This window comes from Pedobacter ginsengisoli, from assembly GCF_030244015.1.
Lineage (GTDB): Bacteria > Bacteroidota > Bacteroidia > Sphingobacteriales > Sphingobacteriaceae > Pedobacter > Pedobacter ginsengisoli.
In genome coordinates, this window is sequence record NZ_JASSYX010000003.1 from 115,344 (window position 1) to 173,014 (window position 57,671).

A 57,671-nucleotide genomic window follows, 5' to 3' on the forward strand; every position below is an offset into this window, starting at 1 on the left:
TCAAGCGATCTCATTATGGACGGATCTATCAGGTCATCATCTGCATTGAATTTACCTTTTATGCCTGGGATCAGGAGCGATGCCTCCTCACTGAGCTTTGCGCCAAGCGTACTCATGATCAGTTTCAATTCGGTATGTCCATGACGGCCATCCGCAGAGGCTGTAATTAATCCAACGGGTTTGTCATTGAAAATGGTCGTGGCTACGCACCATTCCATCAAATTCTTTAGCCTGGAGGGGATGCTAAAAATATATTCTGGGGTACAGATAACTATCGCGTCCGCCGATTCGATCAGGTGATGATAATCAGAGACTGTTTCAGGCAAGTTTTCAGTAAGACTGGCATCAAAGTGCGGCAGTGTTTCCAGGTTGTCCAGTATGGTTATGCTAAAATAAGGAAGGGCTAATTTTTGGAATAACTCCATAAGCTTCCTGTTAGAGGAATGCTTGCTGGCACTTGCGAGGATCACGAGCACATTTTTTTCATAGAGCTTTTGCTCTTTGTCTAAAGATTCCATGGTTTTCAAACCTACAAAAAGGAGCTGATTTTAAAAAGATGCCTAACCAAATGTTTCCCTTGCTTCAGCGATAGCAGCCATCATATCTATTCCTTCAGAACGAATGCTAATATTCTAAAAATCTCATACTCATTCCTCCTTAGGGCAATACTGTTTTCCATACTTCATGTAAGAACCTGGAGCTCACCTTCCCGTCATTGCGAGAGCCTGTCCCGAATTCATTTCGGGAACGAATGACGAAGCAATCTCGGCCCGGCTTTGAAATCATTTGAGTTGATCCACAATATAATAAGCAAAAGGCCCAAGATTATTTATCCGGTCTGTATTGCCAAGTATGATTATGGTCAAATCAGAATCCAAACTGCGCAGGATTATCGTGTTGGTGCCCCTGATGTGTCCGTAACGTTCCAAAAACCGCTGGTTCTTACCCCTGATCCATGCACCATACCCATAATCGTCAAGGCCAGGTGTGGTCAGCATCATCAAACTGGAGCGACTGATAAGCCTATTGCTGAACAGTTGGTTTATGAAAATCAAAAGATCTGAAGTTGTTGAATACATAGCTCCGGCAGCATACCAATTCTGTATGTAAGCGGGTTCATCCTTTTCAAGTTCATTTGTGACGGCATTGACCGAGTAGGTGTCAGCAATCACCGGAGCCAGTTTCGCCTGAATACACATACCGGACTTCTGCATTCTCAGTGGCCTCAAAATGTTGTCATTGAGTACTGATTCATAAGGCTTTCCCCAGATTCTTTCTATTATTTTCCCCAGAATGATATAATCTCCATTATTATAATCAAAGAAGCTTCCAGGCTCATGCAGCATTTTCCCGGTACAGAATTTCTCCAAGAGCTGATTGCTGGTATAAGGCTTCCCGTAAGCTCCCAGCCAGTCGAATTTAAATTCAGGATCAGGAATACTTTCCATATTCGCCATTCCGGAGGTATGGTTCAACAACTGACGGATACTGACTTTCTCGCCAGCCTCTCCCGAATAATCTGGCAAATAGTCCCTGATTTTACCCGCCAAACTGAGCTTACCCTGCTCTTGCAGCTGAAGAACTAATACGGTAGTAAAGAGCTTGGTAATTGACGCAATCTGGTATTTAGTTTCCGGACGGTTGGGAATCCCGTAAGGAATATTGGCCATCCCATAAGCGGAGAAATTCAGGATCCTGCCTTTTTTTTGAACGATTACCGACCCGCTGAACTTGTGTTCTTTAGCATACCTGGTGATGACTTGACCAAGCTCCTGTCCCTGAGCATAAACCACCTGGGTATAAATTATACAGAGAGTAATAAAAAATAGACGCTTCATTGATGACATTTCAAAAAGGACACAGTCAATTGCATAATGTTGCAAAATGTCGAGTTTTTTTGAAAAGGAATCAGTTTGGAACATTTACTTCCAGCGGTTGTTAATGTGAAAAAAGAATTATGGAGCCGATCAGCGTAAAATAGAACAAACACTTCAAAACCATCGCAAAATTCCGAACAATTTATCAATATATTTCATTGATATTCAAACAATTGTATCTAATAAATTTGTTTTGGAAACGTGTTTTTATTGACCAAATCTGTATATGTTTGCCGCAACTTATTATTTATATAAAACAGGCAAATCATATAAACAGACAAATCATAAACCAGCAAATTATATAAACAGATATAAAACCGGCAAATTATATAAATTTTAGCAAATCATATAAAAACAAGCAAATGCCCAATAGAATTAGAGATTCATTTCAGGTCAATCAATACGACAAAATAATACGTGAAAACCTGGAAGTCACCCTGCAACCGCAACTTAGGGTCCCGGCGTCATCTCGACCTAAGGAGAGATCTCTTGAACTATACCACATACAAAATGGATAGAGGAGGCTGCATTTACATGATGACCAATTTATCCAGGACAGTATTGTACGTCGGAGTTACTGCCGATCTTCAGGCGAGGATTGCAGAACATAGTTCAGCCTCAAACCCAAAATCTTTTACAGCAAAGTATAGGCTGTTTTACTGTATCTACTATGAAATGCAACCGTCAATACTTGAGGCTATATCTCGCGAAAAGGAAGTCAAGAAATGGGGCAGAGCGAAGAAAACAGCCTTAATAAACGCAATAAATCCCACATGGAAAGACTTATCCAATGAGATAAATTTATGGTAGTTTGTCCACTCAGACAAGAGATCTCTCCTTAGGTCGAGATGACGAGCGAACTAATATTTACCAATTAATTATTAAAAATTATGCAATCTGTCAGTACATTTTTTAAAGTAGAAAAAGACATGTTTTATAAACTCGGCGAAAGAAAAGGCGTTGAGAAAGGTATTGAAAAGGGTATCGAAAAGGGCGCTGAAAAAGCCCGTCATTCTATAGTTGAAAACCTGCTCACCAAACTCGGTTTCTCCGACCAGGAAGCCGCCGAAATCGCCTAGGTATCAGTTGACTATGTAAAAGAAGTCCGTGCCAGCCTGGGCGCCAAGAAATAGTTGAGTAAAAGGATGAATACTTGTATAGTATACTTTTTAAACAGTGACATGCCAGCCATCAAAAGGCTTAACTGTGGCGCAGTTGGGTCCTCCATCTTTACCCTTGCCCGGCACTTGGGTGTTTAACAAGAGTTTTGGGTCAGATCCCAGCTGATCTAACATTTTCCAGGTGATTCCGGAAAGCGGGATTTTTAAGCGCCGGCTCCATATGGTATTGGTTTGTCCTGCATATGTGCCGATATCTATATAGATAAACTTTCCGTCTGCAGGTCCCTGCACGAATGGCCCGGATAGCTTGGGTGATGCATCATTTTCCCGGTCTCCTTTAATGGTTACGGGACAAAGGAAGGAAATATCACCAGAGGATACATTTTGTTTTTGGATCATCTGGTAAGTATTACCTGAGCCTTTTTGCAGGGCGAAATCTACGCCTGGCGTCGGGCTGAGTAATGTGATTTTAAATTGTAATTCAGTATTCATTAAGTACATGATAATTTGCAACACTAAAATAGTGAATTTGAAATGGCAAACGATATAATGTACTTCATGCCCGGTCAAACAGTTCAGGCCTGGAATGGTTTAAATTGTATACTTTTCTAAATAGATATCCCGCGAAAGATCAATATGAAGCGTATATATTTGTAACAATGGAAATTATCTGTCATAAACTAGGCGCCACCGAGAGCGCCGCACTAAAACAGCTTGTCCAGCTTTATGCAAGCGTTTTTGAAATGGAAGATTTTAAAATTCCTGACAATGACTACCTGCAATCATTGCTGGAGAAAGAATCCATCAGCTTTTTCGTGGCAACCGATGCCAGCGGTCAGGTATTGGGCGGCCTTACCGCCTATATGCTGCCTTCAGTGTATTATACCGCCTGTGAGGTATACATTTATGATCTCGCAGTTGATCAGCAATGGCAGCGTAAGGGCATCGGCAGGAAACTTATAGACTCACTTAAACAGTTTTGCAAAGGGCTGGGATGCCGCTACATTTTCGTGCAGGCAGACCTGGAAGACCAGCATGCCATTGATTTTTACCACGCCACCGGTGGTCTGCGTGAAGAAGTGGTCCATTTCGATTACAGGCTTTAGGGATTTTGACGGCCTATATGGCCGGTTACCCTGATTTTCAGGAACCTAGGCATTTGATAGCTGCAAACCTTTTTTTATTTTTAAGTATGAACAATTTCATCCCCTTATTCAAAGTCCGTGATATGCGCGCAGCAATCAAATTTTACACCGAAGTGTTGGATTTCCGGATGACCTGGCCGGATGATACGGCAGATTCACCTGTGGTCGATCTCGGCCACGAAAACATGGAATTTCAGATCACCACCCATGAAAGCGAGCGCCTGTTCGGCTCCGTTGTTTATGTCTACGTATCGGACGTAGATTTTTTATTCGCCAAATTTGTGAACCGTGGTTTAAAGGGAAAAGCCGGGTCACCTGTACACCAGGGACCGGTTGACCAAACCTGGGGCCGGCGGGAATTCTATGTAACCGACGCCGATGGCAATACTTTACGTTATTGTCAGCATCTGGCTTAATTGCAAACTTGCAGCCCGGCTATGGACTTAAGGGCAACCTACTATTTGCACCTTTATCATCTCGACACAGGTAAAAGGCCGCTATTGATATGCTCATGACGACCAGGTAACAAATCATAATTATCTGTTCGTTCTTTTCTTCGAATCCCTCACCGGCCGAAACCTGCCAGATCCCGGGCATGTTCTTAAAGCCAAAACACCATTGTCCGAAATTCCAGGCGGCATGAAGTCCAATGGGCAACGCTATGCCCTTGGTGCGCAATGCTGCCATCCCAAACAGTATGGCGCCAACACTGGAACCAAAAAAGGCCTGCCGCCAGGTGAAACCTCCGGCCATGTGTTCCAGCGCGAAAATGATGGCAATGATGAGCTGCGCTTTCCAGGGGCCGATCTTATAGGACAGGCTGCGAAGGGCATATCCGCGAAATGCAATTTCTTCTCTTGTTGCCAAAATCAAATAGAGGAGTAAAGACAAAGCGACCGAATGAAATGAAGGGCTTGCACTTATCAAATTGATATGACCAAAAATCAGCACTAAAGATAGATGGAGACCTGCGATAAGCAGCCCGATCAAAAAACCGATACCCACCTTGCTTAAGGTCGCTTTACCGGGAACGACGCCAAGTTGTCCGAGTGATAACTTCTCCCATTTCGCGAACGGAATGGAAAGAAGAAATGATGCGGCAGCGGCAAAGGCGCCGAGTGAAAGGTCCGCCAGGGGATTTTGCCAGTTTTTCAGTACGGCAGAACCCACAACCAACAGGAGTGCACACAACATACAAAAAAGCAGAACCCGCAATAAAGCATTTATTTTACCGGCGGTTATCCTGTTATGGCTTATTTGTTTCATGAAGTGTATTCGACCGCCAGATAAAGAACATCATAATAGCAGTAACCGCTATGTAGGGCAGCAGTACATGTAAAGGGTGATAATGCCGGCCATCCTGCACAAGGGTAAAAAGCATGGTCTTGCTTTCTTCAGGTGAGCGTGGAACAAGTGCCTGGGCCAGGTTCCAGCCCATATGCAGGCCGACGGACAACATCAGTTTCCCGGTTTTCAGATAGCAAAGCCCATAAAGCAAAGAACCCAGTCCCGTGGTGAGCCAGGTCATGAAGAATTGTTGCCAGGTTATGCTGGCGTTCAGTTTCAGATGCATGACGGCAAATGGCAGGGTGATTGTCAGTTGAGCAACCCAGGGCCCGTATGATTTCAGGAGACGTTGAAATGGATATCCCCTGTAGGTAAATTCCTGAACAAAGGACGACCAGAGATGTATAAAAACGAGGATCAGCAAAAATACAGGATCAGCATGACCGGTAAATACCAGCCGGCCGCCGTTCAGCCAGATCGTAAGCCCTGCGCTCATTAATAATGCTGACACGCCAATAAGGAGTCCGAGGAAGAATTTTTTCCGATCGGTTGCGCCAGCAGGTATAAATCCAAGGCTGGTTAGTGATTTACCTTCTGCTTTTAGGAATAAAAAGCTCAATAGCAGCGCAATCCCGAAATAAAAGAAGATACTGTCAAGCATGAGGATCAATCCGGCTATATAAGCGGCTGCGATAATAACTATAAAATAAATGCTTACCCTTAGCCAAACGGGTAGCATGCCGATCATTTTTTTCTTTTCCATTTTTTATCCAGTTGCTCACAAAAGGACAATATTCAGTTGAAGCTGGAAAATAAAATCGACGAATCCATTAAAATCGGCAACCAAATTACCCGGACCAACGATGGCCTTGCTGCCTGCACCACCGGACTAGAGCTGCAATCTTTGAAACAGCTCCTCCCGGCTGCTTGCGCCGATGGGGACCTCGGCATTTTCCAGTTCGATAACATTGCCTTTGATCGCGCGAATTGCTTTAAGATTGACGATATATGACCGGTGCACCCGGAGAAACTGGCTGGGCGGCAAAATATCTTCAAACAGCTTCAGGTGCATGCCAGCCAGAATTCTTGTCTCCTTTAAATAAACCGAACTGAAATCCCTTTCCGCCTGTATATAAAAAATTTGGTCATGCTCCACACGCACCAACCTGTTGTCCTGGCGGATGAACAGGTAATCCGGATGATTTTTTGTTTCTGGTACCCGGACCTGATTCATAGCCATTCTTTCAGTTACTTTTTGTACGGCCTGGTAAAAGCGTTCAAAAGTGATCGGCTTTAAGAGGTAATCAACAGAATTGAGCTCAAATCCTTCTACGGCGTAGCTGGAATAAGCGGTAGTAAAAACGACCAGCGGCGGCTTGCGCAGCGAGCGCATGAATTCTGTACCGGTGATGACCGGCATCTGGATGTCCAGGAAAATAAGGTCCACCTGCTGGCTGTAAAGTCCCTCGTAAGCTTCTGTGGCGTTGCGACAACTTTTAACAAGTTCCAGTTCGGGAACACGCTGAATATAAGTTTGCAGGATATCCCGCGCGATGGGCTCATCATCAACGACCATGCAATTGATCTTTTTCATAGGTTCAGGGATAAATTCACCAAATATTTATTTCCATTGTTGCCGATCTCATAACGATAGCGGCCGGGATAATATAATTCGAGCCGCTTCTGCATATTGCCCAGGCCGATGCCACCGGACAGGCCATCCTGCCTGGTGAGGCCAACGCTATTTTCTATTTTAAAGTTGATGGTATCTGCCATGACGCTTAATGAGATATCGATAAAAGCACCCGGTTCGTCGGCTGTGAATTTAAACGCATTTTCGATTAGCGGAATGAGCAATAAAGGGGCGATTCCGACATCAGCTAAAATTGTTGGCGGGTTAAACGTCACCTTCGTGAAATTCAGCCTCACTTTTTCCAGTTCTATATAATCGGTCATTAGCTTTACTTCTTTGCTAAGCGGCATAGTATCCGCTTCGGATTCATAAAGCATATAGCGCAATAATTCAGACAGGCGGGATACCAGGGCGGCTGAACGGTCCGTATCCCCGCTGATGATCAACCCATAAATATTATTCATAGAATTAAATAAGAAATGCGGGTTTAGCTGCGCCCGCAAAAAATTAAGCTCCAGCTCCAGCTTTTCTTTCGCCAGAGTCACACTCCTCATATTGCTGCGGTAAGCGTTCAAAGCGGTCTTGATGCTGATTGGAACAGTTAAGGTAAGGAGCAGAAAAAATGGGGCACCAAAAGTGACCAGGCGAACCAGAACGATGTTGCTTAAATTCGATTGGATAAGCTGGAAGTAGCCAGGTTGCGTCTGCGCCAACCGGACCATGCAGCGCGCACAACTGCTGATCACTAATTTCTCAGCAATAGCGTCGGAAATTGTGTAAACAACCAAAAGCAGCAAAATCAGTAATGCGCCCTTAACATAACGATGCCTGACCAGGTATTTCGGCCACAGGTAATAAACCACTGTATAATAAAACAGGACAATAATGCCGGTGCTGCAGATATTCAGCAATAGTATGCTGCCTGCCGGAAAACCGCCGTAGACATTAAAGGAAATACTGGTAAGGTAAAAGCGCAATCCGAGTAGCAGCAGCCAGAACAAGCCATGCTGTAACCAGCGCAAACCCCTGCCTGGCTGAAGGAAAAATTGGGATTGTGACAACAACATACCTAAAGTTGCCTTTTTTAAGCCGTCTTCCCAACTTAAAACGACCAACATTAAAAAAACCTTGATCAACAGGGTTCTTTTTCCAACTAGGACAGGTCAACAATTTTCTATCCCCCGCCAATCTCCGCTATTTCTCCGCTAGAACACCGCACCAGCTGTGATAAATGGTACTTTTAGCGCAGAACTGCCGCAGCAGGTACGTAAGAGTTGCACATGAGCCTGCATTAAAAAGCCTATCGTAAACGGCCTACTTTTTATTAAAAAAGTTATTGAAATACATCAGCTGAAAACCGACTGAATTGGTCCAGTACTCCCAATTGTGGGCTCCCGGTCTTATGGTAAAGTCATGGGGGATATTATTGTACAATAACTGCTGGTGCAAATTCAAATTTACTTCATAAAAGAAATCGTCCCTGCCGCAGTCAATATTGATGGCGAGCCTGTTTGGAACCAGGAGATGAACCAGGTTAACGACTGAGTTCTGCGCCCACCTTTCAGGATATTTTTCTTCAGGACCAAGTCTTTTGGCGATATCCCAGTTTAACGGAAAAGGCCTGATGTCCACGCCGCCGCTCATACTTCCGGCAGCTCCAAATACATCCTGATGCTTAAAAGCGAGATACAGTGCACCATGACCGCCCATACTCAGACCGGTGATGGCCCTTCCCTTTCTGTCATTGATGGTCTTATATTTCTGATCGATCCAGCCCACCAGCTCCTTAGACACATAAGTCTCGTATTTCCACGCAGGGTCTTCCGGGCTGTCAAAATACCAGCTGGTCACATTTCCGTCCGGACAAACAATGATCATCTGGAAATCGTCTGCATATTTTTTTATCGAAGGTACTTTGTTCACCCAGCCTGAAAATTTATCGCCGGCTCCGTGCAGCAGATAAACCACAGGGTAATTTTTGCTGTCATTATAACCTTCAGGCAGTACTACAACCGCCTTGATGTCTTTTTTCATTGCTGCGCTGCGCGTAACCACTGTATCAACTTTAGCTGCAAAAACTGTGGCAGCCAAAAAGAAAAGCAAGCTTAAAACAAGGTATTTTTTCATTTTAGAAACTGATTAGATCCAGGTACACGCAGCACCTACCAGGGCGGCATCTTCCCACATTTGGGTTTGTCTGATCACCACGGCTTTATTTGCTATCTTGTCTTGCAGTTTACCTATAAAATGATCCCAGCAACGGGCGATATTCCCGCCAACAACCAATACCTGGGGATCCTCATCTGCAATGAAATCATTTAAAAAGGCCGCCAGATTTGTAGAGAACTCTTCAAAAAGTTCATCTTTTACCGACTGGTCGGCGGTAGCTAAAAGCTCTTCTACATTCTTTACTTCTTTACCCGTCAGTTCTTTATACCTTTTTAAAAACCAGCGTGTAGAAATATACTCTTCTGCTATGCTATCCAGAAAAGGCACAAAGGCCCTGTTCACATCTACAGTTTCACCCTTACAATTGCTTGTAGATCCCAGACCGGTACCCAGGGTCACTCCGATGGCACGTTCAAAATCTGAAGCTGCACCAGAAGCAAGTTCGCCCCGTAAAAAAGCTTCCGCATCGTTGATAAAAGTAATGTGTTCACCCGGAATGCCCAATCTTTCAGCCAGGATTTCACGAATGTTCATCCCATACAAAGAATCATATTTCTGCATTCCTTTCATCAGGGAAATACCATGCTCATAGTCGAATGGTCCCGGCATGGCTATGCCAATGGTGATCGTTTCTTCTGATGATTTAATGATAAGGGTTGACAGGGCTTTTACCCATGATTCAAGGATAACTTCAGCATCATCCATGGAAGCAACACGTTCTCTTTTTAAGGTACTGTCTATCACTCTGTACGTATTACAATCTACATGAGCCGCAGTAATGTGAGAGCCGCCTATGTCTACGCCAATAAAGGGTAGTTCAGATGATTTTGTATTCATTTATTGGTTTAATTTGGTTTGTTGATTGTTGATGATTCAATCTTCCAAATAAAGACATTTAAACCGTTTTAGCAAAATTTTATTTAATTTATTTTAGAGGAAGGCCCTGATGTTTCTCTTTGTCACAAGAAGCGGCCTTTGTTTAAAAATATTTAGGATTCATTAAACTATAGTTTTTCCTGGGAAAGGTCATGCTAAGGGTTATTTCATGAGATCCCTGCTGATAACTGGCCAACGCATTGGTACTGTAATCAAATGAGTAACCCACTCTAAACCTGTCGCTCACTATAACTTCCACTATTGCAGCCAGTGCATTGCTTTTTTCAAGCCCTTTTTGCAGATTATTTTTCTCCCAGAGCGAAACCGCTGTCCGATAAGAACCTCCTATCCACAGCCGCTTGTTAATGAACAGATAAGCATTCAGGTCAAGGTTCGTGGGACCCTTAAAATCCTCTTTGATCATAAAGGTAGGTTTAATATCCAGCGCTTCCGACAATGGAAAAACGGCGCCACCGGAGACATAAAGATGCCGTACCTGTTTCAGGATCTTATAATTATCATCAGTAGTGATCTGATCCCGGTATGCTGAGAACATGTCTAGCACAGAGGCGCCGATGAAATACCTTGGATCAGAATAATATACTCCTATCCTAAAGTCAGGATAGATCTTGCTTTCATTTCCTATTGGTATACTTGTATCATTGGGATCAACTGCGTTAAGCTTATTGCCGTCAATTCCGTATTGGGTAACCCCAAATGCAATTCCAAAGCTCAGTCTTCGCTCCTCGTCGTCGTCAATCTGCAATCTATAGGCATAATTTCCATAGAAAGACGAAGTGCTCTGCGCACCTAACCGGTCATTAATTGCGATTAAACCCAATCCTACCCTTTTCTCATAATCATTGGTAAGGCCATCGAAAGAAGCTACTGCCGTTCTCGGTGCACCGTTTATCCCCGCCCACTGCATGCGGTAACTTAAACTTCCGGTCAGTTCTTCTCTATAACCCGCATAAGCAGGATTGACAGCCAGACCGTTAAATACATATTGACTGAATTGAACTGTTTGCTGTGCACAAACCTTAAAAGCGCTAAAGACCAGCAGCAAAAGAAAACCGGATTTCCTTAAATTCCCCATCAGACATCAACATTTTAACACCTGTTGAAGATAGAGAATAATTCAGGCTCACTAAGCTGTTCAAATTATTCATTTTGCCGGAAATGCGAATAAAAACTCTACTTTTCTGCCGGTTTTGGATCTCTGGGGCCACGCTTATAGATCACCAGGCCATTCAGAAAATTGCGGAGGATCTGATCCCCGCAGGCCTTAAAATTAGGGTGGTCGTTGCTTCTGAACATATCTCCAAGTTCACTTTTTCCGATCTTGAAGTTGACCAGCCCCAGAATCTTAATAATTTCTTCATTATTGAGCTCAAGAGCTACACGCAGTTTTTTAAGAATATCATTATTGCTCATATCACATCGCTATTTCGATTTTTACCTTCTTGTTCTTGATCTTTTCATTGGCCAGGGCAGACAAAATCCTGCCCACCATTTTGCGTTTTACGGCTACATACGAAGCCTGGTCTTTTACTTCTATCAACCCCACGTCTTCTTTCTGCAGCCCGCCTTTTTTCAAAAGCAGTCCAACGATGTCAATTTTATTGACCTTATCCTTTTTACCCGCCGCAATATAAAGCGTTTGCCATTCGCTGTCTTTTGGCAAAGCAAATTTACCTTTTAAATCTTCGGTCTCTATATCTGATTTCAAAAAGGGGTATTTCTCATCGTCGGCTATAACCAGGTATGCGGTACCTTTTGCGTTCATCCGGGCCGTTCTGCCATTGCGGTGCAAAAAGGCCTCTTCGGTATAGGGCAGCTGGTAGTGCACAATGTATTCCACCTCAGGAATATCGAGCCCTCTTGAGGCAAGGTCTGTAGTGATGAGCATCTTAATGCTGCCATTTCTGAACTTCAGAAGGGCACGTTCACGTTCATCCTGTTCCATTCCTCCATGAAAAATATCATGCGCCAGGTCTTTGTCGATCAGCAGGTCGCTGATCCGGTCCACTGTCTCTCTGTGGTTACAAAATATCAGCATGGGTTTATTTCCTATTTTACAGATCAGCTGGAACAGAGTATCAAGTTTATCAGCCGCGGTGGTCAGGACCTTTTTTAATTTCAGGTCAGGCACGACCTTTATATCTTTCAGAAAATTGATCTCAGCAGGATGACTGATCCCGGTAAAAGCCGGAATGTCGTTCATGGCTGTAGCCGAGGTCAGGATCCTTTGCTTCAGCGACAGCAGCTTGCCAATGATATACGACATGTCTTCCTGAAAGCCAAACTCCAGCGCTTTATCAAATTCATCCAGGACCAGGGTGGTGATACCTGATTCATCAAAATTCTCATGCCTCAGGTGATAAGCAATCCTTCCCGGCGTGCCGATCAGCACAGCAGGCGGCTGCTCAAAGTTATTGCGCTCTGTCTTTACCGGGTGACCGCCATAGCAGCAATTGACCTTAAATCCGGTACCCATTTGTTTAAACACCTGCTCTATCTGCAAAGCCAGTTCTCTTGAAGGTACGAGTATCAGTGCCTGCACGCCCCGGAATCCTTCCTTCAGATTGCTCAGTACGGGCAGCAAAAAGGCAAGAGTTTTACCTGATCCCGTAGGTGCCAGCAGCACAATATCTTTCCCTTTTGCGGCAGCATCCACAGCAGCAAGCTGCATATCATTTAAAGATTTGATTTTTAATTTCTCCAGGGCCTTTTCTACCATCATGGCAGCAAAGGTAGGTCTAATCGAAGAATTTAATTCAAAATATTAATTAAGCTGTTGACAATTAGAGGATTGTTAGCAATTAAACAACAAAATATTAACTGGATTTTAATCTTTATCTCTTATTTTTAGTAAACCTGAATGCGGGTTGTTTACCAAACACCATAACGTATGACCTGGAAGAAATTTAGCGGCGAGGTAATTCACTCGTCAATCCTTGAAGAAATTGAGAGTTCAATAGTAAGAGAAACTGAAAAAGGCTACCGCCTTAAAGTCTGTATTGGTACAGATTCACAGGTAAAGGGAGCAGTCACAGATTTTGCGACCGTCATTGTATTACTCAGAGAGCACCATGGCGGATTTATGTACATCAACCAGGATAAAACCACGCAGAAAATGAGCATCAAGGAACGCATGCTGGTTGAGGTACAGAAATCAATTGAGATCGCCTATTCCATTTGTGACCTGCTGGACATCTATGATGTAGACCTTGAAGTACATGCGGACATCAACACCAATCCGATGTTTAAATCAAATAAGGCACTTAATGAAGCGATGGGCTACATTCTGAGCATGGGCTTTATATTCAAAGCCAAGCCTGAGGCATTTGCCAGCTCTACCTGCGCAGACAAAATGGTCCATTGATCACCATTTGGTGGTTGATACGGTTGCTGGTTTTTTCTGCTCAGTTTTAGGCTCGGCCAGGGTATTGCTCATCGTTACTTTGAGCCTGTCGGCAATCTTTCTGGATTCCGTAAAAACAAATGCCATATTGGCTTCCCATTCGGCACGGCCAAGTTTGCCCGGTGACTTTTCAAGTGCAGTACTTACGGTGACAGGTACAAAATTGCCATAGCGGTCGCGCTCGTAGGGGGTAACGATAAAATCAGTCATGATCAGGCGGTATTTTCCTTCACGCAGCGCAACTGAAATGTTGTAATTCACCTCCGCAGAAGGATGGCCTATCCCCCCAAGTCCTTTCTGTACGATCATTTTACCCTTTCCTAAAAAAACAGTGTCTTTTTCCTCAGCGCTCAATTTTAATGATTTGTGGTTGGCCTTGAAGAAACGTCTTACATTGGCTGCCATTATGGTTTTAGTCACTGCTTTGAGTTCTGCAACTTCCAGGAAGGTATATTTTCCCGACTCGTCCATCGGCAATATCTTATCCTGGGCAGAAGAACCAAAACTAAGCATTATTAAAATCAGGATCAGAGATAGTTTCATAGTGGATTTATAAAAAAGGCTGTCAGAAAATATGTCTGACAGCCTCTAAATTTAAAAAATAATTTCAGTTTTCTAGAATGCGTATACAAAAGCCAGCGAGAACTGAGCTGCTTTTTTAGTCATGTCTACACCGTTCTCTTTCCAGAACATTTCTTCTGATGCATTGTCAAACCTAACCTCTGGAATAAAGGTTAGCCCGCCAGCTTTAATATTACCAGATAGAGTTACCGCAGCAACTTTTTCATCATCCGCGCCATCGGCACCTTTCCATTGGAAATACTCGCCTCTTAAACCCAATGCTACAGCAGGGGTGAATGCATATTGTGGGTATAGTGCAGCACCTGTGTAGCCACCACCATCATTGGTGATCGAGTAATCGGCAGCGTTCAGACCTAATTTGAACTTTTCAGTGATCTGATAAGCAGTGGTCAGGTCAAAGATAGTTCCTGTTCCGGCAACGCCAACAGATTTTCCTGTCAGTGCATTCAGATAGGCGGTCCATCCTTCAACCGGAGTTACAGTCAGCTGACCGCCAACGTGCGATACGCCATTGAAGTCAGAATAAACGTTCCAGTCATTAAATAAACCTACCATCAGACTTACTTTGTCAGAAAATTTGTATTGTCCTTTGATACCGGCGTTCTGGAACGGTCCGCTGGTAAACAGATAAGAAGTTGAATAGTTAAAGTTCCCGGTAGGCGCAATTACCTCATACCCTATGAACGTACCCATAAAACCTGCAGTCAGCGTGAATTCATCGGTAAAAGCATAAGAAGCGTATAAGTTCTGAATGTGGAAAGATTCACCGCCTTCAGGCAAAATAGATTGCCCCTGTCCGCGCGGACCAAAAGAGATCTCACCAACAAACGATGCTTTACCAGTAGTTTTCTTCAAAGCAAGATCTATCATTCCCAGTGAAACCGAGTTTTGATCACTTGCAAAACTGGTCGGGATATTGGCATGTTTTGAAAAGTCATATTTGTAATAAGCATCAGCTGATCCAGAAATTTGTAGGGGAGCATCTGCTTCCTGAGCAAATGAAGCTGTAACTGTTGACAAGAACGCAAGGGATAGTATTGCTTTTAATTTCATAATTTTAGGTTTGAGGTTGATAATTTAGTATGTATGGTTAAAATTGGTTTTCTACTTCCTGACCTGCGACGATCAAGGTACCCTGAGAATATTTCTCGTTGTGCTGAGACGCATCCAATCCTTCTTCTTCTTCTTCTTCAGATACACGGATAGGCTGTACCAGGTTGATCAGTTTGAAAATGATGAATGACATCACAAAACTGAATACCACAACAATCACAACACCTTTAAGCTGAGTAATGAAAAATGCAGGATTTCCGTTGAACAAACCATCAACGCCGGCAGCATTTACTGTTTTAGTAGCGAATACACCAGTTAACAGCATACCAACGATACCACCTACACCATGACACGGAAATACGTCCAATGTGTCATCAAGACTTGTTTTTTGTTTCCATGAAACCGCAAGATTAGAAATAACCGCAGCAATAACACCAATGAATATGCTTGAAGGAATGCTAACAAAGCCAGCACCCGGAGTAATGGCAACAAGGCCGACTACAGCGCCGATACAAAAACCTAAAACCGAAGGTTTTTTACCTCTCGCTACATCAAAGAACATCCAGGCCAGTCCCGCAGCACCTGCAGCTGTATTCGTAGTCAGGAAAGCTGAAACCGCTAAACTGCTGGCTCCTAAAGCAGACCCTGCGTTGAAACCAAACCATCCAAACCAAAGTAAACCAGTACCGATCAGTACATAAGGTATATTGGCAGGAGGAACTTCCTTGTGCTCAATATGAGATTTTCTGCGCTTCAATACCATCGCACCGGCTAAAGCAGCCATACCAGCAGAAATGTGTACTACAGTACCACCCGCAAAGTCAAGAACACCCATTTTAAAGAGGATTCCATCTGGATGCCATGACCAGTGTGCAAGCGGTGAATACACCAGCAGCGCAAACAAAACAATAAATAAGATATAAGAGGTAAAGCGTATACGCTCAGCAACAGCACCTACAACCAGACCTGGGGTAATGATCGCAAACATCAATTGGAAAACAGCAAATAACGAAAGCGGGATTGTCGCAGCCAGGCTCCATGAAGGACTGGAATTCACTCCCTGAAAGAAAAGAAAAGTCTTAGGACTTCCGATCAGTCCGCCGATGCTCTCACCAAAAGCTAAGCTAAAACCACAAACGATCCAAAGAACGGTAATAACACCAGCTGCCACCACACTTTTAATCATGGTAGAAAGAATGTTTTTACGGTGAACCATACCACCATAAAAAAACGCCAGCCCTGGAGTCATGATAAATACCAAAGCAGCAGAAATTAATACAAACGCGATATCTGGTCCGCTGTATTTTCCCTCATCAAAATTCGGAAGTAAGGGGATAAAAAGAGCAAGAATTGCAATTATTAATAAAACTGCAAATGGGCCCCACTGTTTAAATAAAACTTTTGCCATAAATGTTAGATTTTACTAGTTTTTAATTATGTGTTATTTGATTTTTTTATAAAATTAGTAATTAATTTCAATTTACATCACTTTTTTACAAACATTTTTCAAAATTATATGTTTTTGCGCCTAATTTTTAAGCAAAAACATGAATTTATAACAAAAAACAGGTTCAATTTTTATTATTTTATAACAAATCACTCAAAATCACCTCATTTTTTTGTTAAAAAAATAAAAATCACAATAAACGGCAAAAAAATGACCTTACCATCATCCCGTAGAATTTTAGGGAAATGGTTTACAGGCCGCCAATAAACTTCAGCAGACGACTGAATTTAAAAAAACAGAAAGTGATTAAATGTTAAGAAGAGGTTACTTTAAGGGTGAAGCCTGGTAGTGAGAACCCTGTACTATACCACTGCGCTCGATCTCCTTATCAATATATGTCTGGATCGCCGATTTGTTCAGCCCCCAGTTCGGTGCGATCAGCAGGTCCCAGTCAGATATACCAAAAAGGCGCTGGATTACAATATCCGGCCTTAGCAGGGGAATCAGCTTACAAAGTAAGTCTGTATATTCTTCAAGCGAAAACAGCTTAAAGGGTTGTTTTTTATATTTCACACCCATAATAGAGCCTTCAACAATATGAAGATGGTGGAATTTCACAAATTTGATCTGCGGAAAACGGTTGATCTCGTGAATATAGCCAAGCATCATTTCTTCAGTTTCCCATGGAAAGCCAAATATCGTATGCACACAGAGGTCAAGTTTAGAATTTTCAAGCAGCTTAACAGCCTCAACAAACTCTCCGTGACTGCAACCCCGGTTGATCTGGTTTAGTGTTTCGTCGTAAATAGATTCCATCCCCATTTCCAGGTCAACGTCAAAACGATCGGTATAGCTCTCCAGCAGCGCCACTTTTTCTGCATCAATACAATCAGGTCTGGTGCCTACAGAAAAGCCCACCACGTCATCTGTATTTATAGACAATGCTTCATCGTACATCATTTTTAAATAATGCACGGGTGCGTAAGTATTGGTATTGGGCTGAAAATAAACAATGAACTTATCCGCTTTGTAAAAACCTTTACCCCGCTCCATCCCTTGTTCCAGCTGTTCACGAATGGTCGGAAGCTTCCTCGAAAGTTCTGGAGTGAAAGAGTCTACATTACAATAAGTACACCCTCCATAGCCTTTGCTGCCATCACGGTTCGGACAAGTGAAGCCACCGTCCACGATTACTTTAAATACGCGCTGCCCATTGTATTTTTCTTTAAGGTGCGTACCGTAATTCTTATATCCCTTAATGCCCAAATCCAGTAGAGTTCCCAATTGCTATTATTTTTCTGCAAAAATACAGCTTTATTTTGGAATACTATACCGTACCGCCCATTAATGGGTCTGTCGTTGAAGCAACACCGGTTTCAACGTGCCCGGCAAAGCTGGCACTAAAATTTTTGTCAGCAGACAACTCCACGTTAAAGTCATACCAGTTGTGGGACTTCGCCAAATTCAAAACAACATTTTCCGTGGTATTTGGTACAACTGTTTTTTTCAGCGTACCAGATTTATAACTATTATCACGGACAATAAACGTATGCGGCTTGCTGTCGTTGTTGACCAGGTTCAGCTTTAAATTCCCGGTAAGTTTCTCCCTGTTCACACCGCTGCTTTCATAGACTGCACTGATTTTTACCTTTGGATCGGTAGCGTTTCCTTTAAATTCCCTGTAGAAACCATTAGGGCCATGCACACACAAATGATATTTCCCATTTTCAAATGATTCCAAAGGCCAGTTATAGTTCAGGCGGTCTCCTGCCTTTACCCCAAACGCCCAGTTCCGGCAAACTTCATCCTTACTGCTTTCATCATTATATTTTACTGGAGCATATACGGTAAACGGAGATCCTGCAGCCTGCTTTCCAAATACAATATCCCTTGCCGCGAAACTGATCTCAAATGATTTTCCATCAGCCGATAAGACGCCGTCACAATACAATTCATAAGTCAAAGCACAAGCTGGTCTTGTGCCTTTTTCCTGGAGGTTCAGCAAAGCAGGTTTTGCGGAGATCCTGGCAATCTCATCAGCAGACAGCTTTTTGAATCCCGCAGGTTCATCTTTAAATTTGGCATTGTAAATGGTCTCCACATTTTTATCTCTGTCCAGAAAGGGAACCTTTTCCGGTTTACTGCCATCATAAGGGCTAAAAGCAGAGGTCAAATCGCCACAGATTGTTCTTCTCCATTCACTGATATTGCTCAAATGCAAATTCTTACCGAATTTCCTATTAACAAAAGTTTCAAGAAACTGCAGGGTTGAGGTATGGTCAAACACTTCCGAGCAAACCCTGCCACCCCTGCTCCACGGCGAGGCGATGATCATCGGGACCCGGAACCCAAGTCCGACAGGAGCTTCGCGTGCCTGATTTTTAGGAATACCCTGCTTGAGTTCATTTTCCAGCCTTACATACTCTATCTCTGTCTCTATCCCTGCTGAAACCTTACCCGTTCCGGGAATTTTGGCGTCAGGAATAGAAAAAGGCGGAACATGGTCGTAATACCCGTCATTTTCATCGTATGTCGAGATGAAGATCGTTTTCTTCCAAACCTCCGGGTTTTTAGTAAGAATACTGAGGATCTCAGATACATGCCATGCGCCATACCATGGTGCACTCGGATGATCAGAAAAGTTCTGTGGTGGTGCAAGCCAGGAAACCGCAGGCAGCTTACCTTCATTTACATCTTTTCTGAACTGATAAAGCACATCGCCTTTGGGCACGGTAACCTTTCGTTCCGTCCCGTTGTCTGAGTAAGTCAGCTCGGTAATGCTCCTGAAACCAGCATCGCCTGAATTGATCACAAAAGCACTTTGATAAAGCTTCTTTTCATGATCACTTAGCTTCTCATAACTTTCTCTGTTCCAGATTGCCAGTTCAGCCCTTGCATTGTCCAGCACCGCCTGTTTTGCCTTAATGCTCGCCTGAGCTTTTTTGGCATCTTCATCGCTCGAAGGCGTTCTTTCCTGAAGTTTATTGATCTCACCCGGCAATGTCTCTGCCTGCTTTTGCAGATTTACCACATAACGCTCAGAAAATTTGACATTATATTTTTTAAAGAATTCCAGCAGGTTACAGCCGAAGTTCGCTAACCAGGCCCTTTCCTGCCCTGCGAAACCGCCACCACAGCTCAGGTCATTCTGATAAAATTTCCAATTGATGCCATTTTGAGTCAGCAGCTCGGGAAAAGTCTCCCAGGGCATTTTACCATATGCAAAATCTGTATTTCTGATGTTGGCTTTAGGCAGTCCGTCTTCTTCATGAGTGATCTTACCCGTCCAGAAGAAAGACCGGTTTGGCGTGGTACTTGTCATTGCTGAACAAAAATTCTGGTCACAAATGGTAAACGCATCCGCCATACCATAGTTAAACGGAAGGTCTTCCCTGACATAATAGCCCAGCGTAAGCGGCATATCTGCATACTTTTTATTCCCCGAACGTTTCGCCGGAAGCCACTGATCATATTTACCGGAGTTATTTGCATCTACCTGGCTTGCCCTGGAATGCGGCAGGTCTCCCATCCAGGTCACTTTGGAATCTTTTATATTTAACCGGAAAGGCGAATAGGTATTTCCGGAGGCATCGGTCTGCAGCCATACAGGTTTCTGGTCCGGCAGGCGAACCGCCCTCGGATCATTGAAGCCCCTTACGCCCTGCAGCGTACCAAAGCAATGGTCAAATGATCTGTTCTCCTGCATCAGGATGACCACGTGTTCTGCATCAAGAAATGTGCTGCCCGGGGCAGGATTTATAGCCAGGGCTTTTTGTATTGCTCCGGGCAGTAAATTCACCATAGCCGCGCTGCCCGATATCAGCGCTGCCTGCTTTAAAAAATCTCTTCTTGAATTCATGGTATCAAATTTCTTTGTGCTGTTTAAAATTAATGTTAGCACAGCATTAATCCGCGAATACAAAAGTATTATGCTTGTTACAGTGAAGAAGGCCGTGGCCGGGACAGTACCGTTTTTAAAGGGATAAATGCAAACACAATCGTCAGCACTCCGGCCAGCAGGCCCATCAAAACAGAAAGAAATGTACCGTTAAATCCGTACTGACCTGGTATACAGAGCTGTACAAATAAGGAAACGAGGAAAGCAAAGGCAAGGCTAATCCCGCCATTGATAAAAGCCTTCTTGAATAAGAACTTATTGGCATTAATTTCAACAGGAAGTACCAGGCTCGTCTTACCCGCACCAGCCAGAACAGCAGTTTTTTTTAAAATATCAAAAGTGATGATAAAAGGCAGAAAGAAAGCCATCGGCAGCAGGAAGCGGGCAAAACAAAGCTCTCCCTGGAACAAATAAACCGATTCCATATTTTTAAAACTAAAATAGGGCACACAGGTATTAAAAAAGACATTTGGCACAATATAAGACAACAGTTTTTTCCGGAAAAACTTCCTGAACACCAAGTCCGCTGTCAGTAGATTTCTAAACATATTCTAATACTGATTCTTTTAATAACAAAGACAATGCACAATCCACAATGGTTGCAGCGGATTCAGATCCGAGGAAGCCATCATTAGATGAGAAGCAAAAATCCATCTCCCCTTTAAATGTACCGGCCACCAGAGTGTTTGGATTTTTCCAGGGAAATGCCACAGTCGGGCTGTATATAGCTTCTACTTCAAACGAACTATAATTCTCAGGAATGCTGAGTTTCCCCATATTGGATAACGTAACGTCATGCGAGCCGGGCGAAGATTTTAAATAACTGATCATTTTAGGTGCCGAAGAATGAAAATACTCACTCATGATCAGCAGGTCATGAACGTCCATAGCAGTAATCTTAGCATTCAGCTCTTCTTTAATTTTTCTGGCAGTATTCCATAACCCTGATCTGGTATCCGCCGACAATTCAGCAATGGGTGCAAATGCAAACATATGATCTGTTTTGATCTCGGGTACAAATCTCCTGATATCTACCGGACAGATCAGTTTGCCGTTTGCGCTGTTTCCTTTGACTTGCTGAAAAGCACTTAAAAATGCTGCACAGAGTGCCGAGTGAACAGTCACCCCTTCAATCTTACATGCAGCCGCAAGCGCAGCTGTTTGCCTCCTGTCCAATCGTCTGTGGACCAGATAACTTTCCCCTGCTACGGGCTTATTCCTTTTCGACTTTATCAAAAAGAATAAACGGGCAAATACAGAAAACACCCTTGCTTTTATCAGTTTTCCGATTTTACCCGAATAGCTCTTTGAAAGCAATGCTTCTATTGACATAAAGGGAAGATAAGAGGCCAGCTTTTCGTCAGGTTTGTCCAGCAGCATCAGTATTTCGGTCATCAGCGTAGTTAAAGTAGTGCCGTCACATATGCAATGCGGACAAACCAGCAGGAGTTCTGACATTTCATTGTCTTTTAGCCAAACGATACGCGCCATCGGACTGCCCTTACCATTAAATAACTTATGCCATTCTTTTTTTGATTCTATTTTCCAGTCATCATCACCCGAACGCTCTGCAATTCTGACCGGGATGGGACTTATTGCATTACTGGAAACAAAATGCGGTACTCCCATAGGATCTTCTTTAATGCCAGCACGCAGCAGAGGGTGTTTTTGCTGCACCTTATATAATGCATTAAGCAAACGTTCCAGCGTAAAACTCCCCCGGATCTTTACTGCAAACACACAGTTTACTGCAGTTTCGGCATCCACATACATAATTCTTTCCCCTATGATGAGCTTTCTTCTCATAACACTGAAATTATATCCATCATTTTATCTTTTATGGACAACGCATCGTCATACGGCAGAAACCCTTCACTGGCAATAAATGTAAAATCCATTTGCCCCCGGTATGTAGAAGTGATCATCGTGGTGGTATTACCCAGCGGGCCGATCACCGAGGGACTGAATATCGTTTCCACCGCAAACCTTTTATACTGATGAGGGATGCCGATCCGGCCCAGGTTAGAAAACATACAGTCGTTCGCAGACTTGCCATACTTCAAAAACTTCGTAAAGTTATTCAGCGTCCCATGCGATTGTTCCATCATCATCAAGGTGCTGTACGGATTGAGCCTGGCCGTCTTCCTGTCTATGTCCGCCTGCATCCTCCCCGCCTCGGCAAAAAAATCCAGGCCTTTGTCCGCAGACACTACAAACATCAGCCCGAACGCAAAGATATTGTCTCTCTTAATCTGAGGCGCAAATCGTCTGATATCCACCGGGCAGGATACTTTATTGTGAAAAGCTTCTTTTCTCACCGCTTGAAATGCATTTAACAGAGCCAGGCAAAACGCTGTATTTACGGTTACCCCTGCCGCTTTGCACTTTTTGACAATACTTTCGCTCAGTCCTGTATCCAGCTTCCAATGGATCATGTAATCTCTTTTGCGATCAACCAGTTTTTTATTCACAGGCACCAGCCAGAGAAAAAGATTAGCTATCCCTCCTATGAGTCTGGACTTGACGAGCTGCTTTCTGCTCTTCAATATTTCTTTCGGTACCACATCTGCTATACCCATGATCGGTTTTTCTTTGCCAATATCCGCATCCGGATCATCAAGACCCAGGAGCAGCTCCTCCAGAATGGCCATTGCCGATCCGCCGTCGCAGAGGCAGTGGTGGATTACCATAATAAATTCAGAAGTGTCCCCGCCCTTTATCCAGACCATTCTGATCAATGGGCCCTTAGCCGTATCAAAAGGTATTGCCCACTCCGCTATAGATTCCTTTTTCCAGTCATCTTCAGATACGCGGTCTGTTATTCGTACAGGGATGTCAATAAACTCGTTCTCACCTGCCCAAAACCAGGGCATCGCAGCCTCATCATAAACCACCGCAGCATTCAGCATCGGGTGCTTGTGCTGAAGCTTTCTCAATGCACGGTGCAGATCGGCCGGCAGAATATTGCCTTTGATCCGCCATGGAATTACCGCGTTAAAAGGCAGTGTACCATCACCATGGAGCATTCTTTCTGCAAACAATAGTTTTCTTTTCATCGCGCGTTCAATCTACAGCAACAAGTATTTCTTCCGAATCCGCAAATTCTTCCAGCAACTGCACCGCCTTATCATTGCCCCCTGCAGCGGTAAAAGTGTCTTTTAACTTCAATGCCGCCGTCCTGTACTGCGGGTTTTCCAGCAATTCAAACACAGCAGTTTTCAGATCCGCTATGCGCAGCCGCTTGTAGCGGATGCTGATCCCGCAGCCAGCATTTACGACCAGTTTCGCCGTGTGAAAATGATCATAGGCGATCGGAGTGATCAGCATCGGCAGACCATTGGTAAACGTATCATTGACCGTATTGAATCCCCCGTGACAGATCACCATATCCATTTTAGGCATCAGCTCTGCCTGCGGCACAAAACCATTTACGATAAAGTTATCCGGCCAGTGCTCAAAAATATCCGGATTAGTAGCCGCTATTATTGTTACAGGTGCATCTGCAAACGCATCGATCAGTTTCTTAAAAAAAGCTGCCCTGATGTCGACCAGCAAAGTACCCAGTGAAACAAATACCTTCGGGGTCGTCACTTTATCCAGTCTATCCCAGTCAAACGCAGCGTTATTCGGCCTGCCTTTTACCGGCCCTACAAATCTCATGTGCGGCATTGGTTCCGTTACCCCGGCAAATTCTTTCGAAGTAAAAACAATATTCATTTTGTGGGAATGGATCACAATATCGTCACCATACACACCAAACTCTCTTTGCAGTCCTTTGATCAGGTTTTCCTGCCATTCAAAGATCTTAGGCGCACTGTTTGCCGCATCACCCATCACGTCCGGCGGCACCGGTGTAGTGGTCACACATGGAATACCTTTAATGTGCGCACACAGCGCACCCGCAAAAGTGATGCAGTCATTGACGATCACATCCGGCCTCCAGGAATCCGCCACTTTACACAATGGTTCCATCATGATCCGTGCTACCGGCACATAGGTCTCTTCCAATGCCAGCTTCATCACTTCCGGGCCCGAACAGGAAGGCCCGTCATCCTGTCTTTTCAGGATTTTCTGCAGATCATCCTGATGCTTTACCAGGTCATCCTGCGGATAAACATATTGACCACCCGCCGGTATATGCGCGTCTGCCAGCGGGGTTATGCCAAACCACCTTACTTCATGTCCTTTCGCGATCAGACTGGCCCCGATGCTCAGTGTCGGACTGATGTGGCCAAAAAAAGGAGGTACTACAAATAGAAACTTAGACATAATTTTTCTTTAATGATTTAATATTCCCACTTCACCAATTGCAGGCGCAGCCTTGCCAGCAGTCAGGCCAGCCAGCAGATCCGCCGCTGTACGTGTACCACCCGCGTCCGCAAACGAATGCCTGATTCGCTCTGATGCATTCCTGAAGCTGATGTTATTTAATATTTCATGTACTGCCTCTTTCAAATGATTTGCTTTGAAGCGGTTAAAGTTCAACCTCAGGCCCGCACCCACCCGCACTACCCGGCCGGCTACGTGCGACTGATCATAGGCTATCGGCACCACTACCATTGGCAGGCCATTGGCGAGTGTTTCGCATACAGTATTGTGTCCGCCATGGCACACTACTGCATCAAGGTGCGGCAGCAGTTCCAGTTGCGGTACACTATGCTGTACCATAAAATTATCAGGCCATTGCTCAAACAGCGAAGGATCAGACACCACGACCACAGTTAAAGGTTGGTTACCAAAAGCTTCAACCACTTTCGTGAAGAAACTCTTCTTATGCTCATGGTCAAAAGTAGTACCGATACTCACCAGCAGCTTAGGCTGCGTTCCAAAACCTTCCAGCCGCGCCCAGTCAAAATCACTGACCACTATCCGTTCACTGATCACCGGTCCGGTAAACTGATACTGTTCCGGCAAGTCCATTTCTCCGAAAAACTCTCTGGAGGTCAGCACCATGGTCAGCAGGTCAGAGCAGGCAATAGAAGTCTCGCCTTCCACTCCAAGTTCTTTTTGCAGCGCAACGATCTGCTTCACTTCCCATTCGTGCACCTTTGGCAGCTCATCCATCACCTTGATCGCGGCAGGCGCGGTTACCGAAGTTACGTAAGGCATGTTTTTATTAACCGCTGCAATAGCCCCGGCAAACATCTGGTGGTCGGTGATCACCAGATCAGGCTGATAAGCATCCAGCAAACCCAAAATACCTTCATAGCTATGCCGGTTCAGCGGAATCAGCACTTCCTCATACAAAAACTTGATGCTGTCTATGCCATAAACGATCTTTTTGGTAATGATGTCCAGGTACTTTTCACTTTCCTGCTTTTGCAGGTCATTCTCTTCATAAGCGATGAGCAACAATTTTCCACCTTCCGGCAGGCGCTGTTCCAGCGAACTGTCCAGACTGATCCAGCCCACCTGATGCCCGCGCTGCAGCAGTACTGCCCCGATGCTTAGCGTCGGATTGATGTGCCCGGTCAGGGGCGGAACGATGAATACAAATTTACCCATGTTTAAAAAAATTATCCAGCAAGTTTCCAATCAGCACAGGCTCCTGTATCGGAATGTTATGGTCTCCCGGAACTTCCAGCAGCTGTGCCCCTTTTATTTTTTGCTTCAGTAACCGGCCCGCGCCCAGGCAATTGGAACCTGCTCCGTAAAGCAGCAAAGTTTCCTGCCCAATGCCGTCAATCTCCTCCGAACCGAAGAATTCCCTTTCCAGCAGCATATCTTTTTTAATACTCGTCTCATAAAACAGATATTCATACATTCGATGGTTTCGCTCCATCTGGCGCTTGCCCATCTTCACTTTTGTGGTATCCGTAAAATTCTCCACATAATGTTCCAGGAACTCCCGGCTGTAATCGTCAATGATATCCCTTGTCTTATCGTCATTAGGATCAGGTGCCTCAATAACAGCCAGTTTCTTTACCCTATCCGGAAAACGTGAAGCCATTTTTAAGGCAATCAGGCCCCCAAAGCTATACCCTGCCAAATGTACCCGGTCAAGACCAAGCTCATCCATCAGTGCCAGCAGATCACCGGTCATACTTTCCAGATCATAACCTTTGACAACCTTTTCACTCATTCCATGACTTTTCAGATCATACATCAGTACATGGAATTCCTTCGCCAACACCGGCGCAATGTTAAAATAATAAACAGACAGGTTGCTGAACATCCCATGAACCAGCAGCACCGTTTCCGCCGACCCTTTATTCAGTTCCTGGATGTGTACACCCCTGTTGTTTACTTTAATTACGGGCATTGTCAATATACTCAACGATCATTCCCAGGTTCAGATTGATCAGCTGATCCAGATCCATATTGGACAACCAGCCTGTAAAATCGATCTGGTCGCCATAATGCGCTTTGATTTTTTCCGAGAACGACACGATCTCGATACTGTCCATTTCCAAATCCCTGGTAAAAGAACTGTTCATGTCAATGTCCATCTCTTCTACAAACTCTTCCCCGATCACTTCCGTTATAAATTGTTTCAATACCACTACTGTGTCCATCCGATTATATAATTTTTATGTTTAATAGTTTTAATGTAAATGTCATTCACTTTCAGTTCTTCCCCCCTGATCTCCGAGATGGTATATACACGCGGATTGCCCTGCAGGCCCTTACCCAGATACTTGCCATAAGCCTCTTTGGCTACCCAGAAACGGGTTACCCATTCCGCATTGTCCCGGCCCTCCAGCAGCGCTTTCTCACTGTCTGAAAACACCAGGTCCTGAAACCCCTGGTTCCGTATCTCAATGCGTTCTATATCTATCCCTACAGATCTATCATACCTCGCTATGCCTACTGCATCAGTACCTTTATGGGCTATTGATACATGGATGCCATCTGTCATTGCCCCCTGCAGATAGGGCTTGCGAACCTCATCGGACCTGATCTCGAACTCGATCGGATAATAAGCCTCCCGCTTTTCCCTGCTTAATAAGTTCCTGACTGCATCCTTTACCGCTACGCGGCTGATGATCCATTCCTTCCGCTTATTAGGCAGCAGCGAATGGTGGTGCTGCTTTTCATCCTTATTGAAATAGCGTTTTAATATAAAATCCCAGGATACCACGCGGCTATAGGCATTGTGGAACATAAATACACCCGGCGCAATCTCTTCAGACAGGCGGTTGTGCAGCGGCGACATCGATACACGCCACAAAGCCTCATCTATTTCCAGTCTCCTGTTCTGCCAGCCGTTGATCATCGCCCAAACCTTACCATCACGCTTCATCACAAAATCCGCAGTGGCAAATTCTTCATTCAGTTCAGTCAGCACACAAGTACATTCAAAACTGCCCTGCTGATCCATCATCTCCCCGAAAAACTCGATCTCCTGTATCTTTACGGGAAAAGCAATCCGGTCTTTGGTCAGTGTCAGCTGCAGCCAGAGGCCAAACAACTGGCCTGCATTGTCCAGCAAAGAACCCTTCCCCGCACCGCCTTCAATAATTCCTGTGATTCCTTTATCGCCGACCACTGTCAGTTTTTTGATGCCCTGGTAACCCGGGCCGTGAAACATGTGCTCCTCATAGATCTGTTCCGGGCTCCGGTCAATGCCCAGGGGCAGACCGGTATCGTAAATTCTTTCAGGCGCAGCGTGCTGTTCCGCAGCCAGCAAGACCTCCGCATTGGCAAAACGCTCCAGGTTCAGGCAGGCCACCTGCTGGCTTTTCCATTCACCCGTCACCGTTTCCCTAAATGGCTTCGCCACATTCATCCACTGAAACACCTTAATGTTCATGATCTTGCGGACTTGTTCACCGGGCGATTGCTCCGCAGCCATCTCCCCAAACATTTCAAAGATCATGGTCATCGGGATTACCGGATCCATATCGTCGACGCAATGCCAGCCCTTAGGCTGTCTCAATAAAGAATGGTCTGTCAGGTAAGGACTGTTTTGCAATGTCACATTCAAAGCCTTCGTAAAAGGGATTCTTTTAGGCCGCGACGCCTGCCTGTTCTTAAATAGCTCCAGCAGTTCCGACTGTATGCCCAGCATCTCTTCCACATTCTCGTTAAACGCACGCATGACCGGATGAGCCACATCCTGCAGCAATATTTTATTTTGCCGCAATCCGTTACTTTGGTACGCCTGCACGCCGTTACCTGCAAGACGGTCAGCCGCAAGGTCTTTAAGTCCTGTTATATTACTGATCAGAGGCAGGCCGAGTTCCAGTTTTATACCTTTCTTCGCAACAGCAGCTTTCGTACCGGGATAACCCATAAAAGCCATCCCTGCAACTTTACCTTCAGCATACAATGCCGCCAGTACCCTTTGCAACTGTGCGACACCCGAACGGATCGCCACATTAGAAGGCACCGCACTATAGTTTTTTCCTTTCAGCGTATCGTCAATAAACCCGGTCAGCCCACCGGAACCCACCTGTATGAACACCCGCGCGCCTTCCTCATAAAGCCTCGCAGTCAGTTCACGGAACCTCACCGGTTTGATCAGGTGCTCCACGCTCAACTGCCTGATCGCTTCAAACCCCTCCGGATAAAGCTCCAGCGTCGTTGCCGACCAAAGCGGGAATTTAGTTTTCCTGAACTGCATGGTACTCATCCCTTCCAGCATGACATCCAGCTTATCCGCCACAAAAGGCGAATGAAAGCCAGACTGAAACGGCAATATCTGGTGAAAGATCTGCTGTGTCCTCAAAATTGGCACCAGCACATCCAGTGCTGCATTGCTTCCGCAAAGGATCACTTGTTGCGGGCAATTGTCGTTTGACAAATACAGATCCGGAATACCGGCCATCACAGGCTCCAGCTTCTCAATACTGCAGCCAACAGCAATAAACTTAGAATCCTTTAACTCAAAAGTCTCCGGATTCAGGAAGTTGAGCAATTGCAGCACCGAAGATTCTTCAGCAAGTTCAGAAGAACGGGCCGCAAGCCACTCGCCCAGGCTATGTCCGGCATTCATATCCGGTAAAATACCCAGTTGTTTCAGCGCAGTGTCCAGTACACGGCTCTTGTTCAATATCTTTAAGGCTTCGTTCAACAGGCCTTCTCCTTTTTCATTGTTGTCCTGCGGTATCCCAAAATGATCAGCCACCGATGCGACCTCACCACCCGCCAGGCCGTCCAGTCCCGGAAATACGAAAGCCACCTTTCCCCCACCTGTCAATAAAGGCGCATTGGTATACCAGATGTCCTGTTTATTTCTCCAGGGAGAATCCTTGGAAGCGATCTTGACTGCTTTCTTCAACCTTTCAGGGCTTGGATCAAAGACCACAATCCGGTATTGTCCCTCACCCGGTTCCATGCTATGTGCTTCCAATGCCTCAAGCAGTTCCTTATGCGTGGAACGGGCCAGCAGCAAAACCTCATCAGTTCCTGCAGCTTTACCAGCAACCTCAGTAACCGGACTTTTTACATGTACATATCCCTCCAGTACCACGTGGGCGTTGATCCCCCCAAAACCGAAAGCGTTTACACCCGCTACGCGGGGTAAACCTGACGCCTCCCAGTCCACCGCATTTTGCAGCACTTCAAAGCGGGTATCTGCAATCTGGGCCAAAGGCTCCCCGCAATGCAATGTGGGCGGGAGGATATTATGGTACAAAGCCAAAGAAGTTTTGATCAGGCCCGCAATACCGGAAGCAGGCATAGCATGGCCTATATTTGATTTTACAGTTCCGATACCCGCCCTGGGTAAAGCCTGGTCATTGCCAAAGAACTGCGCTAAAGTTTCCAGTTCCGTTTTGTCACCCAGCGGGGTGCCTGTGCCGTGTGCTTCAATATAGCCGATGTCACGTGCATGCAGGCCAGCTTTAGCCCAGGCCTGCTCAATGGCCTTGAGCTGCCCCTTTACAGAAGGACTCATGACACTGGCCCCGCTCCCGTCGCTGCTTACACCAACACCTTTCAGCACCGCATAGATCCTGTCACCTGCGGCAACCGCATCTTCCAGTCTTTTCAGCACTACAAAACCGCAGCCCTCCCCGATGATCAAACCATCAGCACCAGCGTCAAAAGGACTGATCTTTCCCTTTCTGGACAACGCACCCAGCTGGGTAAAAATGCTCCAGAAAGCCGCGTTTTGCCCTACATGGACACCACCGGCAATCACCATGTCACACCTTCCATTGTTCAGTTCCTGTATGGCATGGTCTACCGCAATCAAGGAACTTGCGCAGGCAGCATCCAGTGTATAAGCTACACCCCCCAGGTTCAGCCTGTTGGCAACCAGTGAAGCCACCAGATTGGGGATCAGGCCCATTGCCGTGTCCGCACCAAAACGGCCCTTGCGCAACTGGTATTCTTTCTTTACTTTTTCAATTTCCGCATCAGCCAGATCAGGCATCAGGTCCCGCAGCACACTGGCAATCTGCTCGCCCGTTCTGACGATCTCGATCGCCCTGGTCGCACCCGGCCCGGCATAATTCCCCTTACCAATGATTATCCCTGTACGCCCCAGGGAAAGGCCCTTTTCAAACACACCTGCATCTTCCAGTGCCTTATGTACCAGGCTCAGCGTCAGCAAATGATCAGGCTCCATACCTGCAACAGCCACCGGCAAAATGCCGAATTGGGCAGGATCAAATTCAAAATCCGGAATAAAACCACCCCTGTTGCAGTAAAAGCGGTCTACCCCGGCACCTTCCTCAAAATGTACCCCGTCAATCCGGTTTTCCGGAACCAGCTGTGTGGCATCTACTTTATTGATGATATTTTGCCAGAAAGTCTCCACATCCCCCGCACCGGGAAAGCTGCAGGACATTCCAACCACCGCAACATCATCAGGCTTCATTACACGTTCTTTAACGTTTTCCATCAGCCCCTTACCAGTTGTTTCCAGCCATGATGAGCACCTGGCTCTCATTTCCGTATTTCAGTTCATTCACAAAAGTTTCCATACCGTCCTGCAACGGGATCAGGGAAATTCCCCTGCGTTCATACTCCTTTTCCAGTGTAGCCGACACCATCCCGGCACCCTTCCATGGGCCCCAGTTGATGGCCATCACCTTGCCCTTTATCTTTTCCTTCAATGCCCAGGCGTATTTATCCATCACGCTATTGGCCGCAGCATAATCTGTCTGGCCACGGTTGCCATATACAGAAGCGATGCTGCTAAAGAAGATCACAAACTGTGTTTCCGGCCTCATCTGCTCTGCCAGCACCCGCAGCGGGGTCACTTTGGTATCAAATACGCGCTTAAACGAATCCAGCGTTTTGCTGTGAAACAGCTTGTCTTCCAGTAAACCCGCTCCGTGGATCACTCCGTCAATCCGTCCATGTGCAGCATATACATCCCCAATGAACATCGATAACCCTTCCTCATCCCGAAGGTCAAGCGCCGTATAATCCACCACAGAACCACTGTCTTCCAAAGCTTTGATCGTTTGAAGGATCTCGTTGTTCTTATAGATCCTGGCAGCCTCCTGTTCAATCTCAGCAGGTTTTTTAAGCTCACCAGCTTTAATCAAAAAGCTCCTGATCTCCTCCCTGCTCTTCATCCTTGCAAACTCAGCCAGTCCGCTGGTACGCGGGTCAGGCGAACGGCCCACCAGCACATACCTGCACGGATATTCCTGTGCAAGATGGGTGATCAATTTGGAAGTAATGCCCTGCGCACCGCCCAACACCAATACTACAGCGTCTTTTTCCAGTTTGATGTGCGACTCCTGCAGATCAGTAACCAATTGTGAAGGGATCAGTTCCAGCGTTTGCCTTTCCATACCGTCATAAATGATTTCCGATGGCTGATCGGTATTCAGGACCTCGTTTAGTGCAATGCCGGCTACGTCAACAGGCGCAAGCTTGCGCGTCAGGCTGATCATCCTGCACTTAGTCGTGTCATATTCTTTATCCAGACTTTTAAACAGGCCCGAATATCCCTGAAAATGCCTCAGCATGCTCGCATCATCCGCCCCCGTCATGTGACCTTTGGTATCAGAGATAAAGTATACCCATTTCATTTCCTCAAAATCCAGCCTCTTGATCATAGCGATATAATCGATGATATCGACCTTGTTTACAGATGCAAACATGTTGAGAATGATCAGGCCGTCGTATCCTTTCAGCTGATCTTCAACTGCTACAATATCAACGACAGCACCATGACCCTCAAACAGATCCTTAACTGCCGCCGCCTGCGACCCGCCGTCATTGGTTACCGCAAAGCGCTTACCCTCTACAGCCGAAGTCCCCGTATTCGCAATCTGCGAAGCCTTCAGCTCAAAACGCAGTCTTGACAGAGATTCACTGATGATCCCACGACCCTCACTTTCAGCTGCTATGATCTTTTTGGCCTCAGCCACAGGCTCAAAATTATCCTGTTCTATCTCGGAGATCCAGCTGACAAGACCATTCAGGGTCTTGATCCCCGCCAGTTTTTCCATCAGGTCATCACCGTCTTCTGCTCCTCCGTTAAACCCTATTTTCACTTTCAGCTCGCCGATGATCTCCATTCGCTTGATCGAATCAATACTCAGATCAGCTTCCAGATCCAGGTCCATGCCCAGCATGTCCTGCGGATAACCCGTCTTTTCACTTACTACATGGAGAATTGCGGTTTTAACATCAGCCATACTCAATTTAACAATGGCAGGTGCGGCAGGCACCCTGGCAACCGCATGCTCATTAATCCAGTTTACCAGACCATTCAGTGTCTTGATACCTGCCAATTGCTCCATAAAGCTGTCCTCACTGTCTTCCGCGGAAGCGAAACCACCCAGTTCAATACGCAATGCACCAATGATCTCCATACGTTTGATCGAGTCGATGCTCAGATCAGCCTCCAGGTCCATTTCCATGCCCAGCATTTCCTGCGGATAACCCGTCTTGTCGCTCACGATCTTCATCAGCACCGCTTTCACATCCACTGCCACCGGTTTTGAAAATGTTTTCTGCATATCCGCAACAACGGGAGCAACAGGTGTCTGCGGCTGTGCGATTGGCTGCGAAACAACCTGCTGAACAGTCCCTTGTAACGGCTGCTGATGTATATTTTGCTGATGCACCTGCGGCAATGAAGCTGCACCCAGGAACTGCAGCATCACATCGCGCTGCGCCTGGATCATCATTTTCATGCTGTTCATATACTCCTGCATCATCACTTCAGCAGCATTTGAGGGAGCAGCATTTGACGGAACATGCTGCATAATTTCATTGGAGATTCCTTTGTCTTTCATTTTTAGGGGTTCTATGATTGGCAACGCACCATAAGCAGGCATTTTTCCTGTTGATGGTACCGCATGCTGACCGTCGACAATCCATACGGTGGCACTTTTTTTATACTGCCCGGGTTCTTCCAGGTTCAGCAGCTTGCCATTACGGCCTTCAAATAATTTCTCCACTTTTACCTCACGGCCCGTGGCGATATAAGTAGCCAGCGTACACAGCAAATGGGTGATCTTGTTGTGCCCATTGTCTTCAGCATACAACAGCAGTTCATCCTTACCAATGCAGGCCCTGGTCAATGCGGTCAGCACCTTACCCGGTCCAACCTCTATAAAGATCCTTGCACCATCAGCATACATCTGCTGCACCTGTTCCACAAATTTCACAGGTTTCACCAGGTGCTCTGTTAGTCTTTCTTTGACTGCAGCTGCCTTCCCGGGATAAACCGCCGCAGTAGTATTTGACCATACCGGCAATACCAGATCATTAAAATCAACCCTGCCCAGTACCTCCTTAAACAGTCCCTCAGACCTGGCAACCAGCGGACTGTGGAATGCACAGGCCACCTCCAGTTTTTTGAACGAGATCTTTTCTATTTTCAGCGTTTCGCCCAGTTTTTTAATCGCCGGAGTAGTACCCGCCAGCACCAGTTGCGTTGGCGAATTAAAATTGACCGCATAAACATCGTTTAATCCGTCAATGACCTTAAACACATCCTCATCTTTGCAATTCACCGCAATCATGGCACCCTTATCCCCGCCTTCCACCGCATTGAGGATAGACTGTGCCCGCTCCCTGCTCAGAAAGACCAGCTGCTCTTCATCAAAAGCACCCGCAAAACACAGTGCCGGCAACTCACCATAACTATGCCCCGCCACCATATCCGGCACAATACCAAGGTCCCTCAGGAAGCTGGCCAGGGCCAGGTCTACAATCCCCAGCAAGGGCTGCGCCATACGCGTATCCTTAATTCTTTCTTTTTGCGCCTTCAGCGAAGCCTCATCAAATACCGCATCCGGGAACAGTACCTTCTCATATTCCGGCCTGTTCTTCAGCAATTTCCGCATAGCAGGGAACATCACAAAAAGGTCCCTGGCCATATTGATGCGCTGGCTTCCCTGACCGGGAAACATAAAAGCTACTTTACCCTCTTTTCTTTTCGTGATGTAAGTATCCTTACTTTCCACACCGGAAAGGGCCAGATCAATCTTCATGATCAGGTCCTCATCCCTGTCGGCAACGATGCTCAGCTGTATGGGTTTTGTACTGCCCAGCGCAAGGCTATAAGCAATATCTTTCAGTGAAATGTTATCATTATCTTCCAGCAGTGCCTTTACAACACTCAGCTGTTTCTTCGCCTCTTCATAAGTATCCCCCCTGAAAACGAAAAGCTCTGAAGGTAAAGACTGTAAGGCAGAATGCTGATCAGCGGCCGCATGACCACTCTCCAGCACTGCATGGAAATTAGTACCCCCAAAACCAAAGGCACTTACACCCGCATATCTTTTATCCTCCATCCATAAAGCCGCCTCCGTGTGGAAGGCAAACGGACTTTTGGCCGCATTGTAATAACTGTTGGGATTTTTCAGGTTAATGGTCGGCGGTTTCACCCCGTGATAAACCGACAATGCCGCCTTGATCAGCCCTGCAATTCCGGCAGCACACTTGGTATGGCCAATCTGTGTCTTTACCGAACCCAGATGTGTTTGTCCGGCCACTGCACCCGACTGGTTCAGCATATCCGTGAGTGCGCTCAGTTCCGTACGGTCTCCCACCACAGTACCCGTGCCATGCGCCTCAACCAGACCCAATACCGAAGGCGATATTCCCGCCTGGCCGTATGCACGTTCCAGGGCCAGTACCTGTCCCGATTTGCGGGGAGCAGTCAGTCCCAGGCTCTTTCCATCGCTCGATCCGCCGACACCCTGTATCACCGCATAAACCTTATCACCATCTCTCAAAGCATCTTCATGACGCTTCAATACCACCATAGCCACACCCTCACCCAATGCGATGCCATCAGCATCCGAATCAAAAGTGGCGCACCTGCCCTTGCGGGACAAAGCATGCGTACTCGAAAACATCAGGTAATCGTTGATCCCATTGTGCAGATCTGCACCACCGGCCAGCACCATATCAGACTTCTCCAAAAACAACTCCTGGCAGGCCAGATCTACTGCGGCAAGAGACGAAGCACAAGCCGCATCAACCGTATAATTGCGCCCGCCTAAATTTAACCTGTTGGTGATCCTGCCCGAAATCACATTCGCCAGTATCCCAGGGAATGAGTCCTCAGTAGTTTTAGGCAGTGCTGCGTCCAGCTCAGCAGGCATTTCACCAAACACCTGTTTGAAAAAGCCCCTGAAACTGTAACTATTTGCTAAATCGTTTCCGCCCTCCGCACCAATAATAACCGACACATTCTCTGCATTGAAACTGCCGTCCTTATAACCCGCATTTTCCATGGCCTGTCTGGCCACCATCAGGCTCAATAACTGCGTAGGCTCTATTGCTGCCAGTGACTGCGGCGGTATCCCATATTCCAGCGGATCAAAATCGATCTTCGGAATGAAACCGCCCCATTTGGAATGCGACATATCATTGGCCGTCGAAGAGGGATCATAGTATAAATCCTTATTCCAGCGCTCGTCCGGCACTTCGGTCACCGAGTCCTTACCCAGTATGATGTTCCGCCAGTATTCCTCTATATTTTTTGCACCCGGAAAGATACATCCCATGCCCACAATGGCTACATTCAGCGATTTCTGCTGTGCAGACGGCGGCTCCGCCAGTTCCGCCTGCTCAATGAAACGGTAGTTTCCGTCCGCAACCTCCTTGTGCAAATCCAGGACAGAAACGATCCTGTTGCACATCGGAGCCACCTGCCCGATCATGTACATACCCAGTTCCAGCTGTTCTTTCTCTTCAATATTGACCAGTTCATCACCACGGCGCTCAATGCCTTTGGCCGCTATGCGCAGCCTGCCTACATTGAGCGTCTCCAGCTTTGCCCAGATCTCTTTTTTATCTATACCCTGCTTCTGCAGTTTTTCCTTTTCTTCGTTAAAAAACGTCGCAAAGGGAGAATTCAGGCACCTGGTCTCATGTCCCGGTGCTGTTTCCAGCAGTATGGTGTCAGCCGATGACATTGCCTGTTCCTGAAACTGGTCTTTAATTGCTCCGGAACTTACTGCTTCCTTTGTATAGAGGTAAGAAGTACCCATCAGCACCCCAACCTTTATTCCTTTGGCAGCCAGTGGCGCAGCCATTACTGAGATGAATGCAGCTGATAAGGCGTCATGGATTCCACCGGCAAAAAAGACGCTGATTTCTTCGGGCTTATCCTCTTTCAACAAACGTTCTATTTGTTTTTCCCAGAGCACCATGCTCGAAAGCGGTCCAACATGGCCGCCGCATTCCCGGCCTTCAAATACAAAACGCCTTGCACCCTCCTTCAGGAACATATCCAGTAAAGAGGCAGAGGGTACATGAAGAAACGTTTTAATGCCCAGTTTTTCCAGCGGCCTGGCCTGAGAAGGTCGCCCCCCCGCAATCAATACCACCGGCGGCAGCTCTTCAATGATGTACTTCAACTGCTCATCACGCAATTCCTGCGGCGCAAAACCCAGTATCCCGACACCCCAGGTCTTATTGCCTGCCAGCGCCCTGGTATCTTTGATCAGTTGCCTAGCCGTATCCCCCTTCAATAAAGACAGGGCAATGAAAGGCAAAGCCCCGGCCTCAGCAACCGCGTTGGCAAAAGGCGCCACATCGCTCACCCGGGTCATAGGACCCTGTGCGATCGGATAGGTTATGCCCAGCTCTTTTGCCAAATCATTATCAGCACTGATCACATTTAATGATTTTGCCTGTCTGAGGTGACCATAAATCGCCTCCTGAAAACCAAAAACCAGTTTATCTATTTTCTTATACCTCCCAAAAAGATCCTGCCCGATGGCAATGTCCTGTCCCAGCGGGAGGAAATCTTTTTCCAGGTCAAAACCATTATAATAAGCCTCCAGATCCTTCTCTGCGGCATCATCAGCCAGTACCGGTGAATTCGGACGCACCAGTATGCGGGAATTACCAATTAACCTGGTCTCCGTCCCGCTCAGTTTCTCACAGACCCTTTTGACAGACTCAGGCGCACTGCATTCAGGGAAGAGCACCAGCTGACTGTCCAGTACCACCCCCTTTGCGCCAGAAGCCACGGCAGCCGCAGCAGTATGTATGCCCGCACCACCCTGAATATAAACATCAGTATCGTTAAACTCTTTAATGACACGCTGAAACAGGACATACGAAGATTCATACCCAACTTTACCGGCTCCCTCATTGCCTTTTACGATGATCCCGTCAGCACCCGCGGCATAAGCCTGTCGTGCCTCATCAATAGTATGAATCTGGTTAAGAAGTTTAATGTGTTTATTTTCAGGTGGTTTTATACCATAAGGCAAAACCATCAGCGTTACCTGTTCAGGTAAGGGGATATTCAGGAAGTCATCCGAAACCAGGCATACGCCAAATCCGTTCGGGCATTTTGGTACCAGCTGTCTGATTGCGTCGACAGCTTCGGCTCTGTCTCTTCCGAGGTGGAGCACAGGAAAGGCGCCGGCATTTTGCAAAGAGAGCATGAGCTTTACATCGGGCCTTTCAAATGGAGTAATTCCAATAACTACAGGAGTTTTCATGTTTGTTGAGGGTGATTAGGGTTCAACTTTCGTGTTGTTCTAAAATATTGACCAGCAATACTTACAGAAGCAGGGATTTTAACACAGAAAACAAAATGATTTTATTCAATTGGCTCTATATCAGGAAAAAATTATGTGTTTAAGGACAAATATTTCATCAACATTATAAAAACACCATAAAAGCAATAATCCTACGCTTTTGTTAATGTAAAATTACTAACTAAATTTCACGGACTTCACTGAATGAGACAAAATGAACAAAAAGAACAAAACAAAAACACCCTCTACCTGTGCAATTTCGCAGTTATTTAATGAAGTGGTAACACTAAAGTTAAAACGAATAATAAAACCTGAACACCATACGTTTCATTAACCACTAATTTTTATCTTCGCATGATGAACGCAGATGAATACGAAGCCGCTTTTCATGGCATAACCCTGCCGGCGACCGCCGAGCTTTTCCCCGGGACCGTCGTTTCTGATGTACCCGCATTTATTAACAATTCCATATCATTGCTCAGAACTGTCAGCAATCCCAGGCAAACCGACGTAATCCGGTACCGGCTGGACAGGCTGCTGGAACTCACTTCCCAGTCTCCAGGTGAGGCGCATCAACCGGTTTAGATTCAGGCGAACCTTTTTGCCGCAGATAGATAGTCAGAAAGACAATAGAAAAAACAGAAAGGAACTCACTTTGCCAGTTCTGGAAGGTCTCAAACCAAAACCTCGGCTGCATCACAAATTCCATCATACTTTCAGCAGATTGATGTTTCAACGCCTGCTCTACATTATGGTCCTGCCAGCTCCCGTAAAAGTGCATCCACCAGCTGAGAAAGAATAACGTAAAAAAAGCAATGGAGAGCGAATTGCTGTAAAGTTTTAATATCCAGCCACCTTTTTTAACCGGCCACGGCGCATCCTTCCCGGCCACAGGTTCCCGGTCTACCTCCTCTTTTCCTTCAATCGATTTGGATTCAGCCGAACCAATCTGCCTCAGGCCTACCGTAAGCAGGACATACAAAGCCATTTGCAGAAATTCACTTTCAAAATTCTCAAAGGTGGCCGATATAAAATGTCCGCTTTGCAAATAAACAGAAAAACCGATCTCAGGCGCATGCTCATCGGTAAGTTCCTCATTGTGCTCCTTCCAGCCAGCAAATGCCTGGGCCAGCAATGTACCTAAAAACAACAGCAGAAAAACAATGGTCAGACTGTTGCGGTAGAAAAATGAGCGCTGTGCGCTCTTAGCCAAGGTTTTCATAAACGCTGATTTCTTTACCGATTGCCTGTACCAATGCATCATCCAAAAGAATATCCTGATGTCCCGAGTTCTCATCATATTCGTAAACCGGAAAACCACCCGGTTCCAGCTGATCCGCAGTTACCGCCTCCCAGTTGCCCCCCTCGCTGCCCATAAAGACCTCGCCGATCAGGGCACCATGATAAACGACCTTAAAAGCTCCCGCTTCCTGCGGATGAATGTTCAAATCGACCTTTTCCTCTCCCGATTTGATGATGATGTTAAACGGATCCATAATTTATGCTGTTTAGTTCATTTTCCTTATAACTCCTCCCGCCGGATATTGTTTTTGAAATCCTAATTACAAATTAGACAGATAGCTATTAATCAGTAAAGCGGTGTGCTTTACGCTCTGCAGCACCACTTCCTCCGGATTTCCCGAAAAAACAATACGGTCGGAAAATATGGTATTTCCGTCATGGAGACCATAAATGAACATCGTGCCCACTGGTTTTTCTGCAGTTTCACTTCCACCCGGGGAAGGCAATCCGGTAATACCAATATGTATATCAGCCGCTATCAGCTTGCTCAGTCCCGAGGCGATTGCCGCCGTTACCTCCATAGACTCAGGAGTATACTGTTTAATAAGAGTTGGCGGAACTTTCAGAATACTTTCTTTCAGACAAACATCATAACAGGCAATACCACCTTTTAGAAACTTACCTGCATTCTCAATCATGGAAAACTCAGCGGTAACTCTGCCTGCGGTGGCACTTTCCGCAAACGCAATGCTCAGTTCTCTGCCGATCAGCAGATCTCCACAGGACGCAACTTCAGTTATCATATGCTTTACTTCTGATTATTTATTATTCAATCAGCACCTACAACAACCACAACAAGGAAATTGTTGTAAAAAACTGCACCCGAAAACGAAACCAAGTCTATACATGATTGAAGCTTAATTTAATTATACACCTGCATTTTGAAAAAGATCAGAAATTTAAAATTCATAAAACAATCTTCTTTCAACGGGGTTCAATAGGTACATCTATAAATTAAAACATACCACTATGGCAACTACAAAAAAAACCGGCAGGACCGGAAAAATGGAAGATTCAGAATTTCATGAATTCTTTATCGATGAACTGAAAGACATTTACTGGGCAGAAAAACACCTGGTAAAAGCCTTACCTAAAATGCAGAAAGCAGCAACAAGTCCTGAACTTACCGCAGCTTTTGAAAAGCATACCCAGGAAACACAAACACACATCGACACCCTGGAACAGGTATTTGAATTGCTGGGCGAAAAAGCCACAGCTAAAAAGTGTGATGCAATGGCCGGATTGATAGAAGAAGCGAACGGTGTGATTGAAGACACTGACGCCGGCACTATGATCCGCGATGCCGGATTAATCCTGGCAGCACAAAAAGTAGAGCACTATGAAATCGCAACGTATGGTACCCTGCGGGTATTCGCAGCCAATATGGGACATACCGACGTTGAAGAACTTCTGTCTCAAACCCTTGAAAATGAAAAAGCAACAGATGTAGCTCTTACAGAAGTTGCCGAGGGCTTTATCAACGAACAGGCCGCTGCTGAGTAATCAGCCGCAAAATGTAAAAATTCCCGCAAAGGTTCGGTCAGAATAACGGCCGGACCTTTTCAGTATAACGGCTGAACCCCTAAAGCATCAGGAGATTTCAGGTAGCAGGGCATTCACTCCTCTGTCAGACCGCTTCAAGATCATCATTTTCATAAAGGCTGATCTCCCAGCCGATCCGGTCCACCACGTGATCGTTTAACTCTACTTCTACTCTTTCACCAATGCGTCCGGCTTCATAAAGCGGCAGGTCGCCTGCGGCGATCTTATCCTGCTCCACCAAATCCCAGTCTTTCCCGTCAAAGTAGACCCCACCAAGTATGCCACCGAAGTAGATCACCTTGTAATACCCTTGATCTGTCGGTAAAATTGTCAGCGTGACCTCTTTTGTGCCGTAAGAAATTTTAATATTGTAAGGTTCCATAGTCCTTCATGATTAAATTGATCCGGCAAAATGTTTAATCATAGCCAGTAAAACATTAAACATAGAAAAAGCGGTTTTGTTTATGGGAATTATCAGGAAATCTTTCCTGCTTACCCGAAATACACGTATTTAACCCAATAAATCGGGTAGTTATCCCCAAAACATCAACCATATTGCATTGTTGTTTAAGAGCACCCCTAATATCCTACCCCTATGAATGAATTAACTTTTAACTCACAAATCTGTGGATACCGGACATCTCTGATGCAGTCCGCAATGAAATTTACCGGCAATAATGACGATGCCGACGACCTTGTTCAGGATACCCTGATTAAAGCGATCCGCTATGAAACCATGTACAAAAAAGGCACTAACCTGCGTGGCTGGTTGTATACGATCATGAAAAACACATTCATTAACAACTACAGGAGTATGCTGAAGAAAACGGCCATTGTAGTGACCAATGAGGACCTGCTGGCTTATCCGCTGCCTTCTTGCGCGTCTTACAACCAGTGTGAAGAAAAGTTTACGATGGAAGACATCAATAAAGCGCTTGAGTGTCTGCAGCCTGTCTATGCAGTTCCTTTTCTCAAGTATTTTGAAGGCTATAAATACCATGAGATCGCGGATGAAATGAAAATTCCGGTCGGAACGGTAAAGACCCGGATCCATATCGCAAGAAAATTATTGAAGTCTCATCTTAAAATGTATCGTGATGATTTCAAAAGATTAAAGAAAATGGCCTGACATGCAGATAACATTTATTAAATAATGAATAAAGAACTGACAAACAATTAGGTTTTACAGGAGTAAATTACATATTGTTCTATAACTGGTATAGGGTTGATATAGCCAATTGGCTATATCAACCCTATACCAACCCCTTATTAATTATATGACAACGCCTAATCAATTTAATTATTTGTTAGTTTTTTATTAGCAATTAATTAATCATTATTCACCTGACACTATTGTTTCATAACCATAAAGAAATTATATTTGTATAAGCAGTGGTTAAAGCGCTGTGAACTAACTTATATATATCTCACAATGGCAATTGCAAAGAATGGACTCTTCGGGTCTCACACCGGCAAAGTCGGTAATCTTGTGTATTATGAGCTGAACGGCAAAAATGTAGTACGCGAGATCGGTAAGAATACCAAACCACCCACAGAAAAACAGTTGAAGGTGCAAATGGAAACTGAGCTCATGAGTTCGTTTTTCAGTAAGGTTCTGCCTTTTATCAGGGTCGGTTTTAGTATTGCGCGGCTGGGTACTGCGCTCAATGCACACAACATCGGAATGAAGCAACCGCGTGAACTCATCATAAAAGGACTATATCCGGATCTCGGGCTTGCTTTTGACCAGATCGTACTGAGTACAGGCAAATTGACCCCGGCTGTGGAGCCGGAAGCGGCGCAAGTAGCGGAAGGCCTGCGATTCAGCTGGCATACCGATCCGCAGATGGAATGGCCGGCGTCCAATGACCAGGTTATGATGCTGGCGTACTTCCCGGAGGAAGAAGTCATCGCTTATCAGTTGTTTGGCAGCAACAGGCTTTCGGGTACTGATGTGCTGGACATACCGGAGATACTTCAGGACAAATATATGGAGACTTACATTTCTTTCGTTGCCGCCGACAGGAAGGACCTCGCCAACAGCACTTATATGGGCAGTTTCAATTTATAACACTATGGGAATCTTACATTCAGGACTATTTGGCGGTTTTAGTAAAAAAACCGGACCTATAGTAGGCCGCAGGCGAAAAGGTCAGAACGTAATCACCGCGCTGCACCACCCCAGCAACAAAGCAGCCACAGCCGGACAGCTGGACTCAAGGAATAAATTCAGTCTGCTCAACATCTTTCTGGGTGGTATCTCTCCATTGCTTAACGCCGGCTTTAAGAAATATGCCAGAACAAAAGGTGCTATGGCAGCTGCTTATAGCTACAATTATGGGCATGCCTTTGCAGTAGTTGAGGGAAATCAGTATGCGATCAATTACCCTATGATGGTGTATAGCCGCGGGCCTGTTTCAGGGCCTTTAGGAGCTGCAGTCCAGGCTGCTGACGGCGGTATCACCTTTACCTGGCTGCCACAAAGCCAGAGCGTCTATTGCCGGTTTACAGACAAGGCCACTTTTTTGGTCTATATTCCGTCAATGGAAATTGCCTTTACGGCTATAGATGCCTCAGACCGGTATGCGCAAGCTTACTGGCGGGAATTACCACCTGGAGTTGAAGGTCAGGAAGTTCATGCCTACATGAGCTTTGCCTCGGCAGACGGCAAACTGACAGGAAACAGTTTTTATGCAGGAAAAGTGACCTTGCCCTGAGGGTCTGACTAAGATCAGGTCCGGGGCAGGCGCAGCGGCAGACTGAACCAGAATTCAGATCCTTCACCTTCTTTACTGTTGACGCCGATCTCTCCGTTGTGTTTCCGGATAATCTCCGCACAGATGAAAAGGCCCAGGCCCAGGCCGGGCTGTTTATGGGTCAGCGGAGATTCGACACGGTAAAATTGCTCAAAAACCATTTGTTGTTTTTCAGCGGGTATACCGGCCCCTCTGTCAATGACACTGATCTTAATGCGGTCGTCTTTTACTATACTTTGGATTTTCAGGTATTTTTCCCTGCCGGAATATTTAAGTGCATTGCCAATGAAATTGTTGATTACCTGTTCGATCCGGTCCCGGTCTGCATTTATGGTCAGGTCAGCGTGCCGGATATCAGATTCCACAGTTACGTCAGGATTAGTTGTTCTGACATTATCGATACAGCTTTTTAAGGCGTCAGTAATGCTGAAATTGTTCATCAGACAATGGATATTGTCTGCATTTATACTGATACCGTCCTGAAGATCTGATATCAGGTGCAGCATTTTATTCAGCTGCACATCCATTTTTTCTACTGTTTTGGCATAGCCTGACAACTGGTCTTTGTCCAGTTGAAGCAGCATCATCTGAAGGTATGCTTTTAGAACAGTAACCGGTGTTTTGAGCTCATGAATGGTCATGTTTACAAAATCCTTGTACTTTTCTTCGCTCTGCGTTGTACTGTCAGTTTTACTCATCATATCTTTTAGAAAGATACGTACAATTTGATTAAGATTTATTGCCGTACAACATCAATAGTCTTCTGGTATAGAAAACATTACAAATGTATTAAGCTTTTTATTCTTTAAATACGTACTTCTACGCAATTTGATGGTGGAAAATACGGGATCGGATCTATTGAATGATTCCATTAGTTACCGCAAAACGGATAAGGGATGCGGTATTCCTTGCGCCCGTCTTGTCAATCAGACTCTGGCGGTGTCCCTCGATGGTTCTTTTACTGATGAAAAGCTTCTCTGACATTTCGTTATTGGTCAGGCCTTCGGCAATCAGGCTAAGGACTTCTATCTCCCGCTGGGAAAATTCTATATCGGGGCCGGAGTTTAACGGGACATACTGACTGTTCTTTAGCAGCTTGTCGAGCAAGGTCATGGTTAGTTCAGTACACAAGTACTTTCCTCCGCCATTCACATGTTTCAGCGCGAAGATAAGTTCGTCGGCATTTACATTTTTGAGCAGGTATCCGGATGCGCCTTCAAGAAAGGCCTGCGCCACGTATTTTTCATTGTCGTGCATGGAAAGCATCACAATTTTGGTTTCCGGATTTCCTGTTTTCATTTCTCTAAGCAGGGAAATTCCATCAAGACCAGGCATATTGATGTCAGCGAGAACAATATCTGTCTTTAGTCCTTTGGCGAAATAATCCAGTACCTGACGGCCATTTTCTGCCTCGGCGACGATATGAATGCTTTCATCGGTCTCAAGCAGCATCCTGATGCCATTGCGGACAATGTTATGATCTTCAGCAAGTAGTACCTGTAACATCTCTTAAAAATTAGTTGTTTCTAAATCTATATCATGCTAACAGGAAACCTGGGTTTTAGTTTCATCATCCTAAAAGTTCTGAGAAGTTATCATTGTTTTTAAAGGTGATGGTAATAACGGTTCCTTCATCAGAGGTGTCGAGCTGCATTTGCCCGTTGAGCAAATAGATCCGGTTCTTTATAGCCCTTAGACCTGATCCTCTCAATACAGCCTGTTCCGGCTCTTCTTTAAACCCCATGCCATTGTCACTTATGACCAGGGTGATCTTGCCATGTGTGGTACTGATCCTGATTTCGGCCATGGAAGCCCGGGCGTGTTTGATACAATTGTTGATCAGCTCCTGGATTATTCTGAACAAATAAAGCTGTATGTTCTGGTGCAGATGCTCTGAAGAGCTTTTTATGTCAGTTTTAATGTGAAATGCGGGTGTGCTGAAACGCTGTGCCATTTCCCTGACCCCTGCTGTAAAGCCAAAGTCCCTGAGTACAGATGGTGTAAGCTCGTAGGAAAGTTCCCGCGTTTCGCGGATGGCCTGGTCTAGCAGGTTGTTTACGTTTTTAAAATCGTCCTTGAGGTTGCGTGTCACTTGTATGTTCTGGAGATTCATCCGGATACCGTACAAGATCTGGCAGACACTGTCGTGAAGTGCGCTGCTGATTTTATGTCGTTCTTTTTCCTGGGCATCAAAGGCCGCGGACAGGATCAGTCTTTGTTTTTCATTTTCCTGTTTCTGAGATTCATCAGCTATTTTTTTACTTTCGGTAATGTCCATGATCACTCCTGCAAAATAACTGGCTACCAGTGGATTGTGAACTTCTTTTCCTCTAACAGACATAATCCGGATGTTTCCGTTTTTGGACATGATCTTGAACTCGAGTGCTATTTCCTTGAAATTATTGATGGCACTGAGCAAGCTTTGCCTGGTCTGGGCCTGCTCTTCGGGATGGACGAGGTGGATAAAACCGTTAATGCTTCCGTCAAATTCCCAGGGGTCTATTTCAAGCAGGGAGTAGCTAAAATCGTCAAGAAATACGCTGTTGTTGACCAGGTCCATGGTCCAGGTGCCTGTCCCGGTGCCGGCAAGGGTCATTTCGAGACGCTGTGAGGTATCTATCAACCGTTGCCGGGCCAGACGGCTTTCGGTAATGTCTATGACTGCAATGTAATACTGTGTTTTTTTGATGATGGCATTGTAAATTGCACTGCCCTCCATCCGGGTATAGCGCTGCCGGTCATTGTTAAACAAAAGCCTGACCTCACAGCTATGCTTGTCTTCGCTGGTCTGCATTTTGTGCAGAAAATGATAGAACTGCTCCCAGGCTTCCGGATCAATAAAGCTATGAAACTGCTGATTGAGTATATTTTCCCTGGGAATATTGAGCAGATCGGCACCAGTCTGATTGGCCTCTTCGACCTTGCCCAAATGATCGAGTATAAAATAACCTACCGGAGCGAGGTTAAAAAAGCCGGCAAATCTGGATTTTTCATTTTCCAGTAAGCTATGGGAGGCAGTGAGTTCTTCATTCTGCATTTCCAGCTCCAATTGAAATACCTGCAGCTCACTAAGCAAGATACCGAGTTCCTGGTCCGTAATGTTTTTATCGGCAGAAATGGCGGTCGTCCCCGGTTTTTCAAGGCGTGCCCGAAGACGCGAGATTACTTTTTCTCTATCATTGTTGGTTCCTTTTTTGTTCACCTTGCTGTTCCTTATAAACGATGATCATAGCTCTTTGGATATGAACAATTTCCATAAAAAATTGTTCTGGGCGGGCAATGATTCTGCAGGTTTGGCGGTTTGCTTTGATCCTGGCACAGGATAAGGAGGCCAAACGGGATTATTTAGCAATAAAAAACAGGCAGCTGTTAGCGGCTGCCTGCTACAAAAAAATCAATTCAAGATCAATACGCCCTTAACTGTATCGATCAAATTTGATTTGAGACCTCAATTGCATAACAACGGACGATTTATCTGGTTTTAAATATTTCAAAATCTGCCTTGCAAACTTTACAAAGAGTTTTTCGTTATCTTTAAATCGGCAAGGTTTGCCTGTAAATTCGAAAACATTAAGCTTATAAATGACGACTAAACCCTCTTTTTGGCAACGCATAGGTATTCAGGACTGGTTTTTAACTAATGAAGGCAGTCCTGTGTCCGGAAAACAAAAACCGCTTACCCCGAACGTAGTTTACAAATACATCATCGAAGGATTTAAAAAGTCGATGACGGAATTGTCTTTTGCGGAACGTATTGTATTTTATCATGAATTTATCATCTGCCTCAATACGGATGATTACCGGGAGTTTATGGACCATAAAAAGGGGATATTGGGGCTGATCTCCCACGAATCGGTAAAAAACTTTTATGACATCCTGAACAAGGAAATAAAAGAGGGTAAAAGAGTAGAACCGGCCAGTAACAAATGGGTCTTCAGGTTTGTCTCCCATCCTGATTACAGGGCCGGTGATATTGGCTTTATCGGCAAATTAATGCCTGACAGCAATCAGCAGGAGGAAAATCTGCGGGTTACTTTTATTCCCCGGCAAACTGGCCTTGCGCAGACGTTTGACATCAATAATGACATCCTGAAGGATTTTACTTATTATAGTGATGGTTATTATGAGATTCCTTACCTGGACAGCAACATCAAACATGAGGCCGCCAAAGCGGCAACTCCTGAAGCCTCCAATGCGGTTCTGGCCAGGTTTGAAACCACCATTCCAGATAAGGCTTATGCGGGCAAGAAGCTGGAATACTGGATGAAAAATGAGGAGGTGACGGTTTCCGGTGATGAGGAGACCCGGGAAGGCCAGCATATTTTTAAAATTCCTTCTGAATGGGTGAATACCCCGCACCTGAAGATCCGGTATGATAAGGCGGCAGACAAGTTCTTTCTGGCTTCTTTTGGCGAAAAGACGATCCTGAACGAAGTGCTTATGGAAAGAAGCGACATCAGCGGGCCGAAGTGGTCTGAGCTGCCTGTCAATTCGAGGATTATCCTCAACGGAATCATTGGTATGAATATATTTAAATCCTGAGTTATGTCGCAAGTCTTATCTATAGCGTTATTTATTATATGCATGCTACTGCTCATTGCCCATTTTAGGGACATTAAAAATTCTCCGAAAAAGAATGGATAGAAATTATTTTGGAATTACAGATACGGGAAGGGTTCGGGACAACAATGAGGATACTTTCATTGCGGAAAAAACATCTGGCAATGACCTGATCATCGCCAGCGTGATCGATGGTGTGGGTGGGTATTCTGGTGGCGAAATTGCTTCGGCAATAGCCAGAAAATCTATATTGCAGCACCTGAGCCTGCCCAATGCGGATGTACCGGCGTTGATGAAAGATGCCATTATTGATGCCGATGCACAAATCATGGCCGAAAAACTGAAGGTAAAGGATCATGAAAAAATGGCCTGTGTGCTTACTCTGGCTGTTGCGGACTTGAACAGGAACTTGTTTCATTATGCGCATGTGGGTGATACCAGGTTGTACCTGCTGCGGGACGGGACGCTGATCAAGATCACGAAAGACCAGAGTTTTGTCGGTTTTATGGAGGATACAGGACGGCTGACCGAGGAGCAGGCCATGCGCCACCCTAAACGCAATGAGATCAATAAGGCTTTAGGCTTTGGGATCAACATCGCGGGACAGGAGGATTATATTGAACACGGGCAATCTCCGTTTCTCCCCGGCGATACTTTGCTGATCTGTAGTGACGGATTGTCTGACATGGTCAACAAGCAGGAAATCACTTCCATATTGACCGGCAGGTCTGCGTCCTTGCAGGAAAAAGGGGAAAGGCTGATCGCGGCTGCCAACAGGAATGGCGGTCTCGACAACATTACGGTTGTACTGGTTAAAAATGATAAGCAGGCCCAGGTGCATGAAGCGGCAAAGCCTGCTGCAAAAAAAGCAGCGGAAGCTGTTGCGGTATCGCCGCCCCGGCCCGCTTCGACCCCAGCGAAGCCTGTTGCAACGGACCAGTCCGCCAGTGCAGGCGGACGGCAGCGCAATCAGGATAACCGGGAGACAGAAGCTGGTCTACCGGGAGAAACCCCGCGTACGCGGAGCAATAAAGGCCTGGTTGGTTTTTTGGTGGCACTGTGTATTTTGCTATTTTCTGTCAATGCCTGGCTGCTCTGGCAAAACCATCTCAATGAAAAAGCAAGGACCGATCAGTTGAAGTTGAATGCCATAAAGCCACCGCGCAATGTGCAGGAAAAGAAGCTGCAGGATACATTGAACAAACTGAAAGGCAATATGCTGATCCTGACGGATTCGCTGTTCAAATCTCCGATCCTGATCACTGAGCCTTTGCAGATCAACAGGGATACGCTTTACCTCATCGCTCAAAATGGCATGGTTATAAAACGGGATACCACTTTTAAGGAAATACCCATTGAGATAAAGCCGGCAAGCAAACATGTACTGCTGGAAAACTTTACTTTTGAAGATTTCAACACAGTCATTTCTTCGCATAACAATGCTTTGGTATTTAAAAATGTAAAGTTTGTCAATAGTCCGAATGCCATACGGATCATTTATAATTTCCCTGCAGGGAGGTACATCAATGGCAAAATTCCCGGAAGCACTTTTAAAACTGATTCTTTACCTATACCTGTAAATAACTAATATGCGTTTTCTCCTGTTGATCATTTCTGTTGTTTTGGCTGCGTTGTTCTTTACCTTGTTTTTCAATTTGCAAGAGGGGTTTAAAGATGTGGAAACCAGGCTGGATAATGGGACGATGATCAATTTGAATGAAAAGCAGCCAGGCAAACTGATCAGGGTACTGCTCGAAAAGGGCTATTATTTTGAGGATAAAAAAGATATTGCTTTAATTGAGTCTGTGGTGACGGGCGGTGCGAAGTTGTTTAAGGAGCCGATCGATAATGTTGGCGAACTGAATAAACGCAGGTTCTTTGTCAATGCGGACAGTGCTTTTGTGCATGGAGGCCGTAACTTTAAGAAGCGGGTGCTGGATTCGCGTGCCTTGCTGGGTTATACGGGTGATGATTCAGTCCGTTTTTTACAGGAGCTAAAAAAACCTCCTTATTTCCCTGCTGCCGCTGACCTGAACAAGGGTGAGCATAGCATTACGGGGAGTATTATTGATTCACTGAACAAGCCCGTGGCGGGGGTGCTGATCAAATTGCAGATGATATTGCCGCTGGACAGCGCTATGGTAAGCGACGAGGAGGGGGCGAAAACTGTGGGGCTTGTGGTCTATGTGCGTACCGGTGCCGATGGCCGCTATCGTTTTATGCATTTGCCGGAGGGCAAAGCGTTCCAGGTATTGCCTTTGCAACCAGGGTTCCAGTTTGGACGGTCTCAGGGTGTTGAGGAGTTGAACAGGGATGTGTCCTTTATTTTCAGACAGAGCCCGCATACCATCAGGCTTTTCTCTGCCCGTGATTTTAAGATATTGAAAAAGGAAAAGTCACTGATCGTGAGGACTCCGGAAGTTTATAATGAATGGTACTGGATTATCACGGGCTGTTTCTTCCTTGGTTTTTGGCTCCTGAATTTATTATTGAAGGTTAAATTTCCTCAAGCTGATCAGCTAATTCTGCCGGTGATCATGCTGATGACGGGTTTGTCGTTCATCACTTTGCTGAGTTTACAGGATCCTTTGCGGGACCGCTTTCTGGCCAGGGATACGCTGATGTTTTTTGGCATGGGCATATTGGGAATTGTCTTACTGATGCTGGTCAAGTTCCGTAAACTGACAGTAGACTCGAGGTTTTACCGGTTATTGGTGCTGCGGCGTACGGGCATAGGTGCTGGTGGCGAGCGTTCTAAGGCCAGTGGCTGGCAATGGGCATTTTTGGCTTTGCTGCTGCTGACGCTGACTGTTATTTTTGGCAGCGGCCCGGAAGGCAGCGGTGTGAAAGTGAACCTGTTCGGGATGCAGCCCAGCGAGATCGTGAAATATGCGATTATCTTGTTTCTGGCAGGCTTTTTTTCCAGTAATGAAAAGTTCATTTCAGAGTATTTGAGCTGGCAAAAGCGCTGGTATTTCTTTTCTTTTGCGCTTGTAGCAATGCTCTTTGCGATCTTGCTTTACTTAGCGTTGGGGGATCTGGGTCCGGCAATGGTGGTCTGTTTCACTTTCATTATTCTTTTTTCTTTTTCAAGGGGGGATTTTATGATGATGGTGGTGGCCATACTGATCTATGTGGCGACGGTATGGTTCCTGAACATCTGGCTGGCTACGCTGATCACGGTTGCACTGGTTGCCCTTGTTATGGTACTCAACAAAAAACGTACGAGTGAATCGGCCATGATGGTGATCATGGTAATGGCGGGTTTCCTGCTGATCGACCAGATTCCTTACCTGGATAAGCTGATACCGGGTCCTGTGAACAGGCTTTCTGAGCGCAAGTCGATCTGGCAGGACCCATGGAACAATGAGGTGTATGGCGGCGACCAGGTGGCAAACGGCATTTGGGCAATGGCCGGTGGCGGTATAAGCGGACAGGGTGCCGGTGAGGGCTTTGCCAAAAGCATTCCGGAAGCACACACGGATATGATCCTGCCTGCTATTGGTGAAGAGTTTGGCTGGACGGGCATCTCCGCGGTCTTTATTTTGTTCCTGCTCTTTTTAAACCGGGCTATTGTCATTGGAAGGCGGACGGGAACTCCTTTTCTGTTCTATTTGTGCGCGGGGATCGGCATCAGTATGTTTGTGCAGTTCCTGCTCATTGCGGGTGGCTCCACAGGGGCTCTGCCCCTTTCGGGTGTCGCGTTGCCCTTCATCAGCTATGGAGGTTCATCACTGGTGGCCAATATGCTGGCTGCGGGAATCCTGCTCTCTATATCGCAGATCCGGGGCACACCGGTCCAGATGGAGTTCATTACGAAGCAGCAGGACAAAAACCTGGTGCCTGCGCTCTTGTCTGCCACGGTGGCTGTGGTATTGCTGACCATAACGGTTTCAAGATATGTGATGACCAATCGGAAATGGGTGGTGCAGCCTGCATTGGTAGCCGACCGCAGTGGCCTGCGGATGTTCAGCTACAATCCGCGGATTTCTATTTTGATGAATAAACTGGAGGCCGGGCAGCTTTACGACAGGAAAGGCCGCATCCTGGCGACCAGCAACCCGGATTATGTACGGAAACAGGCAAAGACTTTTAAAGCGGCCGGGATCAGCTATGACCTCGATTCGGCATTGCATAAGCGGGTAGACCGTTATTATCCTTTTGAGGAGCAGACCTTTTTCTGGACGGGGGACCTGAATACGGGTATATTTAATGGAAGTACAAATGGTTATTTTGCGGAATATGAACATGCGGCCGAACTGAGGGGTTTTCATACGCCGGTTACTTCTTTTAATACCAGGGCCAGCAAATACCGGGAGGACCGCTTCCTGCCCAGGGGGGTGAAGGAAATGACGGTGAGCAAGCGGGATTATGCTGCACTTGCACCGCTGCTGCTGGCCGGGATTAACAGCCAGCAGGTGACGGCTTTTAAAAAGCGGAACCGGGATGTGAAACTGACCATTGATGCCCGCCTGCAGGCTACGATACAGCATTCCATGTCTGTAGATGATTCACTGAAAAAGAGCCGGGTCTCTGTGGTGATCATGGAAGACAACACCGGTGATGTACTGACCTCGGCGGTTTATCCGCTGCCGCCGGTAAAGGACTGGGAATTACTGAATATGACCGCAGCGGAACAGAACAGGCTTTCGGGATGGTATACGACTACTGACCTTGGATTTACCCTGGCGACACAGCCCGGATCGACAGCCAAACTGGTCACTACTATGGCGGCCTTTAACAAAATGGGTATGGCGGCTACGGAAAGGAAATTTACCGTGAGCATGAGGGAAAGAATCAGGACAAAAGGAATAGAACCGGATGAGACAGGGGTGATCACGCTGGAAAGGGCATTGGTTAAATCGAACAATGTGTACTTTATAAAACTCGCAAATGAGGAGCACCTGCAGGAGGATATGGCTGCGCTTTACTTAAAGACGGGGATGTTCTTGAGGGGTGTGGGCGGTTATTATTATGAAAAAGGAATAGTGAGTGCCCAGCAGGAAAAGAAATGGTATGACCTTTGGCGCAGAACGGAATTCAATACCAGGCCGCGGTACGACCCGGCAAATATACGCCGCACGCGTGCTAAAGGTATTTCAGGCATGTCATGGGGACAGGGTGAACTGATCGCTACGCCTGCTTCGGTTGCCAGGATGGTGAGTGGCATTGCCAATAAAGGGACGCTGATTGGCAACCGTTTTGTGCTCAAGATCAGTGATTCGCTGACGGCGGTAAACTCTGGCATAAAACTGGCTAATGATCCGCAGTATGCGGCGCTGATGACAGATTATATGCTCAAGCAAAGTGCCGGAAAAGTGTATACTTTGAAACTGACTGTGGCCGGTAAAACGGGTACGCCTGAGCGGATCTGGAAACAGGAGCAGATCAATGATGGCTGGTATGTGTTCTTTGCTCCAAAGAAATCGGGCAGCGGGCATGTCGTGGTGTGTATCAGAATTGAATCGACCAGGGGATCGAGCAAAGCGGTGCTACTGGCCGGACAGCACATTATACCTGCTTTACTGAAATTGGGCTATATTAAGGATTTTAAAAAAGACAAGGTGACTGAACCTGATTTGATTAACTAATTGCTAAAACGAAACACAGATGGGCATGTTTAACCTTTTTAATAAAAGCACACCTGAAAAGCCTCAGGATGTAAAGGCTATAAGGGAAGCGCTGTTGTTGTTCATTAAACAGGAACTACAGAAAATGGAAGGCGGTGAAGGCAGGCACATCAAGGGCTTCGAGCTTTCTATTTGCTGTTTATCTGGTGAGCGGTTTATGTATGATTCTGCTGTTTTTTTTGAAGACAGTGACCGTTTTAAAAATGAAGTGCAGCGAATAGCGGACGACTTTGCCATAGATCTTCCTGAAAAATGGACTATGCAGGTAAATTTTGTGGATGAACTGCCGGCACAGTCCATAAAAATGAATGGCCTTGAGGTGGCGCTGGTGATCAAAACGCCAGAGCATGTGGTGGCCCAACAATCGACCACAGCCTATATCAGGATATTGAACGGTGAGGCTGAAAAAAAGGCGTATACCATTCATGCAAAAGACGGGCGCATCAATATTGGCAGGGACAGGAAAACACAGGACAATGATGGCTTCGTCAGAGAAAATACCATTGCCTTTCCGGATTCGAGCAGTAATGCGGGCAATAAGTACATCAGCAGGCAGCATGCGCACATTGAATGGAGCAAGGATGCTTCGGCGTTCGTTATTTTTGCGGATGACGGCGGGGTTCCGCCAAGAAATAAGGTGAAAGTAAAATCAAGCGGGGAACACAATACCATAAAACTCACTTTTACGGAACTGGGACATACGCTGCTGGAAGGCGACCAGATCATTTTGGGGGAGTCTGCGGTTCTGGAATTTAGTTATCATTCACATTAGCGACGGCATGGCAAAAATATTTACGATTACAGAGGGTCTTGAAAATATGGGTGCATTGCGTACCGGTGGACAGGGCTCTGTGTACAAGGGTAAGCGGATGGGGGCCATCATTACCGCGGTAAAATTATTGCCAACGCCAATACATAAGGAAAATACGGACGACAAGAACTTCAGGGATTTTCAGAGTGAGGTAGAGAAACTGAAAAAAGTAAATGAAAGACCTTCTCCTAATGTGGTCAAGATCCTCAGCTCCGGTTTGACAGAAAGCGGCTCTCTTCCCTTTATAGAAATGGAATACATTGAGGGTCCGGATCTGGAGGACTTGCTGAAGGCACCCCACAATCCGGTATTTAGCATTCGTGAGGCATTGAAACTGGCGGAACAACTGGCTGCCGCACTGGCACATTGCCATGAAGTTGGGGTAAGGCATGGTGACATCAAGAGCAACAATGTTAAGTTCAACACGGCTACCGGGAATTATATTTTGCTGGATTTTGGGTTGGCTATAATGTCTGATGAGCAGCGAAGATCCAGTCTGCGCAATGCCGGTGCGGTGGAATTTATGGCTCCTGAGCAGTATGACGGAAAAATGTTGTTTGAAACTGACGTTTACAGTTATGGAGTAGTGTTGTACGAACTGCTGGCGGGGAATGTTCCTTTCCCCCTGGTCAATAAGCATGAGTCTGCACGTAACCTGGTGATGGTTGCCCACATTGAAAAACCAGTACCTGACCTGCTGGAACTACGCAGAACGCATCTGCCGGCAGATTGGCCTGAAGATAAAAAAATGGCGGAGATGCAGGTTCCCGGCTGGCTGTTGGAGGTGATCGGCAGGTGCCTGGAGAAATTGCCTGAAAAAAGATATAAGGATGGACCTGAGCTTTATGAGGCGGTTTGTAATGGAATGCTTAGTAAAGAGGAAGTAAGCGGACAGTTCATGGCACTACAGAATGAAAATGCGGTGCTGCGAAATAAAATAAAGGATCATGAGCGACTGGCAAAGTCACGGTTATTGATTATTGCTGCCCTGCTGTTAGGTGTTTTTATAGGTGCTTTTGCAATTGGCTCTTCCTTTAACAGAAAAGACCCTGGCGATACTGCGGGTAAAAGTGGTATGCCCGGTCCTGGCGGAAAGGACACACTTAACAATGCAAAGCCGGCAGCGGTCGTGCAAAGACCGGAAACGAAACTCGCTGATTCATCTGCGCAAAAGAAAAAGAGTGCCACTCCTAAAAAAAAGAAGAAAACAAAAGACGGATTAGTTGATGATGTACCGTATTTTTAAACAATAATTACCTACACTATGAGCAAAGTATTTACCATAACAGAAGGACTGGAAAACATGGGCGCGTTGCGCACCGGCGGGCAGGGATCTGTTTATAAGGGTAAAAGAATGGGTGAGATCATTACTGCGGTAAAAATACTGCCCACTCCTATTCATACAGAGAATGCGGATGATAAGCACTTCAGGAATTTTAAAAATGAAGTGGAAAAACTAAAAAAAGTAAATGAGGTCCCGAATCCGAATGTGGTCAAGATCCTGAATTCAGGTCTTACCGAAAGCGGATCATTTCCTTTTATTGAAATGGAATATATAGAAGGTCCTGACCTGGAAGACCTGTTGAAACCGCCGCATAGTCCAATTTTTACTGTTCGGGAAACAATAAAGCTGGCAGAGCAACTGGCCAACGCGCTGGCACACTGTCATAAGGTAGGTGTAAAGCATGGGGACATTAAGAGTAATAATGTAAAGTTTAATACGGCAACCGGAAACTATATTCTTTTTGATTTTGGGTTGGCGGTCATGTCTGACGAACAGCGCCGCAGCAGTATCCGCCATGCGGGTGCAGTTGAATTTATGGCGCCTGAGCAACACGACGGGGAGATGTTCTTTCAGACCGACGTGTACAGTTATGGTGTGATCCTTTATGAACTGCTGGCAGGGACAGTTCCTTTTCCGCAGCTCAATAAAGGGGAAACTTCCCGAAATGCCGTGATGCTGTCGCACATGGAGAAACCCGTACCTGACTTGTTGTCGCTGCGCCGTACGCATTTGCCTGAAAGCTGGTCTGAAGAGGTGAAAATGAAGGAGATGAATGTACCGGTCTGGCTAATCAATGTGATCAAAAAATGTCTGGAAAAAGCACCTGAGAAAAGGTATGCCAATGGATTGATCCTGCAGGAAGCGATCTTACGGAATAGTCTTGAAAATGAGTTGCCGAGGGTAACCGAGCCAGTTACTGCACCCGCTCCGGTGATGGTTCCGGTTTCGTCAGATCTGCCAGCAGATGTGGTCAGGGTTTCTAAACCTATATTTTATGTAATGATCCTTGCACTGGTTGCTTTGAGCCTTTTTGCCGGTTATTCGGTTTACCTCACTGATGTCAATAAAAGACAACTGGCTTCTTACGCTGATAGCCTGAATATGGTTGCAACGGATACTGTTGTTTCCACACCTCAGGATGTACCAGAGACCGATACGGCCGCTGTTATAAAGCCTATCATACCGGATTCTTCCGTTTTAAATGCAAATACCGACGTGGATAGCCTGCAAAAGGAGTTTGAGCGGCAAACTGGTGCGGGTGCAATAAAACAGGCTCCGCCAAAAGCACCCGCGGCAGTTAAAGAAAAGACACCGGAGGCGGTGATCGCGAGTGAGGGTAAAAAGTACCAAATCCCTAAAGGTGTCATTTACTTCTATGCCGGTCCTGATCCTGCGAGCAATAG

At 45.8% G+C, this 57,671-nt stretch carries 49 protein-coding genes (2 of these 49 cut by a window edge); 16 read left to right on the top strand and 33 right to left on the bottom strand.

Features of this window, described 5'->3' with window-relative positions:
• A protein-coding gene (locus tag QEP08_RS12595) for an NADPH-dependent FMN reductase (RefSeq protein ID WP_285058495.1) crosses the window boundary here: on the bottom strand, positions 1-518 show its 5' portion. 37 nt of this gene lie to the left of the window's left edge; 518 of the gene's 555 nt are visible here — the first part of the coding sequence; the start codon lies at positions 516-518; its stop codon lies off the left edge, out of view.
• Positions 519-782: 264 nt separating this feature from the next.
• Positions 783-1,838, bottom strand: a complete 1,056-nt coding sequence (locus tag QEP08_RS12600) for a serine hydrolase domain-containing protein (RefSeq protein WP_285058496.1) — start codon at positions 1,836-1,838, stop codon at positions 783-785.
• 549 nt (positions 1,839-2,387) lie between these two features.
• On the opposite strand from QEP08_RS12600, the gene QEP08_RS12605 reads away from it, so the two are divergent.
• Both QEP08_RS12605 and QEP08_RS12610 read left to right on the top strand, forming a co-directional pair.
• Positions 2,388-2,687 carry a GIY-YIG nuclease family protein gene (locus QEP08_RS12605; RefSeq protein ID WP_285058497.1) on the top strand — a complete coding sequence of 100 codons (300 nt, stop codon included), beginning with the start codon at positions 2,388-2,390 and terminating at the stop codon, positions 2,685-2,687.
• A gap of 80 nt (positions 2,688-2,767) precedes the next feature.
• Entirely contained in the window at positions 2,768-2,956 is a 189-nt protein-coding gene (locus tag QEP08_RS12610; protein ID WP_285058498.1) for a hypothetical protein, read from the top strand.
• 90 nt (positions 2,957-3,046) lie between these two features.
• Here QEP08_RS12610 and QEP08_RS12615 read toward each other — a convergent pair whose 3' ends face one another.
• Complete coding sequence (locus tag QEP08_RS12615; RefSeq protein ID WP_285058500.1) at positions 3,047-3,490, bottom strand: DUF5990 family protein; 444 nt, start codon at positions 3,488-3,490, stop codon at positions 3,047-3,049.
• Between the two features lie 167 nt (positions 3,491-3,657).
• Here QEP08_RS12615 and QEP08_RS12620 point away from each other — a divergent pair, with 167 nt between their 5' ends.
• Both QEP08_RS12620 and QEP08_RS12625 read left to right on the top strand, forming a co-directional pair.
• A complete protein-coding gene (locus QEP08_RS12620; RefSeq protein WP_285058503.1) occupies positions 3,658-4,104 on the top strand; it encodes a GNAT family N-acetyltransferase in 447 nt (148 codons plus the stop codon).
• An 86-nt stretch (positions 4,105-4,190) separates the two neighbouring features.
• On the top strand, positions 4,191-4,559 hold the full coding sequence (locus tag QEP08_RS12625; RefSeq protein ID WP_285059862.1) for a glyoxalase superfamily protein: 369 nt from the start codon (positions 4,191-4,193) through the stop codon (positions 4,557-4,559).
• Between the two features lie 19 nt (positions 4,560-4,578).
• Here QEP08_RS12625 and QEP08_RS12630 read toward each other — a convergent pair whose 3' ends face one another.
• The 9 genes from QEP08_RS12630 to QEP08_RS12670 form a co-directional block, all read right to left on the bottom strand.
• Positions 4,579-5,409 carry a CPBP family intramembrane glutamic endopeptidase gene (locus QEP08_RS12630; RefSeq protein WP_285058505.1) on the bottom strand — a complete coding sequence of 277 codons (831 nt, stop codon included), beginning with the start codon at positions 5,407-5,409 and terminating at the stop codon, positions 4,579-4,581.
• Positions 5,390-6,193 carry a CPBP family intramembrane glutamic endopeptidase gene (locus QEP08_RS12635; RefSeq protein ID WP_285058506.1) on the bottom strand — a complete coding sequence of 268 codons (804 nt, stop codon included), beginning with the start codon at positions 6,191-6,193 and terminating at the stop codon, positions 5,390-5,392. The genes QEP08_RS12630 and QEP08_RS12635 overlap by 20 nt, the downstream gene beginning before the upstream one ends.
• Positions 6,194-6,319: 126 nt before the next feature.
• Positions 6,320-7,024 carry a LytR/AlgR family response regulator transcription factor gene (locus tag QEP08_RS12640; RefSeq protein ID WP_285058507.1) on the bottom strand — a complete coding sequence of 235 codons (705 nt, stop codon included), beginning with the start codon at positions 7,022-7,024 and terminating at the stop codon, positions 6,320-6,322.
• Positions 7,021-8,130: a sensor histidine kinase gene (locus QEP08_RS12645; protein ID WP_285058509.1), complete on the bottom strand. Its 1,110-nt coding sequence runs from the start codon at positions 8,128-8,130 to the stop codon at positions 7,021-7,023. The genes QEP08_RS12640 and QEP08_RS12645 overlap by 4 nt, the downstream gene beginning before the upstream one ends.
• A 247-nt stretch (positions 8,131-8,377) precedes the next feature.
• Entirely contained in the window at positions 8,378-9,190 is an 813-nt protein-coding gene (locus QEP08_RS12650; RefSeq protein ID WP_285058510.1) for an alpha/beta hydrolase, read from the bottom strand.
• A 12-nt stretch (positions 9,191-9,202) separates the two neighbouring features.
• Positions 9,203-10,069: an ROK family protein gene (locus QEP08_RS12655; protein WP_285058511.1), complete on the bottom strand. Its 867-nt coding sequence runs from the start codon at positions 10,067-10,069 to the stop codon at positions 9,203-9,205.
• A gap of 142 nt (positions 10,070-10,211) precedes the next feature.
• Complete coding sequence (locus QEP08_RS12660) at positions 10,212-11,204, bottom strand: PorP/SprF family type IX secretion system membrane protein (protein ID WP_285058513.1); 993 nt, start codon at positions 11,202-11,204, stop codon at positions 10,212-10,214.
• Positions 11,205-11,302: 98 nt separating this feature from the next.
• On the bottom strand, positions 11,303-11,542 hold the full coding sequence (locus QEP08_RS12665; protein WP_285058514.1) for a DUF1456 family protein: 240 nt from the start codon (positions 11,540-11,542) through the stop codon (positions 11,303-11,305).
• A 1-nt stretch (position 11,543) separates the two neighbouring features.
• Positions 11,544-12,851 (bottom strand): DEAD/DEAH box helicase, encoded by a 1,308-nt coding sequence (locus tag QEP08_RS12670; protein WP_285058516.1) that lies wholly within the window; start codon positions 12,849-12,851, stop codon positions 11,544-11,546.
• Between the two features lie 168 nt (positions 12,852-13,019).
• Between QEP08_RS12670 and QEP08_RS12675 the strand changes: the two genes are divergently transcribed.
• Positions 13,020-13,493, top strand: coding sequence for a ribonuclease H-like YkuK family protein (locus QEP08_RS12675; protein ID WP_285058518.1), 474 nt, complete (start codon positions 13,020-13,022; stop codon positions 13,491-13,493).
• Here QEP08_RS12675 and QEP08_RS12680 read toward each other — a convergent pair whose 3' ends face one another.
• The 14 genes from QEP08_RS12680 to QEP08_RS12745 form a co-directional block, all read right to left on the bottom strand.
• Positions 13,494-14,075 (bottom strand): hypothetical protein, encoded by a 582-nt coding sequence (locus tag QEP08_RS12680; RefSeq protein ID WP_285058519.1) that lies wholly within the window; start codon positions 14,073-14,075, stop codon positions 13,494-13,496. It lies immediately after the preceding gene.
• Positions 14,076-14,147: 72 nt separating this feature from the next.
• Positions 14,148-15,167 (bottom strand): porin, encoded by a 1,020-nt coding sequence (locus QEP08_RS12685; protein WP_285058520.1) that lies wholly within the window; start codon positions 15,165-15,167, stop codon positions 14,148-14,150.
• Between the two features lie 37 nt (positions 15,168-15,204).
• Positions 15,205-16,575: an ammonium transporter gene (locus QEP08_RS12690; RefSeq protein WP_285058522.1), complete on the bottom strand. Its 1,371-nt coding sequence runs from the start codon at positions 16,573-16,575 to the stop codon at positions 15,205-15,207.
• 363 nt (positions 16,576-16,938) lie between these two features.
• Entirely contained in the window at positions 16,939-17,898 is a 960-nt protein-coding gene (gene mnmL, locus QEP08_RS12695; protein WP_285058523.1) for a tRNA modification radical SAM protein MnmL/YtqA, read from the bottom strand.
• 43 nt (positions 17,899-17,941) lie between these two features.
• Complete coding sequence (locus QEP08_RS12700; RefSeq protein WP_285058525.1) at positions 17,942-20,473, bottom strand: phosphocholine-specific phospholipase C; 2,532 nt, start codon at positions 20,471-20,473, stop codon at positions 17,942-17,944.
• A 77-nt stretch (positions 20,474-20,550) separates the two neighbouring features.
• Complete coding sequence (locus tag QEP08_RS12705) at positions 20,551-20,937, bottom strand: hypothetical protein (protein WP_285058526.1); 387 nt, start codon at positions 20,935-20,937, stop codon at positions 20,551-20,553.
• Between the two features lie 115 nt (positions 20,938-21,052).
• Positions 21,053-22,318, bottom strand: coding sequence for a phthiocerol/phthiodiolone dimycocerosyl transferase family protein (locus QEP08_RS12710; RefSeq protein WP_285058527.1), 1,266 nt, complete (start codon positions 22,316-22,318; stop codon positions 21,053-21,055).
• A complete protein-coding gene (locus QEP08_RS12715) occupies positions 22,315-23,568 on the bottom strand; it encodes a condensation domain-containing protein (RefSeq protein WP_285058529.1) in 1,254 nt (417 codons plus the stop codon). Before QEP08_RS12715 ends, QEP08_RS12710 begins: the two co-directional genes overlap by 4 nt.
• A 7-nt stretch (positions 23,569-23,575) precedes the next feature.
• On the bottom strand, positions 23,576-24,781 hold the full coding sequence (locus QEP08_RS12720) for a glycosyltransferase (RefSeq protein ID WP_285058530.1): 1,206 nt from the start codon (positions 24,779-24,781) through the stop codon (positions 23,576-23,578).
• A gap of 9 nt (positions 24,782-24,790) precedes the next feature.
• Positions 24,791-26,017, bottom strand: a complete 1,227-nt coding sequence (locus QEP08_RS12725) for a glycosyltransferase (RefSeq protein ID WP_285058532.1) — start codon at positions 26,015-26,017, stop codon at positions 24,791-24,793.
• The gene (locus tag QEP08_RS12730; protein ID WP_285058534.1) at positions 26,010-26,774 is read right to left on the bottom strand and encodes an alpha/beta fold hydrolase; all 765 of its coding nucleotides are present in this window, start codon (positions 26,772-26,774) and stop codon (positions 26,010-26,012) included. Before QEP08_RS12730 ends, QEP08_RS12725 begins: the two co-directional genes overlap by 8 nt.
• Positions 26,761-27,027 carry an acyl carrier protein gene (locus QEP08_RS12735; RefSeq protein ID WP_285058536.1) on the bottom strand — a complete coding sequence of 89 codons (267 nt, stop codon included), beginning with the start codon at positions 27,025-27,027 and terminating at the stop codon, positions 26,761-26,763. Before QEP08_RS12735 ends, QEP08_RS12730 begins: the two co-directional genes overlap by 14 nt.
• The gene (locus QEP08_RS12740) at positions 27,015-31,352 is read right to left on the bottom strand and encodes a type I polyketide synthase (protein WP_285058537.1); all 4,338 of its coding nucleotides are present in this window, start codon (positions 31,350-31,352) and stop codon (positions 27,015-27,017) included. Before QEP08_RS12740 ends, QEP08_RS12735 begins: the two co-directional genes overlap by 13 nt.
• A complete protein-coding gene (locus QEP08_RS12745; RefSeq protein ID WP_285058538.1) occupies positions 31,312-38,343 on the bottom strand; it encodes a type I polyketide synthase in 7,032 nt (2,343 codons plus the stop codon). Before QEP08_RS12745 ends, QEP08_RS12740 begins: the two co-directional genes overlap by 41 nt.
• 393 nt (positions 38,344-38,736) lie before the next feature.
• Between QEP08_RS12745 and QEP08_RS12750 the strand changes: the two genes are divergently transcribed.
• On the top strand, positions 38,737-38,967 hold the full coding sequence (locus QEP08_RS12750) for a DUF6965 family protein (protein ID WP_285058539.1): 231 nt from the start codon (positions 38,737-38,739) through the stop codon (positions 38,965-38,967).
• Here the strand turns inward: QEP08_RS12750 and QEP08_RS12755 are convergent.
• The 3 genes from QEP08_RS12755 to QEP08_RS12765 form a co-directional block, all read right to left on the bottom strand.
• Positions 38,927-39,604, bottom strand: a complete 678-nt coding sequence (locus QEP08_RS12755) for a DUF6766 family protein (RefSeq protein WP_285058540.1) — start codon at positions 39,602-39,604, stop codon at positions 38,927-38,929. The genes QEP08_RS12750 and QEP08_RS12755 overlap by 41 nt on opposite strands.
• Positions 39,588-39,878, bottom strand: a complete 291-nt coding sequence (locus QEP08_RS12760; protein WP_285058542.1) for a hypothetical protein — start codon at positions 39,876-39,878, stop codon at positions 39,588-39,590. Before QEP08_RS12760 ends, QEP08_RS12755 begins: the two co-directional genes overlap by 17 nt.
• A 66-nt stretch (positions 39,879-39,944) precedes the next feature.
• Positions 39,945-40,427, bottom strand: a complete 483-nt coding sequence (locus QEP08_RS12765; protein ID WP_285058544.1) for a CinA family protein — start codon at positions 40,425-40,427, stop codon at positions 39,945-39,947.
• A gap of 226 nt (positions 40,428-40,653) precedes the next feature.
• Between QEP08_RS12765 and QEP08_RS12770 the strand changes: the two genes are divergently transcribed.
• The gene (locus tag QEP08_RS12770; protein WP_285058545.1) at positions 40,654-41,187 is read left to right on the top strand and encodes a YciE/YciF ferroxidase family protein; all 534 of its coding nucleotides are present in this window, start codon (positions 40,654-40,656) and stop codon (positions 41,185-41,187) included.
• Positions 41,188-41,311: 124 nt separating this feature from the next.
• Here the strand turns inward: QEP08_RS12770 and QEP08_RS12775 are convergent, their stop codons facing one another.
• Positions 41,312-41,608 carry a hypothetical protein gene (locus QEP08_RS12775; RefSeq protein WP_285058546.1) on the bottom strand — a complete coding sequence of 99 codons (297 nt, stop codon included), beginning with the start codon at positions 41,606-41,608 and terminating at the stop codon, positions 41,312-41,314.
• Positions 41,609-41,821: 213 nt separating this feature from the next.
• On the opposite strand from QEP08_RS12775, the gene QEP08_RS12780 reads away from it, so the two are divergent.
• From QEP08_RS12780 to QEP08_RS12790, 3 genes are all read left to right on the top strand, one after another.
• Positions 41,822-42,355: an RNA polymerase sigma factor gene (locus QEP08_RS12780; protein ID WP_285058547.1), complete on the top strand. Its 534-nt coding sequence runs from the start codon at positions 41,822-41,824 to the stop codon at positions 42,353-42,355.
• 303 nt (positions 42,356-42,658) lie between these two features.
• The gene (locus tag QEP08_RS12785; protein WP_285058548.1) at positions 42,659-43,297 is read left to right on the top strand and encodes a DUF6266 family protein; all 639 of its coding nucleotides are present in this window, start codon (positions 42,659-42,661) and stop codon (positions 43,295-43,297) included.
• Between the two features lie 4 nt (positions 43,298-43,301).
• On the top strand, positions 43,302-43,943 hold the full coding sequence (locus tag QEP08_RS12790) for a DUF6266 family protein (RefSeq protein WP_285058549.1): 642 nt from the start codon (positions 43,302-43,304) through the stop codon (positions 43,941-43,943).
• Between the two features lie 14 nt (positions 43,944-43,957).
• Here the strand turns inward: QEP08_RS12790 and QEP08_RS12795 are convergent, their stop codons facing one another.
• The 3 genes from QEP08_RS12795 to QEP08_RS12805 all read right to left on the bottom strand — a co-directional run bounded on the left by QEP08_RS12795 (position 43,958) and on the right by QEP08_RS12805 (position 47,184).
• Entirely contained in the window at positions 43,958-44,683 is a 726-nt protein-coding gene (locus tag QEP08_RS12795) for a sensor histidine kinase (RefSeq protein WP_285058550.1), read from the bottom strand.
• A gap of 154 nt (positions 44,684-44,837) precedes the next feature.
• Positions 44,838-45,488, bottom strand: a complete 651-nt coding sequence (locus QEP08_RS12800; RefSeq protein ID WP_285058551.1) for a response regulator transcription factor — start codon at positions 45,486-45,488, stop codon at positions 44,838-44,840.
• Between the two features lie 64 nt (positions 45,489-45,552).
• Complete coding sequence (locus tag QEP08_RS12805; RefSeq protein ID WP_285058552.1) at positions 45,553-47,184, bottom strand: sensor histidine kinase; 1,632 nt, start codon at positions 47,182-47,184, stop codon at positions 45,553-45,555.
• Positions 47,185-47,564: 380 nt separating this feature from the next.
• Here QEP08_RS12805 and QEP08_RS12810 point away from each other — a divergent pair, with 380 nt between their 5' ends.
• From QEP08_RS12810 to QEP08_RS12835, 6 genes are all read left to right on the top strand, one after another.
• Positions 47,565-48,524 carry a hypothetical protein gene (locus tag QEP08_RS12810; RefSeq protein WP_285058554.1) on the top strand — a complete coding sequence of 320 codons (960 nt, stop codon included), beginning with the start codon at positions 47,565-47,567 and terminating at the stop codon, positions 48,522-48,524.
• A 94-nt stretch (positions 48,525-48,618) separates the two neighbouring features.
• Entirely contained in the window at positions 48,619-50,130 is a 1,512-nt protein-coding gene (locus tag QEP08_RS12815) for a PP2C family protein-serine/threonine phosphatase (protein WP_285058556.1), read from the top strand.
• A 1-nt stretch (position 50,131) separates the two neighbouring features.
• Entirely contained in the window at positions 50,132-54,133 is a 4,002-nt protein-coding gene (locus QEP08_RS12820) for an FtsW/RodA/SpoVE family cell cycle protein (protein WP_285058557.1), read from the top strand.
• Between the two features lie 25 nt (positions 54,134-54,158).
• Complete coding sequence (locus QEP08_RS12825) at positions 54,159-54,944, top strand: FHA domain-containing protein (RefSeq protein ID WP_285058558.1); 786 nt, start codon at positions 54,159-54,161, stop codon at positions 54,942-54,944.
• A 7-nt stretch (positions 54,945-54,951) separates the two neighbouring features.
• Positions 54,952-56,229, top strand: a complete 1,278-nt coding sequence (locus QEP08_RS12830) for a serine/threonine protein kinase (protein ID WP_285058560.1) — start codon at positions 54,952-54,954, stop codon at positions 56,227-56,229.
• 18 nt (positions 56,230-56,247) lie between these two features.
• Positions 56,248-57,671, top strand: the 5' portion of a protein-coding gene (locus QEP08_RS12835; protein WP_285058561.1) for a serine/threonine protein kinase. The gene runs 145 nt beyond the window's last position; only the first 1,424 of its 1,569 coding nucleotides appear in the window; its start codon is at positions 56,248-56,250; the stop codon falls past the right edge of the window.

What these genes read in the sequence shown, in the direction of transcription:
- QEP08_RS12735 (WP_285058536.1), bottom strand. Translation starts at nt 27,027, where the DNA reads ATGGACACAGTAGTGGTATTGAAACAATTTATAACGGAAGTGATCGGG.
- QEP08_RS12635 (WP_285058506.1), bottom strand. Translation starts at nt 6,193, where the DNA reads ATGGAAAAGAAAAAAATGATCGGCATGCTACCCGTTTGGCTAAGGGTA.
- QEP08_RS12720 (WP_285058530.1), bottom strand. Translation starts at nt 24,781, where the DNA reads ATGTCTAAGTTTCTATTTGTAGTACCTCCTTTTTTTGGCCACATCAGT.
- QEP08_RS12625 (WP_285059862.1), top strand. Translation starts at nt 4,191, where the DNA reads ATGAACAATTTCATCCCCTTATTCAAAGTCCGTGATATGCGCGCAGCA.
- QEP08_RS12825 (WP_285058558.1), top strand. Translation starts at nt 54,159, where the DNA reads ATGTTTAACCTTTTTAATAAAAGCACACCTGAAAAGCCTCAGGATGTA.
- QEP08_RS12830 (WP_285058560.1), top strand. Translation starts at nt 54,952, where the DNA reads ATGGCAAAAATATTTACGATTACAGAGGGTCTTGAAAATATGGGTGCA.
- QEP08_RS12620 (WP_285058503.1), top strand. Translation starts at nt 3,658, where the DNA reads ATGGAAATTATCTGTCATAAACTAGGCGCCACCGAGAGCGCCGCACTA.
- QEP08_RS12755 (WP_285058540.1), bottom strand. Translation starts at nt 39,604, where the DNA reads ATGAAAACCTTGGCTAAGAGCGCACAGCGCTCATTTTTCTACCGCAAC.
- QEP08_RS12680 (WP_285058519.1), bottom strand. Translation starts at nt 14,075, where the DNA reads ATGAAACTATCTCTGATCCTGATTTTAATAATGCTTAGTTTTGGTTCT.
- QEP08_RS12770 (WP_285058545.1), top strand. Translation starts at nt 40,654, where the DNA reads ATGGCAACTACAAAAAAAACCGGCAGGACCGGAAAAATGGAAGATTCA.
- QEP08_RS12765 (WP_285058544.1), bottom strand. Translation starts at nt 40,427, where the DNA reads ATGATAACTGAAGTTGCGTCCTGTGGAGATCTGCTGATCGGCAGAGAA.
- QEP08_RS12685 (WP_285058520.1), bottom strand. Translation starts at nt 15,167, where the DNA reads ATGAAATTAAAAGCAATACTATCCCTTGCGTTCTTGTCAACAGTTACA.
- QEP08_RS12785 (WP_285058548.1), top strand. Translation starts at nt 42,659, where the DNA reads ATGGCAATTGCAAAGAATGGACTCTTCGGGTCTCACACCGGCAAAGTC.
- QEP08_RS12760 (WP_285058542.1), bottom strand. Translation starts at nt 39,878, where the DNA reads ATGGATCCGTTTAACATCATCATCAAATCGGGAGAGGAAAAGGTCGAT.
- QEP08_RS12640 (WP_285058507.1), bottom strand. Translation starts at nt 7,024, where the DNA reads ATGAAAAAGATCAATTGCATGGTCGTTGATGATGAGCCCATCGCGCGG.
- QEP08_RS12650 (WP_285058510.1), bottom strand. Translation starts at nt 9,190, where the DNA reads ATGAAAAAATACCTTGTTTTAAGCTTGCTTTTCTTTTTGGCTGCCACA.
- QEP08_RS12700 (WP_285058525.1), bottom strand. Translation starts at nt 20,473, where the DNA reads ATGAATTCAAGAAGAGATTTTTTAAAGCAGGCAGCGCTGATATCGGGC.
- QEP08_RS12660 (WP_285058513.1), bottom strand. Translation starts at nt 11,204, where the DNA reads ATGGGGAATTTAAGGAAATCCGGTTTTCTTTTGCTGCTGGTCTTTAGC.
- QEP08_RS12600 (WP_285058496.1), bottom strand. Translation starts at nt 1,838, where the DNA reads ATGAAGCGTCTATTTTTTATTACTCTCTGTATAATTTATACCCAGGTG.
- QEP08_RS12675 (WP_285058518.1), top strand. Translation starts at nt 13,020, where the DNA reads ATGACCTGGAAGAAATTTAGCGGCGAGGTAATTCACTCGTCAATCCTT.
- QEP08_RS12780 (WP_285058547.1), top strand. Translation starts at nt 41,822, where the DNA reads ATGAATGAATTAACTTTTAACTCACAAATCTGTGGATACCGGACATCT.
- QEP08_RS12730 (WP_285058534.1), bottom strand. Translation starts at nt 26,774, where the DNA reads ATGCCCGTAATTAAAGTAAACAACAGGGGTGTACACATCCAGGAACTG.
- QEP08_RS12740 (WP_285058537.1), bottom strand. Translation starts at nt 31,352, where the DNA reads ATGAGAGCCAGGTGCTCATCATGGCTGGAAACAACTGGTAAGGGGCTG.
- QEP08_RS12690 (WP_285058522.1), bottom strand. Translation starts at nt 16,575, where the DNA reads ATGGCAAAAGTTTTATTTAAACAGTGGGGCCCATTTGCAGTTTTATTA.
- QEP08_RS12810 (WP_285058554.1), top strand. Translation starts at nt 47,565, where the DNA reads ATGACGACTAAACCCTCTTTTTGGCAACGCATAGGTATTCAGGACTGG.
- QEP08_RS12645 (WP_285058509.1), bottom strand. Translation starts at nt 8,130, where the DNA reads ATGTTGTTGTCACAATCCCAATTTTTCCTTCAGCCAGGCAGGGGTTTG.
- QEP08_RS12790 (WP_285058549.1), top strand. Translation starts at nt 43,302, where the DNA reads ATGGGAATCTTACATTCAGGACTATTTGGCGGTTTTAGTAAAAAAACC.
- QEP08_RS12630 (WP_285058505.1), bottom strand. Translation starts at nt 5,409, where the DNA reads ATGAAACAAATAAGCCATAACAGGATAACCGCCGGTAAAATAAATGCT.
- QEP08_RS12670 (WP_285058516.1), bottom strand. Translation starts at nt 12,851, where the DNA reads ATGATGGTAGAAAAGGCCCTGGAGAAATTAAAAATCAAATCTTTAAAT.
- QEP08_RS12665 (WP_285058514.1), bottom strand. Translation starts at nt 11,542, where the DNA reads ATGAGCAATAATGATATTCTTAAAAAACTGCGTGTAGCTCTTGAGCTC.
- QEP08_RS12745 (WP_285058538.1), bottom strand. Translation starts at nt 38,343, where the DNA reads ATGAAAACTCCTGTAGTTATTGGAATTACTCCATTTGAAAGGCCCGAT.
- QEP08_RS12715 (WP_285058529.1), bottom strand. Translation starts at nt 23,568, where the DNA reads ATGAAAAGAAAACTATTGTTTGCAGAAAGAATGCTCCATGGTGATGGT.
- QEP08_RS12610 (WP_285058498.1), top strand. Translation starts at nt 2,768, where the DNA reads ATGCAATCTGTCAGTACATTTTTTAAAGTAGAAAAAGACATGTTTTAT.
- QEP08_RS12615 (WP_285058500.1), bottom strand. Translation starts at nt 3,490, where the DNA reads ATGAATACTGAATTACAATTTAAAATCACATTACTCAGCCCGACGCCA.
- QEP08_RS12815 (WP_285058556.1), top strand. Translation starts at nt 48,619, where the DNA reads ATGGATAGAAATTATTTTGGAATTACAGATACGGGAAGGGTTCGGGAC.
- QEP08_RS12605 (WP_285058497.1), top strand. Translation starts at nt 2,388, where the DNA reads ATGGATAGAGGAGGCTGCATTTACATGATGACCAATTTATCCAGGACA.
- QEP08_RS12655 (WP_285058511.1), bottom strand. Translation starts at nt 10,069, where the DNA reads ATGAATACAAAATCATCTGAACTACCCTTTATTGGCGTAGACATAGGC.
- QEP08_RS12820 (WP_285058557.1), top strand. Translation starts at nt 50,132, where the DNA reads ATGCGTTTTCTCCTGTTGATCATTTCTGTTGTTTTGGCTGCGTTGTTC.
- QEP08_RS12775 (WP_285058546.1), bottom strand. Translation starts at nt 41,608, where the DNA reads ATGGAACCTTACAATATTAAAATTTCTTACGGCACAAAAGAGGTCACG.
- QEP08_RS12750 (WP_285058539.1), top strand. Translation starts at nt 38,737, where the DNA reads ATGATGAACGCAGATGAATACGAAGCCGCTTTTCATGGCATAACCCTG.
- QEP08_RS12725 (WP_285058532.1), bottom strand. Translation starts at nt 26,017, where the DNA reads ATGGGTAAATTTGTATTCATCGTTCCGCCCCTGACCGGGCACATCAAT.
- QEP08_RS12710 (WP_285058527.1), bottom strand. Translation starts at nt 22,318, where the DNA reads ATGAGAAGAAAGCTCATCATAGGGGAAAGAATTATGTATGTGGATGCC.
- QEP08_RS12800 (WP_285058551.1), bottom strand. Translation starts at nt 45,488, where the DNA reads ATGTTACAGGTACTACTTGCTGAAGATCATAACATTGTCCGCAATGGC.
- QEP08_RS12705 (WP_285058526.1), bottom strand. Translation starts at nt 20,937, where the DNA reads ATGGAATCGGTTTATTTGTTCCAGGGAGAGCTTTGTTTTGCCCGCTTC.
- QEP08_RS12795 (WP_285058550.1), bottom strand. Translation starts at nt 44,683, where the DNA reads ATGATGAGTAAAACTGACAGTACAACGCAGAGCGAAGAAAAGTACAAG.